Annotated in this window: 52 protein-coding genes and 5 pseudogenes; 12 read left to right on the forward strand and 45 right to left on the reverse strand. The window is 45.3% G+C overall.

Annotated elements, in window-relative coordinates; translation table 11 throughout:
* Positions 1 to 176: 176 nt before the first annotated feature.
* Positions 177 to 611, forward strand: a complete 435-nt coding sequence (locus tag A4E54_RS13735; RefSeq protein ID WP_353681841.1) for a copper amine oxidase N-terminal domain-containing protein — start codon at positions 177 to 179, stop codon at positions 609 to 611.
* Between the two features lie 201 nt (positions 612 to 812).
* Here the strand turns inward: A4E54_RS13735 and A4E54_RS13740 are convergent, their stop codons facing one another.
* The 10 genes from A4E54_RS13740 to A4E54_RS13785 form a co-directional block, all read right to left on the reverse strand.
* Positions 813 to 2,351, reverse strand: a complete 1,539-nt coding sequence (locus A4E54_RS13740) for an N-acetylmuramoyl-L-alanine amidase (protein WP_240084947.1) — start codon at positions 2,349 to 2,351, stop codon at positions 813 to 815.
* A gap of 237 nt (positions 2,352 to 2,588) precedes the next feature.
* On the reverse strand, positions 2,589 to 3,953 hold the full coding sequence (locus A4E54_RS13745) for an APC family permease (protein ID WP_248286102.1): 1,365 nt from the start codon (positions 3,951 to 3,953) through the stop codon (positions 2,589 to 2,591).
* Between the two features lies 1 nt (position 3,954).
* Positions 3,955 to 4,308: an SCP2 sterol-binding domain-containing protein gene (locus A4E54_RS13750; protein WP_240084945.1), complete on the reverse strand. Its 354-nt coding sequence runs from the start codon at positions 4,306 to 4,308 to the stop codon at positions 3,955 to 3,957.
* A gap of 70 nt (positions 4,309 to 4,378) precedes the next feature.
* On the reverse strand, positions 4,379 to 5,293 hold the full coding sequence (locus A4E54_RS13755) for a DUF8754 domain-containing protein (RefSeq protein WP_240084944.1): 915 nt from the start codon (positions 5,291 to 5,293) through the stop codon (positions 4,379 to 4,381).
* A 198-nt stretch (positions 5,294 to 5,491) separates the two neighbouring features.
* Positions 5,492 to 7,129: a DUF445 family protein gene (locus A4E54_RS13760; RefSeq protein WP_240084949.1), complete on the reverse strand. Its 1,638-nt coding sequence runs from the start codon at positions 7,127 to 7,129 to the stop codon at positions 5,492 to 5,494.
* Positions 7,130 to 7,249: 120 nt separating this feature from the next.
* Complete coding sequence (locus A4E54_RS13765) at positions 7,250 to 7,825, reverse strand: hypothetical protein (protein WP_240084943.1); 576 nt, start codon at positions 7,823 to 7,825, stop codon at positions 7,250 to 7,252.
* Between the two features lie 169 nt (positions 7,826 to 7,994).
* Complete coding sequence (locus A4E54_RS13770; RefSeq protein ID WP_240084942.1) at positions 7,995 to 8,465, reverse strand: DUF2680 domain-containing protein; 471 nt, start codon at positions 8,463 to 8,465, stop codon at positions 7,995 to 7,997.
* Positions 8,466 to 8,697: 232 nt separating this feature from the next.
* Positions 8,698 to 9,771: a stalk domain-containing protein gene (locus A4E54_RS13775; protein WP_240084941.1), complete on the reverse strand. Its 1,074-nt coding sequence runs from the start codon at positions 9,769 to 9,771 to the stop codon at positions 8,698 to 8,700.
* Positions 9,772 to 10,331: 560 nt separating this feature from the next.
* Positions 10,332 to 10,640: a type II toxin-antitoxin system RelE family toxin gene (locus A4E54_RS13780; protein WP_286726440.1), complete on the reverse strand. Its 309-nt coding sequence runs from the start codon at positions 10,638 to 10,640 to the stop codon at positions 10,332 to 10,334.
* The gene (locus A4E54_RS13785; RefSeq protein WP_240084939.1) at positions 10,624 to 10,956 is read right to left on the reverse strand and encodes an AbrB/MazE/SpoVT family DNA-binding domain-containing protein; all 333 of its coding nucleotides are present in this window, start codon (positions 10,954 to 10,956) and stop codon (positions 10,624 to 10,626) included. Before A4E54_RS13785 ends, A4E54_RS13780 begins: the two co-directional genes overlap by 17 nt.
* A gap of 643 nt (positions 10,957 to 11,599) precedes the next feature.
* On the opposite strand from A4E54_RS13785, the gene A4E54_RS13790 reads away from it, so the two are divergent.
* From A4E54_RS13790 to A4E54_RS13800, 3 genes and pseudogenes are all read left to right on the forward strand, one after another.
* On the forward strand, positions 11,600 to 12,985 hold the full coding sequence (locus A4E54_RS13790; protein WP_286726442.1) for an IS4 family transposase: 1,386 nt from the start codon (positions 11,600 to 11,602) through the stop codon (positions 12,983 to 12,985).
* Positions 12,986 to 13,358: 373 nt separating this feature from the next.
* On the forward strand, positions 13,359 to 14,261 hold the full coding sequence (locus tag A4E54_RS13795) for a hypothetical protein (protein ID WP_240084938.1): 903 nt from the start codon (positions 13,359 to 13,361) through the stop codon (positions 14,259 to 14,261).
* 97 nt (positions 14,262 to 14,358) lie between these two features.
* Positions 14,359 to 15,746: pseudogene (locus tag A4E54_RS13800) on the forward strand (IS1182 family transposase); the annotation flags it as partial.
* Here A4E54_RS13800 and A4E54_RS13805 read toward each other — a convergent pair.
* The 15 genes and pseudogenes from A4E54_RS13805 to phnG all read right to left on the reverse strand — a co-directional run.
* A pseudogene (locus A4E54_RS13805) lies at positions 15,715 to 16,020 on the reverse strand (transposase); the annotation flags it as partial. The pseudogenes A4E54_RS13800 and A4E54_RS13805 overlap by 32 nt on opposite strands.
* Complete coding sequence (locus tag A4E54_RS13810; RefSeq protein ID WP_286726444.1) at positions 16,017 to 16,232, reverse strand: inositol monophosphatase family protein; 216 nt, start codon at positions 16,230 to 16,232, stop codon at positions 16,017 to 16,019. The gene A4E54_RS13810 and the pseudogene A4E54_RS13805, both read right to left, overlap by 4 nt.
* A 110-nt stretch (positions 16,233 to 16,342) precedes the next feature.
* Complete coding sequence (locus A4E54_RS13815; RefSeq protein WP_286726446.1) at positions 16,343 to 16,786, reverse strand: GNAT family N-acetyltransferase; 444 nt, start codon at positions 16,784 to 16,786, stop codon at positions 16,343 to 16,345.
* Positions 16,780 to 17,985, reverse strand: a complete 1,206-nt coding sequence (locus tag A4E54_RS13820) for an alpha-D-ribose 1-methylphosphonate 5-triphosphate diphosphatase (RefSeq protein ID WP_286726447.1) — start codon at positions 17,983 to 17,985, stop codon at positions 16,780 to 16,782. The genes A4E54_RS13815 and A4E54_RS13820 overlap by 7 nt, the downstream gene beginning before the upstream one ends.
* A 53-nt stretch (positions 17,986 to 18,038) precedes the next feature.
* A complete protein-coding gene (locus A4E54_RS13825; protein ID WP_240083806.1) occupies positions 18,039 to 18,914 on the reverse strand; it encodes a PhnE/PtxC family ABC transporter permease in 876 nt (291 codons plus the stop codon).
* On the reverse strand, positions 18,911 to 19,696 hold the full coding sequence (locus A4E54_RS13830) for a PhnE/PtxC family ABC transporter permease (protein ID WP_240083807.1): 786 nt from the start codon (positions 19,694 to 19,696) through the stop codon (positions 18,911 to 18,913). The genes A4E54_RS13825 and A4E54_RS13830 overlap by 4 nt, the downstream gene beginning before the upstream one ends.
* Positions 19,686 to 20,472, reverse strand: a pseudogene (gene phnC / locus A4E54_RS13835) (phosphonate ABC transporter ATP-binding protein). The gene A4E54_RS13830 and the pseudogene phnC overlap by 11 nt, the downstream one beginning before the upstream one ends.
* 63 nt (positions 20,473 to 20,535) lie before the next feature.
* Positions 20,536 to 21,567 (reverse strand): PhnD/SsuA/transferrin family substrate-binding protein, encoded by a 1,032-nt coding sequence (locus A4E54_RS13840; RefSeq protein WP_240083809.1) that lies wholly within the window; start codon positions 21,565 to 21,567, stop codon positions 20,536 to 20,538.
* A 162-nt stretch (positions 21,568 to 21,729) separates the two neighbouring features.
* Complete coding sequence (locus tag A4E54_RS13845; protein WP_286726449.1) at positions 21,730 to 22,449, reverse strand: phosphonate C-P lyase system protein PhnL; 720 nt, start codon at positions 22,447 to 22,449, stop codon at positions 21,730 to 21,732.
* Between the two features lie 145 nt (positions 22,450 to 22,594).
* Positions 22,595 to 23,221, reverse strand: a complete 627-nt coding sequence (locus A4E54_RS13850; protein WP_286726451.1) for an LbetaH domain-containing protein — start codon at positions 23,219 to 23,221, stop codon at positions 22,595 to 22,597.
* A 90-nt stretch (positions 23,222 to 23,311) separates the two neighbouring features.
* Positions 23,312 to 24,160: an ATP-binding cassette domain-containing protein gene (locus A4E54_RS13855; RefSeq protein ID WP_286726453.1), complete on the reverse strand. Its 849-nt coding sequence runs from the start codon at positions 24,158 to 24,160 to the stop codon at positions 23,312 to 23,314.
* An 11-nt stretch (positions 24,161 to 24,171) separates the two neighbouring features.
* A complete protein-coding gene (locus A4E54_RS13860; RefSeq protein WP_286726455.1) occupies positions 24,172 to 25,014 on the reverse strand; it encodes an alpha-D-ribose 1-methylphosphonate 5-phosphate C-P-lyase PhnJ in 843 nt (280 codons plus the stop codon).
* On the reverse strand, positions 25,011 to 26,135 hold the full coding sequence (locus tag A4E54_RS13865; RefSeq protein ID WP_286726456.1) for a carbon-phosphorus lyase complex subunit PhnI: 1,125 nt from the start codon (positions 26,133 to 26,135) through the stop codon (positions 25,011 to 25,013). The genes A4E54_RS13860 and A4E54_RS13865 overlap by 4 nt, the downstream gene beginning before the upstream one ends.
* Entirely contained in the window at positions 26,136 to 26,732 is a 597-nt protein-coding gene (gene phnH, locus A4E54_RS13870; RefSeq protein WP_240083814.1) for a phosphonate C-P lyase system protein PhnH, read from the reverse strand.
* Between the two features lie 19 nt (positions 26,733 to 26,751).
* Positions 26,752 to 27,174, reverse strand: coding sequence for a phosphonate C-P lyase system protein PhnG (phnG, locus tag A4E54_RS13875; protein WP_240083815.1), 423 nt, complete (start codon positions 27,172 to 27,174; stop codon positions 26,752 to 26,754).
* Positions 27,175 to 27,456: 282 nt separating this feature from the next.
* On the opposite strand from phnG, the gene A4E54_RS13880 reads away from it, so the two are divergent.
* Positions 27,457 to 28,479 carry an HD domain-containing protein gene (locus A4E54_RS13880; RefSeq protein ID WP_240083816.1) on the forward strand — a complete coding sequence of 341 codons (1,023 nt, stop codon included), beginning with the start codon at positions 27,457 to 27,459 and terminating at the stop codon, positions 28,477 to 28,479.
* On the opposite strand, the gene A4E54_RS13885 is transcribed toward A4E54_RS13880, so the two are convergent.
* On the reverse strand, positions 28,476 to 28,955 hold the full coding sequence (locus A4E54_RS13885) for a hypothetical protein (RefSeq protein WP_240083817.1): 480 nt from the start codon (positions 28,953 to 28,955) through the stop codon (positions 28,476 to 28,478). The two genes, A4E54_RS13880 and A4E54_RS13885, sit on opposite strands and share 4 nt — an antisense overlap.
* Complete coding sequence (locus tag A4E54_RS13890) at positions 28,930 to 29,148, reverse strand: hypothetical protein (protein WP_240083818.1); 219 nt, start codon at positions 29,146 to 29,148, stop codon at positions 28,930 to 28,932. The genes A4E54_RS13885 and A4E54_RS13890 overlap by 26 nt, the downstream gene beginning before the upstream one ends.
* Positions 29,149 to 29,722: 574 nt before the next feature.
* On the opposite strand from A4E54_RS13890, the gene A4E54_RS13895 reads away from it, so the two are divergent.
* Positions 29,723 to 31,036, forward strand: a complete 1,314-nt coding sequence (locus A4E54_RS13895; protein ID WP_286726457.1) for a S8 family peptidase — start codon at positions 29,723 to 29,725, stop codon at positions 31,034 to 31,036.
* A 24-nt stretch (positions 31,037 to 31,060) separates the two neighbouring features.
* On the opposite strand, the gene hydE is transcribed toward A4E54_RS13895, so the two are convergent.
* From hydE to nifU, 7 genes are all read right to left on the reverse strand, one after another.
* Positions 31,061 to 32,173: a [FeFe] hydrogenase H-cluster radical SAM maturase HydE gene (gene hydE / locus A4E54_RS13900; RefSeq protein ID WP_286726458.1), complete on the reverse strand. Its 1,113-nt coding sequence runs from the start codon at positions 32,171 to 32,173 to the stop codon at positions 31,061 to 31,063.
* Positions 32,173 to 32,490: a TusE/DsrC/DsvC family sulfur relay protein gene (locus A4E54_RS13905; protein WP_286726459.1), complete on the reverse strand. Its 318-nt coding sequence runs from the start codon at positions 32,488 to 32,490 to the stop codon at positions 32,173 to 32,175. The genes hydE and A4E54_RS13905 overlap by 1 nt, the downstream gene beginning before the upstream one ends.
* Positions 32,491 to 32,506: 16 nt before the next feature.
* Positions 32,507 to 33,643, reverse strand: coding sequence for a trans-sulfuration enzyme family protein (locus tag A4E54_RS13910; RefSeq protein ID WP_286726460.1), 1,137 nt, complete (start codon positions 33,641 to 33,643; stop codon positions 32,507 to 32,509).
* A complete protein-coding gene (locus A4E54_RS13915; RefSeq protein WP_286726472.1) occupies positions 33,640 to 34,797 on the reverse strand; it encodes a trans-sulfuration enzyme family protein in 1,158 nt (385 codons plus the stop codon). The genes A4E54_RS13910 and A4E54_RS13915 overlap by 4 nt, the downstream gene beginning before the upstream one ends.
* A 95-nt stretch (positions 34,798 to 34,892) precedes the next feature.
* Positions 34,893 to 35,333 carry a sulfur carrier protein ThiS gene (thiS, locus tag A4E54_RS15815; RefSeq protein ID WP_353681842.1) on the reverse strand — a complete coding sequence of 147 codons (441 nt, stop codon included), beginning with the start codon at positions 35,331 to 35,333 and terminating at the stop codon, positions 34,893 to 34,895.
* Positions 35,334 to 35,349: 16 nt separating this feature from the next.
* Complete coding sequence (locus A4E54_RS13930; protein WP_240083823.1) at positions 35,350 to 35,805, reverse strand: RrF2 family transcriptional regulator; 456 nt, start codon at positions 35,803 to 35,805, stop codon at positions 35,350 to 35,352.
* Between the two features lie 44 nt (positions 35,806 to 35,849).
* Positions 35,850 to 36,221: a Fe-S cluster assembly scaffold protein NifU gene (gene nifU, locus A4E54_RS13935; protein ID WP_240083824.1), complete on the reverse strand. Its 372-nt coding sequence runs from the start codon at positions 36,219 to 36,221 to the stop codon at positions 35,850 to 35,852.
* A 572-nt stretch (positions 36,222 to 36,793) separates the two neighbouring features.
* Here nifU and nifS point away from each other — a divergent pair.
* On the forward strand, positions 36,794 to 37,987 hold the full coding sequence (gene nifS, locus A4E54_RS13940) for a cysteine desulfurase NifS (protein WP_240083825.1): 1,194 nt from the start codon (positions 36,794 to 36,796) through the stop codon (positions 37,985 to 37,987).
* Positions 37,988 to 38,320: 333 nt separating this feature from the next.
* Here the strand turns inward: nifS and A4E54_RS13945 are convergent, their stop codons facing one another.
* The 8 genes and pseudogenes from A4E54_RS13945 to bioB form a co-directional block, all read right to left on the reverse strand.
* Positions 38,321 to 38,389 carry a DUF2292 domain-containing protein gene (locus A4E54_RS13945; RefSeq protein WP_286726475.1) on the reverse strand — a complete coding sequence of 23 codons (69 nt, stop codon included), beginning with the start codon at positions 38,387 to 38,389 and terminating at the stop codon, positions 38,321 to 38,323.
* A gap of 208 nt (positions 38,390 to 38,597) precedes the next feature.
* Positions 38,598 to 39,164, reverse strand: a complete 567-nt coding sequence (locus tag A4E54_RS13950) for a pyruvate kinase alpha/beta domain-containing protein (RefSeq protein ID WP_240083826.1) — start codon at positions 39,162 to 39,164, stop codon at positions 38,598 to 38,600.
* A gap of 128 nt (positions 39,165 to 39,292) precedes the next feature.
* Positions 39,293 to 40,018, reverse strand: a complete 726-nt coding sequence (locus A4E54_RS13955) for an N-acyl homoserine lactonase family protein (protein ID WP_286726463.1) — start codon at positions 40,016 to 40,018, stop codon at positions 39,293 to 39,295.
* Between the two features lie 124 nt (positions 40,019 to 40,142).
* Positions 40,143 to 40,346: pseudogene (locus A4E54_RS13960) on the reverse strand (nucleotide-binding protein); the annotation flags it as partial.
* A 215-nt stretch (positions 40,347 to 40,561) separates the two neighbouring features.
* Positions 40,562 to 40,990 (reverse strand): PLP-dependent transferase, encoded by a 429-nt coding sequence (locus A4E54_RS13965; protein ID WP_353681843.1) that lies wholly within the window; start codon positions 40,988 to 40,990, stop codon positions 40,562 to 40,564.
* Positions 40,991 to 40,992: 2 nt separating this feature from the next.
* A complete protein-coding gene (gene pdxS, locus A4E54_RS13970) occupies positions 40,993 to 41,883 on the reverse strand; it encodes a pyridoxal 5'-phosphate synthase lyase subunit PdxS (protein ID WP_286726465.1) in 891 nt (296 codons plus the stop codon).
* Positions 41,884 to 41,908: 25 nt separating this feature from the next.
* Positions 41,909 to 42,835, reverse strand: a complete 927-nt coding sequence (gene cysK / locus A4E54_RS13975; protein WP_286726467.1) for a cysteine synthase A — start codon at positions 42,833 to 42,835, stop codon at positions 41,909 to 41,911.
* A gap of 470 nt (positions 42,836 to 43,305) precedes the next feature.
* Complete coding sequence (gene bioB / locus A4E54_RS13980; protein ID WP_286726477.1) at positions 43,306 to 44,298, reverse strand: biotin synthase BioB; 993 nt, start codon at positions 44,296 to 44,298, stop codon at positions 43,306 to 43,308.
* Positions 44,299 to 44,949: 651 nt separating this feature from the next.
* On the opposite strand from bioB, the gene A4E54_RS13985 reads away from it, so the two are divergent.
* The 3 genes from A4E54_RS13985 (at position 44,950) to A4E54_RS13990 (ending at position 46,455) form a co-directional block, all read left to right on the forward strand.
* Positions 44,950 to 45,132 (forward strand): hypothetical protein, encoded by a 183-nt coding sequence (locus A4E54_RS13985; RefSeq protein WP_240083830.1) that lies wholly within the window; start codon positions 44,950 to 44,952, stop codon positions 45,130 to 45,132.
* A gap of 43 nt (positions 45,133 to 45,175) precedes the next feature.
* A complete protein-coding gene (locus A4E54_RS15820) occupies positions 45,176 to 45,583 on the forward strand; it encodes an SPASM domain-containing protein (protein ID WP_353681844.1) in 408 nt (135 codons plus the stop codon).
* A gap of 119 nt (positions 45,584 to 45,702) precedes the next feature.
* Positions 45,703 to 46,455, forward strand: coding sequence for a PP-loop family protein (locus A4E54_RS13990; RefSeq protein ID WP_240083832.1), 753 nt, complete (start codon positions 45,703 to 45,705; stop codon positions 46,453 to 46,455).
* A gap of 39 nt (positions 46,456 to 46,494) precedes the next feature.
* Here the strand turns inward: A4E54_RS13990 and A4E54_RS13995 are convergent, their stop codons facing one another.
* Both A4E54_RS13995 and A4E54_RS14000 read right to left on the reverse strand, forming a co-directional pair.
* Entirely contained in the window at positions 46,495 to 46,734 is a 240-nt protein-coding gene (locus A4E54_RS13995) for a uroporphyrinogen decarboxylase family protein (protein ID WP_240083833.1), read from the reverse strand.
* The gene (locus A4E54_RS14000; protein WP_286726469.1) at positions 46,725 to 47,108 is read right to left on the reverse strand and encodes an ASKHA domain-containing protein; all 384 of its coding nucleotides are present in this window, start codon (positions 47,106 to 47,108) and stop codon (positions 46,725 to 46,727) included. The genes A4E54_RS13995 and A4E54_RS14000 overlap by 10 nt, the downstream gene beginning before the upstream one ends.
* A 21-nt stretch (positions 47,109 to 47,129) precedes the next feature.
* Between A4E54_RS14000 and A4E54_RS14005 the strand changes: the two are divergent.
* A pseudogene (locus tag A4E54_RS14005) lies at positions 47,130 to 47,312 on the forward strand (TetR/AcrR family transcriptional regulator); the annotation flags it as partial.
* A 220-nt stretch (positions 47,313 to 47,532) separates the two neighbouring features.
* Positions 47,533 to 47,787 (forward strand): zinc ribbon domain-containing protein, encoded by a 255-nt coding sequence (locus A4E54_RS14010; RefSeq protein WP_240083842.1) that lies wholly within the window; start codon positions 47,533 to 47,535, stop codon positions 47,785 to 47,787.
* A gap of 89 nt (positions 47,788 to 47,876) precedes the next feature.
* Here the strand turns inward: A4E54_RS14010 and A4E54_RS14015 are convergent, their stop codons facing one another.
* Positions 47,877 to 48,077 carry a heavy-metal-associated domain-containing protein gene (locus A4E54_RS14015; protein ID WP_240083835.1) on the reverse strand — a complete coding sequence of 67 codons (201 nt, stop codon included), beginning with the start codon at positions 48,075 to 48,077 and terminating at the stop codon, positions 47,877 to 47,879.
* Positions 48,078 to 48,178: the final 101 nt, after the last annotated feature.

Here is a 48,178-nt window from a genome sequence, read left to right on the forward strand (position 1 = left end):
AAGTAGGAGGAATTCAATAACGATGGTTCAAGCAAAGCCTTGTGCCATCTGCCTCGGCGAATGCCGAGAGGCTATCTAATTTATCAGTAGGTTATTTTAGAATCGGATACTGGGATGAATCAAAGAACAGTTGGATTGAGCTGCCCTCTCAGATATTCTGGAACGGCAGTGATGGAGTGGTTGAAGCTGAAACCAACAGGGGAGCGGGAAGATACGCGTTGCTATGGTCATATAAAGGAGACACGCAGTTAAGCTCATTAAAAGGCGAAGAAATTCGTATCATGATTGACTTTACAACTATCCAGCCCGAAGTTCCTCCATTCACCAAAAATGACCGAACCATGGTGCCGTTACGAGTTATCGCGGAAAGCATGGGTGCCCATGTAAATTGGAGTTCCTCTGAAAATCGTATCGACATAGTAAGTCACGAAACAGTCTCATTATGGATAGGCAAAACTGAAGCGACAAAGGATAAACAACCGCTATTCATTGATGTGGCGCCAGAAATTGTAGACGGAAGAACTTTTGTACCCCTGCGATTTGTGGCAGAAGCGCTTGGTGCCAAGGTAACCTGGGATGAACGAACAAAAACAGTGAGCATACTTAGCTAATTAACAAATTATAAAAAGCAGCATATAAAATTGCTGAACAACGTCTAAGCGTCCTCAAAGATGGATGCGTAGGCGCTTTTTTTATAAAAATTGGTCTGCTCGGCAATGTTCTTAATAACTAGTTATGCTGCTGAACAACAAAAAAAAACGAGCTGTGAATAAGCTCGCGAAATGCTATTTATATTATCTTCAGGTTAATCTTTAGGCGGTCTTCTTCCCCGCAAAGTACAACCCGATCCCCCTGACAATCGCTTCAGCCGCTTTGCTGCGGAAACTATCGGTAAGCATCAATTTTTCTTCAGCCGGATTGGAGATAAAAGCTACTTCCGCCAGAATGGCCGGCATGTAAGAGGTACGCAAAACCGCAAAATTGGCGCTTCTGATGCCAACATCCCGCAGGCCCAGGGCTTTGACCAGTTCAGCCTGGACGCAGCGCGCCAGCCTGTTGCTCTCCTGAATCCTGGCGGCATCCTCGGAATTGCCGGAGCCGCTGTAAATATAGGTGGTGGTACCGCCAATTGACCTGTTTTCGTTGGCGTTCATATGAATGCTGACAAAAACGTCAGATTTGGCGTAGTTTGCCTTGTCTGTGCGCTCATAAAGGCCGACATCGGTGTCTCCTGACCTCGCCATGACAACCTTGGCTCCCTGCGCCTTCAGGATCCTGGCAACCCGGTTGGCAATATCCAGGTTTACTTCCTTCTCCTTGGTTCCGCCCGCGCCAATGGCGCCAGGGTCGCTTCCCCCGTGGCCGGGGTCAATGGTTATGATTTTGCCCCGGTAAGACCCGCTCACGTCGGGAATGTACGTTTCAACCGTCAAAGTTTTCTGATCGGCGGACAGTGTAGTCAGGTACTGGGCGCCACCCTTCAATTCAATAACCAGCCTGGTAATATCCGGGTTCTTTTGAAAATATCCCACCCGCACCTGGCTAACGGATTTAGTGTCGACTTTTGTGCTTGGCGGCAGGTTGCCGGGTGCAACCCCTTGCAAATCCACAACCAGCCTGTCCGGGTTATTCAAAGTAAGGGAAGAGTAAGTAAACGGCGCGCCGGCTTTCAAAGCAACCCTCGTTTTGCCGCCGGTATTAGTGACATTTAGAGAAAGCGCCTTGTTGCCGGACTGGTTGTCCACTTTCCCGCTGTTGTCTTCCGGCGTTTTACCGCCCGTATCCTGCTCCACCGGAGACGGCGCCTGTTCAGCCGGCGCGGCAAGAAGACTGATCAGCCAGCCGGCCACCCAGCCAGTTGAGCCGTCTGCCAGCTTGACATGGTACCAGTCACTCGACTGTCCCAGGACTGAAAGGGTATTCCCCTGGTTAACCTGTGCGATAACCCCGTTGCCGGTACCCGGACCGCTGCGGATGTTCACCGCATTGCCGTTTACCACGGCGGTTTTCCCCCCGGAAGTCTCCCCGGAACGGGAAGGCTCGGGCGTTGTTCCGGCCGCTTCCAGGGCGACCAGCCAGCCGGCCACCCAGCCGGTTAAGCCGTTACCGATTTTTACTTGGTACCAGTCACCGGACTTTCCCAACACTGTCAGGCGGTCAGCCAATCCCACCTGCGCAGACACATTATTGTCCGTCCCCGGACCGGTGCGAATATTGGCGACATCTACCTGCACAACGGCAATTTCCCCGGCAGCCGCGGAAATATGTGGAAATGACAGAAAGATGCCCAGGAACAGTGTCAGGACTAGTGGAACAAAAAAGATTAGTGATAACCGGTTCTTTTGATGCATTATCGACCCCCCCACGCCAACCGGCGTTAATAGTTAATCAACTGAAATAAAATTTTACATAAATATCCATAATTTCTTTTTAAATTTCCAAAGTAATTATGGACTGCTGCAATAAAAAACCACATAATGTTGAAGTTTGGATCTTTATGTAACTTCAACTCTCATGTGGTTAGACTGGCTATAGCTTCAAATTGTTCCCTGGACAAAGCAGATTATAATGTCATTTTGGAAGAGTTCTTAGTTCTCTTCCATGCCGCCCTCCCCGGTTGTCCGGGACGGACGGCGTCTCCCCGCCGGTTTGCGCGCTTCATATTTCTTTTTTAAATATGGCACGGCAGTGTTTACATAAATCAGGCAGACCAGAAAAGCCGCGGCTAAATCTATCAGCGCCCACAAGTCGGTATACAAAACGGCCAACGCCAGCGGCGCGAAGACCACAACAGTCAAAACCGGGATGACCAATCCGCCCTTGATCTTATAGGGGCGCGGGCTGTCCGGCATTCTGCGGCGCAGGTTGATTACCGCAAGGCCCGCCAGGACATATACGATGGACTCCATGGCGGCGGCCAGCTTCAGCAAGACCAGATAACGATGAGTCAGAAGGATTACCCCGGCCACGGTCAAGGATACGAAAAAGAGAGCGACAATGGACACCCAGGGGGTGAAAAAGCGCATGCTCACCCGGCTGAATACCGCGGGCAGCACGTGCTCCCGCGCGGAAGCGTACATGAAACGGGACACGCTGAGCATACCAGCGTTAAAGGTGGTCACGGAGGCCGCCAGGCTGATTGCCACCATCCACGCCGCGCCGGGGCCACCCAGGAGCGTACGGGCAAACACCATGTGGGGTGCCGCTGAAGCCACCAGTACATCTTTCGGCACGGCAACGGTCATGGCCACGGTGAAAACAGCGTAGGTCACACTCAGGAGACCCAGCGCGATCATCATGCCCTTGGAAATTTGCTTAACTTTAGTTACTTCTTCGGCCAGGGGAGTGACCCATTCAAAGCCCACAAACAGGAACACCCCCAGCGCCACCGCGTTAATCAGGCCGGAAGCCCCGCCCGGCGCGAAAGGCGCGTTAAGTTGAAAGTTGCCCTTGTGCAGGGCGAGCAAGCTAATTACCATCAATGAAGCCAGCAGCCCGTATGTAATCACATCCTGGAATACACCAGCTATTTTCAGACCTCTGATATTCATCAAGGTGACCAGGAGGAGCAGCAACACAACCCACATATAGGGCGGCACCGCGGGAAAAACCTCCCCCAACACCCTGGAAAGAACATAGCTTTCCGCTCCGACCACGCCGACAATCACAATAGTCATGTACAATATGGAAACCGTCAACGACACCTGGTCGTTAAAAGCACGGCTGAAATAGAGACGGATGCCGTTGGCCGTAGGCAAAAGGCCGTTCAGCTCGGAAAAACAGGCAGCGGCCAAAAAACAAAGAATCCCGCCGGTCAGGATGGCGATCCAGGCGGTATCTCCCAGTACATAACCAGCCACCTGCACGGCGGCGACAAAAGTCGAGGTGGCCAGGGTCAGGCCGGCGCTGGTGGCAACCACTGTGCGCAGGGTGAGCACCTTTTTCAGCTGCAAGCTATTCACCCCAGATCATCAGGGAAATGAAGTCAAGCCGGATGATGTCGTCTTCCTGGCCGATGATCCGCAAAGTGCCGTTGTTGTAAGGCTCAGTGGGTGTGATGTCGCCGTAAAACATATCGGCCAGGGTTTCACTGTCGGAAATCACCGTCAGGTCGGGATTCTCCAAAGCGCCTTCTTTTATTGAAACCAAGCCGTCTTGCACAATAAATGTGTTCAAGGATTCAATATCGGTTGCTTTGATCACCACCACGCGGTTCCAGTCCCTGTTCATAATTTTTAAGCGTTGGTTGCTGTTGTAATTGTCTTGAAATACTTTAAGACTTTCCGTTATTTCCAAATGCGTCGCCAAAACTATCTTAAACCTCCCCGGCGGCTGCTAAAAGCTAAAGAACCGTCCGTAATGTGCCAGGTTCAGTTCGTTACGTCAAGCGCAGGATGCGCGGCTGAAAGTTCAAATTGCGCAATAGTTCCAGGTAATCTTCCGCGTCGATTCGCTCCAGCGTTTTACCAAGAATAGCCACCATGGCGGCCTCAATAACGTTCGTGCCGAACGAACGACCTTCAAATTCGGGAGTTGTGGTAACCAGGGTGCCTGCTCCTTTCTCGCGCAGGAACTCAATATCGTCGCGGGTGGTAGTGTTAGTCAAGATGGTCTGCCCGCTCATGCCCGCCGGCATAAACCGCCTGATCAGGTGAAAATCCCCGGCGATCACCTCAGCCTCATAATAATAGCCGGCGAATTTTTGTACTTTCGCCTCGTCCTGGCTCTCCTGTTTTTTACCGGTGGGATAAAGCATCTGGAAAGGCATCTTCACCAACTCAGGCAAGGTGCGGTTGGCGATATCCTCAAGCTCCGCCACCGTTTTGACCGGGTAGGGCATACCCATGGTAAAGATCAGGTCGCCGTAAGTCATATCACAGCCCATGTCATAAAGGGCCTCCGCCATGCCGAACCGGTCCAGCGAACTGACCATCAGGACCTTCATGCCTTTTTTGAGCAGGCCGGTATTTTCAGCCAGGATGCGTACCACTTCCCGCTCCAGGGTGTTTTTTAAACCGCTTCCGTCCACCACCGGCGTCACCTTGACCGCTTCCATCAATTTTAGCCCGTCGTGGATGGCGTAGCGCTTTTGCCGGACAAACAGGTAAACGTCAATACCGCCCAAGCCGATGGCGTCCACCTTTCCGTCCAGTTCCCGCAACACTTCCAAAGCCCGGTTAAAGTCGCCGTCCGTGCCCACCCGTGATATTTCAAACCGCTCCCCCAGAAGCTCCACCTGGACCTTGTGGTCACGCTTGGAAGAACCGAGACTGACACTGACCACTTTCTTCAATATTTGCTGCCTCCCATCAAACACCCCTGCAGTACAGATTTCTACACTTTCACTCTTACCATTGTATCCAAAAAAAACTAAAAAAACAAGCGCCGGACCTTATGCCTTGATACCTTGCACTGCCGGGTTAGCAAGAACTCCCCGCCCGCCTGCCCGCCTCCAGCAGCAGCCATGCTCCAGTCACAACAGGCAGGCAAACTATTTCACAAAGCGCAGCAACCCGATCACAAAAGCCAAGAGAGCGGCGATAAACCAAAAAGCATCCGCACGCAGGTTGGCCAGGCCGAAAAACACCCCCATCACCGCGCCGATCACGGCCCCGTAAATCTCAATTTTCTGCAGGCTGTTCATTGTCACCCGCTGGAACATGTCCACCAGTTCATGGGTGGAATAGCTTTCAATTCTTGCCCTGACTATGGTTTTCAAATCCAATTCCTCTAGAAAAGATGGAATTTTATTCTTCATGTAAGTGGTGATCATTCCCGCCGACATCACTTCGACTTTTTCCAGCGTTTCCGGAGAAAAACGATCCCGCAGGCGGCCTACCGGGTAATTCGCGACCTCATCCACCAGCGAGCGGGCCGCCAAGCGCAAGAAGCGCACCGTCACATGCTGGCGGAGCAGGTCAAGGCCATAACGCGCCAGTGACGTTTCCACTTTTCCCGGAGCAGTGCCGCCGTAGCGCCCGCATAATTCTGCCACCGTATACCCGGCCATGGCGCGATAACGGCCGAGAAGAAACTCACCCAGCCAAGCCTGCGCGCCCGCCCCGGCCAGCCACCCGCTCAAACGCCCGGCCAGCCAGTCGCTTGCCTGCGCCAGCTGCTCCGCATCAAGTCCACTGGCCAGTTCACCAACCGGCCGGTCCCAAATAGCGTCCGCCTGTTCCCGGATATACTGCTCCAGCCACTTTCTCATTTCCGGTGAGGATAAGAACTCGCCCAGGCGGGGAAACATATCATTGCGCACAAAGTCCTTCACTTCCGTCTGGTATTCGCTGAAAAACTGGAACAAGCCAATACTGAGACGCGCCATCGGGTCTTTTCTTTTGAGCTGCTCCATGATGTCCAGGATTACCGCGGTCAAACGCTCCAGCACTTCTTCGCTATTCTGCAGGCGCATGATCAATTCCGGGAGCACCTGCGCCAGCCGGGCCGGCCATTCGGCTACTTCATCCCGCAACGGCTGCGGCAGCACATCCCGCAGGGGCACAGCCTGCCCGCAAAGCGCGCCGTGCGCCTGTCCGATCAGGCGCAAAGCCGCGCCCCTAAAATCCGGTCCGGACACGTATACCGCCACATCCTCCAGAAAGCGCCGCAAAGCAGCCTCGGCCCGCTCTTCCGGCCATAGTTCGCCCATTTTCTTTTGCCACAAGCGCTTCAACTGGCGGTGCAAAAAGTCCCTGAGCCAATCTTCAACGCCAGGGTCGGTCAGGTATTTCACCGTCCACCGGACCAACGCCTCTTTCGCCCGCGTTTTCAATTCCTCTTTCAAGCCGGCGGCCGACGGAGGAAACATTGATTCGACTGAAGGATATTCATTGCCGGCCACCGACGCCATCAGATCATGCATGGTGGACTGCACCCGGCGCTCCAGCGCCTGCTCCCGCACCAGATAGTCGAATAAAGCCTGCGGGGTGAGCAGTTCACTAGACACTACGCCGCTGACCGCCTCGGCAATGCGCGCCTGCTGGGCCGGGATAACCCCTTGCCAAATCCTGACACGCCCGATCCGCCAGGGCTTGAGCGGCCGGAAAAACATAAAGACAGCCAGCGAAGCGCCCACCCAGCCGTGCAGGGTGGACAAAATGATATTTTTCAGAAGCACCAGCAGCATGTCCACGATAACGTTACCGCCTGATTGTCGTCAGTTTCAATTTTTTTGATTGTAACATTTTATTACAAATATGTGAAGGAACATTGTGCTATACTTATTATTCTATCTTATTATTCTATCTTAAAGATAAGAATCAACCTGGCTCTCAATAATAGACAATTCCTGTTCATTAAGTTCACGCCCGAGCAGGGCTCTTAACGCCTTAATGGACGCGCCGATGGCTATTCGCCGAACGTCTCTGTCCTCCTGCTTTAGTGGAGGCTTGACGCCTGCCGCGAACCTCGCGGACGGAAGTCCGGGGCTCATCCTGCCCGCCATCTCGTCCAGCAACGCTTCGTTTTCCTTGACCCGCTCATCGTATCCGAACTGAAGATTATTCGTTTCATCTGATTGCGGCATGCTTTTGATGATTTTCTCCTTATCCTGCCTTTTCTTTTTTAATTCTTCTTTTTTAGCGCAATGCTTAGCATACTCCTTCGCTATCGTTTCTTCAACTTCAATCAGCTCAGCCAGATGAGCTTCCAGAAAAATTGATTTCTCCGGCGCGTGAATTTTAGAAATCTCAATTAAGTCATGCTGGTTTGCGATTAGAGCCTGAAGCGCCGGGAAAACTTTTACCGGCAGTTTTGCCAGATCCCTGTCATACTCGTAGCCGGAAGCTGTTAAGGTGAATTCTTTCTTACCCTGTTTCGCCATAATTAACACATCCCTTGATAAATTAAAAAGTCGATAAATGTCATTAATATTTTATTACAATTAATTGGCAAAATAAAGCTCGGTAATAGCCCAAGAATTTATTAACCCTTCTGAAACGTAAAAATCAATGCTTTCAGAAGGGTTGATATAATTACAAGAGCCGCCATGATTATCTTTGCCGGGGGCCATTATTATCAGGTTTTTTCCCCATGTTCTGCAGCATGTTGTCAGCTTGTTCCTGGGTCATCTTGCCGTCTGCCACCGCCTGAGCTATCTCGGCTTTCCTTTTCTCAAGCATCTTTTCATTAAATTGTTCCATTGTCATACCATGTTCAGTAACAATTTGCTCCATTGTTTTACCTGACTGCATCTCCGCATCAAGTTTGTCGGCCGTCATGTCCAACAGGCTTGCCGCGTCGTTGAGGTTAAAACCCGTCCTTTCAGGTCTTTCCCCGTTAAAGTAACCATTTATCGGACTATCTGGCGGACCATCCGGGGGATCATACCCGCCGCCGGCTTCTCCGTCCGCCGGGGAGGGGAGTATGTCAGCCTGCTTTTGGCCGGCGCAACCTGCCGCAACCCCGGCAAGAATAATCATGACTAGAACGACAACACCAAGACGCGATTTGATTAGCTTCATGAAAGCCACCCTCCTTCAAAATTTAATAAACATAATACGCCATTAGTTTATGTTACTATCATAATGTTACCGTTTTATGTCATCTTCTTATTTTTTTTATTCATCCTGTGGGAATTCATCATAAAACGTCAAGTACTAAGGCGTTCGTAAACTTAAAAATCCAGGCTATCCGGGCCTGGATTTTTATCTCCGCATGCTTCCGTTTTATTCCTCATTAAACGGCCTTTAATCACTAAATCAGATCATCATCATCCACGTCATATTCAAAATTGTCAAGCGAATATGAGTCTTCATCATAGAAGTAAATAGTAACAGTATCAAGGCTGATATCCGCGTCTTCATCAAATGTTTCGGCAATGTCCTTACAAATATCCTTCACTTTACTGTTAATAGTACTGCTGGTTAAGTCTTCCCACTCCGTGGCAGCATCGTCATCGACCGCCTCGAGTTTTACGGTAACATTGTCGTCATCCTCATCATAATTAACACTAGTTACGGTAAATTCTATGCTGCTCACATAATAGCTGTCGCCTTTCAAGTCATCTTCCACATCCTCCGCGTCGGTGTCAGAGCGATAGTCTTCATCCCCAAAATCCACTTCGAGACTGTCGTCCCCGTCTTTATAAAATTCCACTAACACATCATCACTGTCGATATCTATAATTTCTCCGTCAACCACTGTATAATCAGATAATCCATCCTGTATGCTCCCCACCAGGTCTTCAATCCAGTCCTCAATATCACTGTCGTCCAAGTATTCCCACTCGTCCGCATAGTCATTAAGGTCAACCTCAATATTCACGTCAACATCGTCTTCATCGCCGTCAAGGCTGATGTCCTCAATTTTCACATCTTCCAAATAATCATAATCAGAAATCAATTCATCTTCCAGGCTGCCGATGTCATCATTTGATTCAAGAGAGGCTATCTTATCATTTAAACTCTGAATTTCACTATCCTTTTGCGATATTTGAAGTTTTAGATTTTGAATTTCCAAGTCCTTTTCAGCCAATGAATTTATATCAGTTGTTGTGTTACCAGATATTTTAACAGCTTTAGCTTCACCGATCCACTCGACATTCAGGTTTAAAGCTTCCGCCAGCGCTCTGACAGGAAGGAATGTCCTGCTGTCGTAGATAAAAGGCTCCTCGTTCGCCTGCACACTGACAGCATTGCCGTTAACATAAATCACGATATCCTGATAATCAACATTGATTGGCGCCTTGGCAACGGTAGCTTCCGCAGTCATGGCCGTCATCATCATTATAGCCAGCGACAGCAACACGGTTATAATTCTTTTCTTCATAATCACAACTCCCCCATAGCTTTGATAAATCGCTCAATTATGCAAAGTTATTCAAAAATCAAGATATTACTTGATTACTTATCGCGTGTAACCACCACCCAACATTCAGCCTATTAAACACGGGAACCATTTTTTTTGCGCTCCCTCCTTTGAAACCCAATTTGGGGAATTTCAGGCGTTATATTAATTCTATATTAATAAAGACAAATATCTTCTGAAAAATAGCTGAAATTTTGCTGAAAACAGCTGCCGCCCAAACATATTGATGCAACTGGATTCAGGTTTATTTCCGTTGCCCAGGGCATGTCCCGGCAAAGTTCCTTTAAGCATAATATTGTGGATTTCTACATCTTATTCCATTTATCCTGCCACCGGCAGACATTAAGACAAGCTCCCGGCAAAATCCACTTGAATTACATTCACTTATACTTTCGTTATACCTAAGCAAACGATTTCCTCACCCTCAATTTTTTTGCAACTCCTGCTACCGCATATAATCCATTGTATCACCATCAATTTTATGTTTATTATAAATATAAAACCCCGGTAAACCCGGAAGCCTAAGAAGTTTTTAGATTGGTAGAAATGTTCGCTAATTCATCGTATATGTTTTCTCTGGTTCCCATTAGGGCAATAATTATTAATCTACCTTCTTCGTCTATATAATAAATAACCCTATATTCTACACCCCTAAATTTATTATGTTGAGAGCGGAGTTCCTTAAAGAGGCCAAATAGCTCCTTATTTTTGTACGGGTCCTCCGCAATTTCAGAGATTCTATTATACATAAAATCCCTTAAAGCAGGTTCCATCTTTTTCAAGTCCCTGACTGCACCTTTGGATAGCCGGATTTCATAATTTTTCTTCATTTTCTATACTCCTTATGGCATCCTCCAAAGAAACAGTTTCCTCTTGAAGCCGTTCCTCTATAAACTTGTCAAAAGCTTTATTTAAAACATCCTTTCGTTCAAGAAGTTTGGCTTTAAGTTCTTTTCCTTTATAACCCAAATCCATTAAATCTTTTAAAAGCAAATCTTCCATTTCGTCAGCAATAGTAACTTCCTTAACCTTCAAATCCTCGCCGTCCAGGTAAAATTTAAGTTTCGTACCTTCTTTCCAATTGAACTTGTCCCTAATTTCTTTCGGAACTGTTACCTGCCCTTTTGATGTTAAAGTTGTATACATTAAGATAACCTCCTACGGTAATACGGTAATACCTTAAGTGTATCCTACCATAAAAAATTCAATGTGAAAATACCTTTATAGATGAGTTATGATGAACTGCCCGAGACGGTACTAGATAAATGCGCGAGGCGGTTGCAAAGTGAAGTAGAAACAGAGGACGAGAGGGCGATCTTGTATATAGCACTTGCGGCTTTATCTTCATTGAGGTTCCCAAAGGATTTAATTTTAAAAGTGCTGGAGGTGAGTAGATTGGAAAATCTGCCTCTATTCGATGGCATTCGTGAAGAGTGGAAAGCCCAGAGGTCGTGATGAAGGGATAATAGAGGCCATCATCGAAGCCCTTGAAGAGAAAACCGAGCAGCATCCTATTGGACTAAAATAAAGGCTATCTGTAGTCAAAGACGGAGGTCTACTGAGAAAAATTCTGCGTCAGGCGGTTAAGGCTAAAACTATCAAAGAATTTGAACTTGCTTTCGAAGAACTAATAACAAATAAAATTAATAACTCAACTTTCGCTGGTGAATAACTGACCTAAAGTCTTGTTATTTCTGGCTTTTCCGAAGAAAACAAACAAAAACACCCCTAACTTTTGGTAAAATAGAATTGACCAAAAACCACTCCACCAAAAGGAAAGGGATGTTTTATGCAATCTATTTTACCAGAACAATATGAAGTTGAAAAACAGTTTAACTCCCGGGTGAATAATTTTTTATCGAAGTACAAAATTGGGAAAATATTGAAAAACTCAAACTTCTGTAAACAAAAGGGGATTAGCTGCTTTATCATCTTCAAGTTCATTTTTCTGCTTGTCTTTACCGGAAAGAATCTTTACCGGACTTTACAATCCGGGGTTGATCGTGGAAAGCCGGAAAAGGACGCTGTTTACCGGTTTTTGAATTCGTTCCGGTATAATTGGCGAAAATTTTTACTCATTCTCTGTTCAACTATCATTAAGGAAACCATTGGTCCGCTGACCTCCAACAGCAGGAAGAATGTCCTTATTCTCGATGACTCTCTGTACAGCCGAAACAGAAGCAAGGCTGTCGAATTGCTGGCCAGGGTAAAGGATCATGTTGAAAACAGATATGTCCGTGGATTTCGGATGCTCACCCTGGGTTGGTCAGACGGTAATACTTTTCTGCCGGTTGCTTTTTCACTGCTCAGTTCCAAAGAGGAACGCAACCGGCTCTGTGGGATTGACCCACGGATTGATAAGCGTACTACCGGCTATAAAAGAAGGATGGAAAGCATTAAAAAATCTACCGAGGTAATGTTTGACCTCTTACGCCAGGCCCAAGAACATGGTGTCCAAGCAAGATACCTTCTTTTCGATAGCTGGTTTGCCTTTCCATCCATCATCTGTAAGGTTCGTGAATATCGCCTTCATGTAATATGCATGCTTAAATCAATGAAAAAGGTTCATTACATCTACAAAGGGGAAAAGCTTACCCTTGACGCCATCTACAGGGAACTTCTTAAAAAGCCTGGTAAAGCTAAGGTTTTAGCGAATGCCATCGTTCAAATCGGCAAGGACTCAGAGGGTAACCCTGTGCCGGCACGGATTTTATTCGTCCGGGACAGGAATCGGTCGAAAAAATGGTTGGCCTTGCTTACAACTGATTTAGAGTTGACCGATGAAGAGATTATCCGGACTTATGGAAAACGCTGGGACATTGAGGTGTTTTTCAAAACCACCAAATCCTTTTTGAACCTTGCCAAGGAGTTCCAGGGAAGATCTTATGACTCAATGGTTGCCCATACCACGATAGTTTTCTGTCGTTATATCATGTTGGCCCTGGAAAGCCGGGAAGGTAAAGATCCAAGAACCCTTGGCCGTTTATTTTATTTATGCTGTGACGAGCTTCAGGATATAAGCTTCTACGAAGCATTTCAACTGATATTAACGATGCTTAAAAATACCTTGCGGAAGTACCTTGCAATAACGGATTCTGCTTTACAGGAGCTTATCAACAATTTTATTTCCTGTCTACCCGCATTTTTAAAGGGACGGCTTCAACTTTCGTCCTGAGAAAGTTGAGTTAATCAACTAGAAAACTAAAGACTTCTTAGGCCTCCGGGTTTACCGGGGGATTTTATTTTATAATCAACATAAAAATTGATGGTGATACAATGGATTATATATTTGATTGCTGATAACTAACTGGATTTTTTTCGTGCAAGTCGCTCATCTTCCTTTTTTCGGCTAGCCCTAAAGAAATACCTAAATTCAGACGGTGTGTGCCCCTGTTAATCAGCGTGGCGGTTGACTAAAGCGACCACGCCGTTCCATTTGCTCTTTTTACTTTCTTTTATATTGAATAAATTCCAAGAAATTAATGTAAACAAGTTAATTTATAGATTGTTTCATCCGATATTAATAAAAGATACAATTATATGATTAGGTGAGAAAAATATTTAATGAAAACAAACAAAAAGAACAATATGTTCTATTAATTGGTGCTATAACTATCTGGTTTGCTTTGAGGTTCGTTGACTTTTACAACAAAACAAATCCTGAGAGCAGTGTAATATTTATAGCTCTAATAGTATTAGGTTTAGTAGTTTGTTGTTTAATTTTTCTATTAATAACTGCGTATATATTTATGACCGGTTTAACATTATATGAAAACCATAATAACAGTTTAATATACAATATAACATTGCGACGCAATAAGATTTTTAAAGGGATAGTTATTACTTTTATTGTTTGTTCATATACTATTGTTATTTTGTTTGGAAATGAATTATTAAGTATTATTGACAATAAAACATTATTTTGTTTTCTTGAAGTCATATTCATCTTACTAATATTATGCTCTTTACTTTATATTTCAGGAGACAATATAAAAGGAGCCATAAAACGGTTAGCAATCAAAGATTTACGAAATTTATTTAAAATATATACTATAAGTACTGCAATTTCATTGATAGTCGTAACAATTACAACAATAATTACTATTCTATATTTCTTTTTAGGCAATTATAGTAACACAAAATATCTTATAGATGTAAATGATAATTATATTAATATTACTGAAGAAAATAGATCATTTTCTACTTTTGATTCAATAGTGATTACTACAAGTCCTGAGGATGAAAAAATAATTAGCAAAAATCTATTTAAAGTAATTCAATCAAAAGCTGAAATAGTACCATTACCTCCAAATAAAAACAATAAATTTGAATATAGAATTGAAAAAAATGACTCTATACCTCGTGGAAAATTATGTATAATATATAAGGTTCCTTCTTTTAAAGGGCCTCCACGTCTTATTCGCATTGATACCGGAATAGATATTAAGTAATAAGAGTAAGCTTTCTCGGGTCTAGCGGCCTGTCTGAATATCAACCTGATAGCAGGATAAATGGAATAAAATGTAGAAATATATAACATTATGATCAAAATATAAACCATATAACGCAAACAAATATATCTCTTTCCACCGTCGCCATAAGATTGGTTACCAAAAGAACACATTGTTTATTTCATCAGCGACCTTTTGATAATCTAGACCTTTCAATTATCCATAAAGAATACGAAAAAGAAACACGTGGCCAGCCCCTTCCATCCAGCATTAATGACCAAGATTCTGTTTTATGCGTACTCAAGAGGCATATTCTCATCAAGGAAAATTGCTTCACGACTTTATGAGGGATTGGCATTCATCGTTTTGGCCGGTGGAAATAAACCAGACTTCAGGACTATCAACGAATTTAGGCGGCGACACATAAAAACCTTGCCCAATATATTTGTACAGATCCTCAAGATCTGTGAAAAATCCGGGTTAATTGGCTTAAAGCATGCTTCTTTAGACGGCACAAAAATCAATGCCAACACTTCCAAACACGCCGCCATGAGCTATGGTCGTATGAAAACCGAAGAGCAACGGTTGGAGAAAGAAATTTAAAAACTCCTTGAAAAAGCAAACCGTCTTGATTTAAAAGAAGACCAGCTATATGGCCGGGACCGCTGTGGTGATGAAATTCCTGAAGAATTGACCCATCAGGAAACCAGGTTAAAGAAAATTAAAGAGGCAAAAGCCGCCCTTGAAGCCGAAGCCAAGCTGGCCCAGGAAGAAGACGAAAAGAAAACGGATGACGATAATAATAACGATCCACCAACAACACCGCCCCAGGGCAGGGTCAAATACAAAAAGAAGACCGGAGAACCGGTGGACAAGGCCCAGCGTAATTTACTGATCCCGAGTCAAGGATCATGAAGAACTTTGATAAAGCCTTTGTTCAGGCATATATAACGCCCAGGCTGTAGTTGATGCCAAGAGAGCCAGATCATTTTAGCAGTGGATGTAACCAACCAGGCAACCGACGTCCAACACCTCCCGATGCTGGTAGAAAGAATTAAAGAAAACATAGGACAGTATCCCAAAGAACTATCAGCCGATGCCGGGTATTTTAGTAAAACCAACCATAAGTTTCTAGAAAGTAAAATAGACGCATACATTCCGGCAGAGAGAATCAAACACAACCAGAAACCTGAACCTGCACCAAAAGGTAGGATTCCGGTAGATTTACCGTTGCCCGATCTCATGAAACGAAAATTGAGGACCAAAGCCGGATGGGCTAAGTATGCCCTACGAAAACAGGTAGTTAAGCCTGTCTTCGGTCAGATTAAAGGGGTTCAGGGTTTTCGCAGATTCTCACTTCGCGGACTGGAATTAGTCCGCGGGGAATGGCTGCTACTTTGTCTTACGCATAATATTTTGAAACTGTTTAGAAACAAAGATAGTGGTGTCTTACTTATGCTGCTTCCTGTAGTAACGGTCTTTTGATGTCGTTCATCATCTTATCTGGGTCATATGCGATACCTTTGGTCAACAAGGCGAAAAATACCCTGATTAACTTACAGCTTAGCAGTACCAACGATTGTTTCTTCTTTAGTGGATTTTGGCTCCTGGTCGTATAGTAGCTGTGCAGTTCCTGAAAACCTTTGTTATTGGCTACCAGCGGCATGATTGCCTGGAACAGCAGTGATCTTAACCGTCGCCGTCCTCGCTTGCTGATACTGCTCTTATCTTTGTGTTTTCCTGAGCTGTTTTCCTTTATTCGGCCAGTATGCCATGGCCGGGGTATTTTGCCACAATCGCCGCGATAAGAATTCGTTCTATTAATAGATCATGTTCAGTAACAAGATCCATCTGGGATGTCTTTTCTTTGACTTCAATGACGGAATGCAGGCGTTCCTGCTTTAATTTGCACCCTGCGGACCGGGTTAAATCATAAGCAAAATCATACATTTCTCTTTCTTGCTCATTCATCTAATCATACCCCCTCCTTCAAGGACAGTAATCCAGCCACTATTTCAGGCAAACTCATAAACGCTTCTAGAACATTTTCAACATGTCTGACATAATCCATAAAATTCATCTCACACATTTTTACCGGCCTCGGTCAAGAAACTGAGCCCATGTTGCTTAAAACCCAGCTTTGCATAAAACCTGTGCGCCGGAACCCTCTTTTTGCTGCTGGAAAGCATTAGCTTGTAACAATTTTGCTCTTTAGCTTTTTCCATGATAAACAGCATCATTTGGCTGCCGATACCACGCCCTCTGAATTTTGGACTTACGATCACATTCTCCGCCACAGCCAGCTTGGCGCCCTGATGACCCAAGCTATCAATGATGATCAGGCTGCATGTGGCGATAATAGTATTGGCATCTTCCACTACAATGATCTTATAGTACGGATATTCATTGATTTTACGCCATAACGACAGCGCGTCGAATGGAGCAACCTCGTCTTCTTCATCCAAGCCTTTTAAAACCTCTAATATTTCCGGCAGGTCGGCCTCTATCGCCTCTCTGATCAGCATATCTGATCAAACCTCTCATTGTTAAATTTATGGAAATCAGATTGAAAAACCGTGCTTCCGCTAACAAGGGTTTGACGAACCAAGGGATAGTCCTCATGTAAATCAACTATGATTAAATCAGCGTATTTCCCAACATCTATCGTTCCCACCTGACATGCGATGCCTAAAGCTTCGGCCGGGTTTAGTGTCACCAGTTTAACCGCTTCTGTTAGTTTAATTCCTTCCCCGGTGAGGTAAAAAAGCGCCGGCAGCATGGCGCCGGGCAGGTAATCGGAGCAAACAATGTCCGCGGCGTTATTGGCAATGGCGTCAATAGCCCGCATATTATCGCTGTGTGACTTGCCGCGGATGATATTGGGCGCTCCTACACATACATGGATGCCTTTTGCTCTGGCGTAGACGGCGATATCAAGGTTAACGGGAAATTCACTGATGACTCCTTCACATGCAAGCAGTGTATTAATTTTCTCTTTTGTGTCATCATCATGGGACGCCAGTCTAATCCCCTTGTCCCTAGCAAATTTAGCCAGATCAACAAGCCTGGACCAATCGATCATGGCCCGTCGCTCCATGGTTTTGTCTAAAAAAGCATTAATCTCCTTCTCTTTTCTTCCATATGATTGGCTCCTGAAGTCCTTTAGGGCTTCCACATCCTTAAACTGCCCTTGGCCGGGAGAATGGTCCATGTATGACATTAAGTCTATTCTCTTTTCTCTGATCATGCTTTCAAGGATTCTTAGACCATCAAGAAAAGTCAACTCATATCTAAGATGTATTCTGTGATTGATCACTGATCGTGTTTTTCTGAATCTATCTATGCTGCTGATAACGCGCAAAACCATATCTTTATCCCGCACACCCCATTCGTCGCTCAAACAAAGAGAATGATACATGGTAGTGATACCGCTGACGGCCAGCTTTTTTTCCAGTTCGTAGAAGGCCATATGGATAGGAAACAGCGTATTAGGTCTTGGCTGCATTTCTTTTTCAATTGCGTCGCTATGGATATCGATCATGCCCGGCATAACGTAACAACCTCCGGCATCAACTACCGCCATATCCGGCTGGTTATAATCACCGGCAAAACCGCTTTCTCCCACCTCGGCTATTCTGCTGCCTTCAATTAGTATATAGCCCTTGATGACCTGGTTCGGCAAAACGATATTTGCGTTATAGATGCATGTCTTTTTCATTTTCATTTATTTACTCCCCGCGTTTTATAAGTTATATCCCGATTATCGCCAACCGCGGCTCAAGTCCTTTTATGCAATCTCCCTTTCATACGCAAAGAAATCGTCTCCAGGGCAATGGCAAAGGCAAGAATAAGATAGGTAATCAACCCTATTTCCCTTAGATCGAAATAAAATTCGCTGGCCATGAACAAATCAAAACCTATTCCGGCCGCGCCCGCGGCGGCACCCATGGCAACGGCGTTGGCGAAGTTTATTTCAAATCTTAAAAAAGTCCAGGACAGCAGATAGGTGGCAGAGGACGGGATAACCGCCTGAAAAACAATTTGCCACCAATTGGCGCCGCTGGCCGTCAAAGCTTCAAGCACATTTCTGTCCAGGTCCTCAAAAGACTCGGAATATGCCTTAGTCAAATAACTGACGGAATGAAAAGTCATGCCGATTACCGCTGCGGCGCTGCCCAACCCGGCGGCCACGGCAAAAATCAGCACCCATAAGATCGTGGGCACCGCCCGGATAAAAGCGACAAACGCCTTGATCATATTGGTAACTTGTTTGGGAGCTAGATTCTGAGCGGCCAGCAGCCCAAAAAGCAAGGCAATCACGGCGCCAAACAATGTGGTCAAAAATGCCAGCCCGATAGTCACCACAACTTCGTAGAAAGCCTCCCATAAGCTGAAACGGTGCGAATATGGATGCAGAAATATTGTTTTGAAATTGCTGATAGTATCGGCGAACGCTTTCGGCACGTCGATCGACTTATAATCGATTGTGAATAGAGCGTATATTGTCAGTACCGACAAAAACAGCAGGATTATCCGCATCGCAAGAGACGACTTGTTTAGGGGCTTTACGGCGCTTAAATCCATGCCATCATTTATGTGTCCCTTTTCTTTCAATCGCCCCCAACCTTTAATTGATTCTTCAATTTGCGTCACAAGATCACCCTTCTCACGTAATTTGAGATGGATTCAATGACAATAACCGTGATCACCACCAGCAGCACGACCAGGCTCGCGGCATGATAGTCCAGTCTTTTGTAAAACAAGTCAAAAGAGAAGCCGATACCTGTGCCGGTGAGAATTCCCACCAAAGTGGCGTCGCGGATATTGGTGTCAATCATGTATAGCAACCAACTGATCATCTGCGGCATGCTGGAAGGCAAAACAGCTTGAAATATAATGTGAAAATAACTGGCGCCCGCAGCCTGCAAAGCTTCCACCGCGTTATTGCTCACTTCGTCGATCGTTTCCATAAACGCCCTGGCAAGAAACCCGAACGAACCAAAGAACAAGGCCAGGTAACCGGTCAGCGGGCTTTGGCTGAACGCCAGCATCAGGACCATGGCCCATGCCACGAGGGGGATGTTGCGGAAAAGCGAAGCAATACCCCTGCTGATAACGCTAAAAAGACTGTTCATTCTGGTCGTCCGGGATCCGGCCAAGGCCAGGAGGATGGCAAAAACCGCAGCCACCGTGGTGGACGCGATCGACATCAGCACCGTTTCCCACAGTTTAGGCAAAATATCAGCCAACTTCTGCATCGACCCGGCATCAGGGTAAAAATTGGTACACCCCCAGATTAAAGCCTTGGCGATACTGGTAAAGCCTTTCAGCACATCATACTGAGTAATAATGATTGAACCCACCGTCAAAATAGCTAACAGGGTAAAGAAAATTAGACTTTCGTTCCGCCGTTTGGCAAAAATATCAGCTTGCATTTTTCTCTCCCGGCTCAATAATTAAATCTCCTGACTCTGAGCCATAAATATCAGAAATTTGCTCAGCGGAAAGATCCTCGGGCGCGCCGTCAAAAACAACCATCCCTTTGTTTACGCCGATAATTCTGTCCGAATATTTCAAGGCAACATTAAACTGGTGCAAGTTGACGACCAAAGTTATGCCCATCTCTCTGGAAATATTCCTCAGGTGGTCCATGATGATCTTTGAAGCATTAGGATCTAAAGAAGCAATCGGCTCGTCACATAAGATCATTTTCGGGTTTTGCACCAAGGCTCTGGCAATCCCGACACGCTGCTTTTGGCCGCCGCTCAGCTGGTCACACCGCTTGTAAACCTGGTCGGTCAGGCCCAATAACTTGATAATTTCCAATGCCTGTTTTTTTTTCTTCCTCACTGTAGCGGCCTAGAACACCCGCCAGCGTCGATTTGTAGCCAAGCCTGCCGTGCAGAACATTTTCCAGCACAGTTAGCCGGTCCACCAGATTATAATGCTGAAAGATCATGCCGATTTTTGTTCTCAGTTTTCTTAAATCTCTTTTCCTCAGCTTTGAAGCAATAACACCGTCGAAATATATTTCCCCGCCGGACACCTCAATCATCCTGTTAATACAGCGAAGCAATGTTGACTTGCCGGCTCCGGAAGGACCGATGACGGAAACAAACTCCCCCTCCCGGACCTCGAAACTGACCTCGGACAAAGCCGGTGTCGCGTTGTTATAATATTTGGTGACATTTTTTAATTCCAATAATGCCACACTCCAGCCTCCCCGTTTTTTATTCCGCCAGCCTGCGGTAAGACTCCGCCCCTTGCTCTAATCTTATTTGCTCAGATCTCTGATCGGATCAAACCAGGCATCTTCTACTTTCACGAAACGCTGCGGCTGAAAGAAGATTCCTTTACCTCCCTTGGGATAGAAAATCTTTGGATTTTGGGCAACTTCATCGGAGGTAAACGCTTGGGTTAAAGCATCAATGGTTTTCTGACTTAACGCACCGGTATTGACCACGATGGGAGGGTTCAAAACCGGGACCGCCTTGAGCACCACGAATTGCGCGCCCGCCAGCTTGTCAAACGGGGCGGCGGCATCCTTCCTGACCGTGTAGACAGCCCCAGGCGTGTTGTCCTTTCCGGAAGTGAGATCAACATAGCTGACTAGGTCGATATCATCAACCGCCGCGACGTCGGCTTTATCCGTAAGCAAGTTGACCAAAGACAACTGGTGGGATCCGCCAAAGAGCACCTGGCTGAAAAACTTGCCGTTCCCGCCTTCAAGCAAATCTTCCTGCTTCAGATCTTTCCATTTGTCTTGCTTGGAAAAAGTAGCCACAATAGCTGATGAAGGCACTCTGCAGCCGGAAGTCGAGCTGGTGGAAACGAAAGACATTCTTTTCCCCACAATATTATCAATGGAATATGCGCCGCCGGATTTATATTGCTCTTCATTTCCTTTTTTAACCAGGATCCTGCTGTAATACAAGGCATCGTTCAAAGTTCCCGAATCCCCGCTGTTAACCACCAAGGGCAGAACCTTATTGTTTTTGTTGTGCATCTCGATGTATTGCTGCGAGCCCACGTAGGCCAATTGAGCGTTGCCACTGACTAAGGACTCAATGGTAATGGCATAGTCGGTGGTCAATTTGTCATCCACTTTTTTACCCGTCGCTTCTTCAATAACCTTGTCGATCTCAAGCCGGGCCTCCTTAAAATCATCGGACGCGTTATTCGGCAGCCAGGCCATGGTGATGGTATTGGGCTCTATGACAGATGAGGTATTGGATGCGGATGAGCACCCTGCCAACAGGGATGCTATCAGAACAGCCACCAGCGTTAACAAATGAATTTTCTTCACGAAAATACTCCTTTCATTTTGTTAAAAATACTCTCATTTTTTCAACAATAAGAACTGAACCTTAATCCTGACGGTAATAAAGATAATCCCACATCTTATTTTAACGGACGGTTGTTAAGGTCAAATTAATTAATTCAAGGTTTAGGTTAGATTATGTTTAAATCATTGTAGATTTTTGGGTATTATATAAACTAATTTTCCATCACTCATCTCGTATCTACGGTTGCAGAGGTTTGCCATGAATTCAAGATCGTGGAAAATACCCATCATTGTTGTTCCCTCTTTGATCAATTGTTCAATCAGTTCTTTAACTTTCAATTTGGAGGCAAAATCCAAACTCGCGGTCGGTTCGTCCAGAAGCAGCAGCCTGGGGTGCTTGACCATGGCCATGGCAATATTCAGACGTAATTTTTCACCGCCGGAAAAGGTAACCGGGTAACTGTCCCATAATCCGCTGTCCAGTTCAAAGTGCTTCAGCATTTTTTCGGCTTCCCGCTTTGCATAATTTTCTTCATGTCCCATCTCCAAAACCGCCTGTTTGATTAGTCCCCACGCGGTGGTCCGGGGCATGACGTTTAAAAACTGCGATACATAGCCAATCTCATGTTTTCTTAAATAAATGACCTGTCTATCAGATGCTTTCATTAAATTTATTAGCCCGAATTCTTTGGAATTATACCAGATTCCTCCTTCCTGCGGAGCATACGTACGGTAAACACACTTGAGAACAGTTAATTTCCCGCTGCCGCTCTTCCCGGTTATACCGATAAATTCACCTTCTTTTACGGCGATATTAATATCGCGAAGAACTTCGATTTGTTTGCCCAGATTATGTATGGTAAAGGATTTCGATAAATGCTCGACTGCCAGGATCTCTTCCATCAATCAATCACCTGTTTGCTTTAAATTGTTGATGTTCAGTATTCAGGAGTCAGTATTCAGAATACTTCAACTGATAAATTATTTTCTCATTCTGAGTCCTGACTTCTGACTCCGGCTTCTAATAAAAGCTACCTTATAGCGCTTATCACTGAACCGCTGGGGAATAATGCTTATCCACGAATTCACGGATCGGCAAGTAAAAATCATCAAGTCTTTCCCTGATGGTATCATAGGCCCAGTCCCACCACTTGATCGCCTCCAGCTTTTGGACGACATCTGCCGGAAATCTTTGCTTTATTGGTTTGGCCGGCACACCAACAACAATGGTATAGGGCTCTACGTCTTTGGTCACAACCGCACCGGATCCTACTACCGCACCGTTGCCAATCGTCACCCCGGGCATGATGACTGCACCGTGGCCAATCCAGGTATCATTACCGGTAAAGTTTTTTTGCTCCGCCCGCCATTGGAAGAATTTATCATCGTCTGCGGCAGCGAAGCCATACTGCACCAGACGGTAAGTAAAGTGGTGCAAGGTTGGCCTGGCCATCGGATGGTTGGTCGGACCAATGCGGACCATGGCCGCTATGTTGGCAAACTTGCCGATGACCGCGTTTTGGATATAGCAAAACCTGCTGGTATAGGAATAATCACCAAGACTTACATTCTCCAGATAGTTATAAATTCCAACCTCTGTATAATCCCCAAATTCCACGTTGATCAACTGACAGTTCTCATGGATAAACGGTTCCTTACCAAGTCTCTTATTCATCTTCGGCCTCCTAATCGGGATATTCCCCACCCTCATACCTGTATCTTCACGTGTCTTTACAAACCAAGAAAGGTATGGTCCTCTTTCCTTTCATCCCAGCAAGGCTTGGACCAAATGTTGAGTATAATTGTGCTGCGGATCTTCCAGGATTTGATCGGTCAGGCCTTGTTCAATAATCCGGCCGTCCAGCATCACTATTGTCCGATCCGCCAACATACGGATCACGCCCAAATCGTGGGAAACGACGACCACACTGATATCCCGCTCGCGCTGAATTTTTTTGATCAAGTCCAGGACACTGGCCTGCACCGGCAGATCCAGGCCGGTGGTTACTTCATCCAGCAGCAGGAGCGGTGGATTGTTTGATAAGGCTTTGGCGATTTGCACCCGCTGCCGCATGCCTCCCGAGAAATTCTTCGGTACTTCCTTAGCCCGATATACCGGTATATTGACGTGCTCCAGCAGTCCCATCCCGCGAGCTTCCATCCGGCCCACATTCCGGTTGCCGGCGGCAATCAATTTCTCGGCGATATTACCAATCGCTGTAAAATCCATTTTTAAGCCCATAACCGGGTTCTGGTAGACTTTCCCCATGATGTGGTTGCGGATGTACCTTTTCTGCTGGGACGATTCCGCAAAAATATTTGCCTGACCGTTTTTGTAAGCACTGATATAAGCCCCGCCGCCACTGACATCCTGATCAAAATACAGGCACTGCATCAAGGTAGATTTACCGCTGCCGCTTTCCCCGACCACTCCTAATATTTCTCCCGCATGCACCTCAAAGGTGATATCCCGGCACGCATAAACCGTACCGCAGACAGGACAATAGTTTTTAATCAGGCGGTCCCTACGGCTGCTCCTGCAGCTGGCACAACCGTTTCCATATTGTTTGTTTAAAAGGCTGACCGACAAGACGGGTTGTTCAAAATCGCTCATCTCACAATACCTCAGCAAGGCTTTCCGTTTAATCTCTGCATACAAAAGCCGGTATCGTTGCATTGATAAAAGGTTTTTCCCGTCGCATCATCCAGTATTTCATCCAGGTATACTCCCGTTGCGCCGCATTGCCGGCAAGACTTGCCCTGAAAGGATTCCGCCTCGAAAAGGAAATCTTCAAAATCCAGCGATCTCACCCTGGTATACGGGGGCACGGCATAGACTTTCTTTTCACGGCCTGCCCCAAGCAAAATCAAAGCTTTGGCACAATTCATCTTGGGATTATCGAATCTCGGGATGGGGCTGGGGGCCATAACATATCTGTCATGCACCATAACCGGGTGATCCGCGCCTGTCGACATATGGCCGTAGTTCATGATTTGCTCAAACAGCATAAGCCAGGCGCCGCTGTATTCTTTTTCGGCATGCAGCTTTTTCGTCTCGTATTCACTGGGTTCATAATATCTCAATGGTTCCGGCAGCGGCACCTGAAGAACCAGAATCTGACCTTCTTTTAAGGGCGTTTCCGGTATTCGGTGCCGCGATTGGATGATGGTTGCCTCCGTCGTGATGCCGGTAATGGTGATGCCGGTTGTTGCTTTGACCAGCTTTTTGATGTTGACCGCATTAACTGACTCATCAGAGCCCTGATCGATTACTTTCAAAACGTCTTCCTTCCCGATCAGGGAAAGCGTCAACTGCAGACCGCCTGTTCCCCAGCCTCTGGCGATGGGCATCTCGCGGGAAGCGAAGGGGACCTGGTAACCCGGAATGGCAATCGCTTTAAGGGTGGCTCGCCTGATCTCCCTTTTGGAGCCTTCATCAAAAAAAGCGAAATTATAGTTAATTTTCATGGTTTGAACTCCTTATTGTTTTCTCTCATCTTTTTTGACTTGCGGACACTGTCAAGCTCCGACTGGAAAGTCACATAGTGAGGCAATTTCAAGTGGGAGATAAACCCGGCGGATTCAACCGAATCGATATGCAATAGGACAAACTCCTCGTTGTGGGTCGGGTACTCTGCATTACCTGCTTCCAGACAACGGTCGAGGATGCTCATGGCAATGGCTTTGGTTTCATTTTGTCCATAACAGATGCCATAGCCGAGGCCGAATTCAATCGTTTTTAAGCCATTCTCCTTTGGCGCGGGTACCGGAAACAAGGTTTCTACTTCCGTGACTTTAATCTCACCAATAAAATAAGCATCATCGTCCTCTTTTGCTTCATTGAACGGGTTGTCCACATACAAAGGCAAATTTCCGATACGTAATTCTCCGACCGTTGGATGCAGAGCTCCATAACTGCGCAGAGCCGCATACCCCAATGATATAACGGCGCCTGTCTGCCCCCTGGTTAGAATCTGCAGCCTGGCACTGCGGCTGGCCGGAAAACGCACACTATCCCTGGTAACATCGTCCGGTTCACTATCATTGTTTTCACAAGCCGCAATCAGGCCTTCCTCCCGCAAGTAATCGAGCACCTTGGGCAGATTGGCCAAATCGGTACTGTCATTGCCATTTCCATACTCCCTGGAGAAATCATCAAGCCAGTTGATGATTTCTTCTTCGGTTTCTTCACTCAGATCAAAATCTATCAAGCGATGAGTATAATCATAGGCGGCCCCCAGGATCTGCCCGCCGGGAATGTCCTTAAAACTTGCCGATATTCTTCGCTCAACCAGCATGTTTTCCGAGTGAACCGCACGCGTATAATGTTTCCTGGGCAAGGTGGAACGGTACGCCCTCATTAAAAAAACCGCTTCCTCAGGGCTTCCCTCCGCCTGTTTGATCGAGATCGCCGCCAGGGTTTCACTGTAGAGGCTGCTCTCCGACATGACCTGATCGATCAGGCAGCGCATACCGCCTTCAATATTATGAAAATCTAATATTCGGCGCTTTTTTAACCGTTCATACTTTAGTCGTCTGATTGATTCCTCAATGGCGGCTGTTCCGCCCTTTACAGCAACATAGCCCATCTATCCGACCACCTGTTTCACAATTTGCGTTGTTCTTGGAATACACAAAAGATTATGGTCAGAATCTGTAAAGATAATCTCTATTCCCAATGGATATTCAGAGTTTTTTTCAGCCCGTAACCCAACCCAATTGCCTGTTGTCTGTACTTTTATATGGCTTTCCGCGTCTATCCCGGGACCGGCCAAAGCTAAATCCCGCTCATTGCTCAGAGCGTCCGCTTCAACGATAATAGTCGATGATTTATGGGGATCCGTTAAATCTCCAGGACATGCTGCAATAAGCGCTTTTTCTAAGCCGAATGGTCCGGCGTCACGCAAAACGAGAATGAAATCAGCGGTTTGCGCTTCCGCGGCTTTAGCGTATGTTAGCTGGTTTAATAGCTTGGTAATTTCGGCTTCACGTTTAGAAACAACTTTAAATGTTACTTCGGTATCAAACAGCATCTGCACCAGCACCACTGTAGATTTAAAACAGCCAATCTCCAGATCAACCTTGTCCGCCTGAGCTTTAATGTTAGTGATCAGCCCGGGTCTGGACATAGAGTCTACCGTCTTTCTATAAGCTCTTTGCAGATCATGGACCAAATCCAATGCCATGTTTTATCCCTCGCTCATATTAGACATCCATAGTTTGAAAGCTTACTTTCGTCTTTAAGACCTTACTTTTAAAAGATTCATGACTCTGTTTGATTCTGTCTTCTTCAACCAACAAAGCTGTTGTCCAGTCTTTCGTCTCCGGCAGACCGGCGTTATAAGCCGCATCTATAATTGCCAGATAGTAGGCAAGCTCCGGTGCTTGCCCCTTGACGATGCCGATTCCCAAGGACCCGTTGATCAGCACTTTGCATTCTGTAATCAAAACTTCGCCTAAATAAAACATGCTTCTCCTGGAGGTTTCCCTCACCTTGACCATTACTAAACCATGATTCGGTTCCTGAACAGTCTTGATATCATACTTGTGCAATATTTCTTGCGCTAACTTTGCCACGACTTCAAATGAGCCTTTGAGCAATATCTCGGTTCTCTTTTTTCTGTCCATCTAACTTACTTCCTTATCTTTTCTCCGCGTAAATAATCTTAACTTGTTGCCATGTTAACGGATATTATTATTCTGTTAAATTTTTGTAGGCCATTTTTTACGCGAACATTGCCGAGAACTAAAGCATACCCTGAGTCAATACGAACGAACCTCCGCCGGATGGCTTTATAACGAGCGGCAGTTATTAAACAAAATATAAAACTTTTCTAACAAGAAGGAATTTTCTATTAATGGTAAAATATATAAAATGTACCCAAAAATTTTTAGCGAGAGGTGCTCGCGATGTCCGATTTTTTATTTTCTAAGTTAAAACCTTTTCCCAGCTTGTTTGAAGATTTGCAAAAAATACAAATGTTTTGCAAAGAATTATGGAAACAAAAACTTATGATATGGTTTACGAATCATGACTACAAACATTCCGAGGAAATTATATATATCTTAGAACAAATATTAAAACCCTTAGAGCCCTATCAAAGAGAATTCCTCAATGAGCATGAGTTATTTATTCTTTTATCATCAGCATATTTGCACGATATAGGCATGCAAAATCTAAAAATTAATAATATATCAATAGATCAGTTAACAACAGAACATTATAAATATATAAGAAAAAAACATGCAGAAGAAAGCTATAATATAATAATCAGAAGCATCATGGATTCTATTAGCAGAGATGAAATTCGCTTGCCCAAGATTGATGCTGATTATATACCATATCTTGCATTAATTTCAAAAGGTCATTCAACGGATTATTTTAATGATGTAATCTATTTATTTCAATTCGAGGAATACAACACAATAAAAAATAGGGATATTAGAGGTAAATTATTAACATCCCTGTTGATGTTAGCGGATGAATTAGACCTAACCAGAAACAGGGTTGACATGACTTTACTTGAACAAATCAACCTGTCTTCTCTGAGTAAAATTCATTGGTTTAAACACTATTACACTCAAAAGATATATATAAGCAATAAAACAATTTATGTCCAATTAGTATTTCCGGATAAATCTAATGATTACAAATCGCTATTTGAAAAGATGATCAGAAAAAAAATTGAAGAACAATTAGATAGGATTAATACAATCCTGGCTGATTCAACAAATGGGTTGCTCTCTTTTAAAAATAAAATAGAAATTACAATTTCTATTAATCAATATATCTCAAATAGATCATTTCCCGCAGAGCTATTAAAAGAACTCAAAAAACAAGTTTTTCACAATACCCCAAAACCTATTGACGACGCGCTAAAAGAATATATTGAAAATAAAAAAGCCCTTTTTAAGGGCAATACTTGCTACTAATTGCTAAATTTATCAACAAAATAATAAATAATAGACAATAAATCACCATTTAGCGGTCTATATCTTAATGTATAAAGAAAAGCTTCCAGGAATTCGCTTCTCAGCAATACTTCTTTGTCATTATCTAAATACATCTCTGAGCAATTTATTCTTCCAACAGCAACAATTAATGCTAACAGCTCATTAGCTTCCCTAACAGCGTTTGACTCTATATTGGATGTGTCTTTAGTTTGCAATGGCTTTATCTTGCATATCCAATAGGTTAGGTAACCAGCTATTTTATGACAATCAATTGCTTGTATTTTGTGAAACCTCTTTAGTCTGTCTACATCTCTCCAATACCTTTCAATAACTTCGTTAGCTTTTTCCAAATCCATGGCAATGTCTTCTTCTGACAGATTGAATAAATCTAGCAGAGAATAATAACCGGTAACCAAAGCTATTAATGTATCATTTATACTTTTGGTTTTTTCCAATATTTAACACCCCATCAATAATTAAAGAACGATTAGTTGCTATGAATTTCTTAATACCATGTTTCCAGGCGTCAATATCAGCTTTATTGCTATTATTCTCTAGTCTCCAATCTAAAAAATCCTTGGTACTTTCTCTATCCCTCACTTCGATTAGCTTTCTTAACAATATATTCTCTTTATCTTCTAAAGTCATAAGCATCCTCTCCTCTTACGATTGATTTTAATAGCAACAACCCTCCTTTTTAGAAAATTGTCAGCAAATTTAAAAAACCAAAATACTAAACATTTCTTAATAGTCAAAATATTTTTTTTTAAAACCTAAGAATAACCAAACAATTGCATTATACCATAATGCTACCCTATTATACTATAAATTTACAATAAATATTTACAACAAATAATGTCAATCCATCCTCATGAGAATAATCGTACAAATAATTATTTCTACCTATGCCCATCGCCTTCTTTCCACCATACACTTTTTATTATGGTATTGGTGGTATTGGGTGGTATTGGGGTCAGCCCTTGACATTGGACAATGACATAGATCCATTTTTAATAGGGTAATAATTCAACAGTCTTATGATTAAATATAATGTCTGTCCAATAATGCCCCGCAAAGCTCCAAAGATGTCCAATGTCAAGGGCTGACCCCTTCCTCTTCTCTTCCTCTTCTTTACAGAGAGAACCATTTTTGATAAAAATACATATCATGGAATATCAAACCATTCTAAGTAACTTGGTTTAATTAGATGGAGGGAAATTTAATGATATTCCATGAAGTTAATTGGATTCGCTCCAACATCGACAAGTTTTGCCCGCAAGTAAAAAAAGCTGCCCTGGAATGGTATCGCCCATTTAAATATGTACCATATTTTTTGCAAAAACTATTCAAATATATAAAACAGCGCTGGCGTAAAATACCCGTTATAGTTCAGGTGGAAGAAACTCGGGATAAAACTTTTTCCGTTAAAGAACTGGCAAATACAGCAAAATGCTCTGTTCACCGGGAACTTCCGCTAATTAACTCGTTTTCAACCAAAATATGTGCAAGTCAAATGGAATTGTTAGCCCAAAACAAACTCGTCAAGAAAATTTGGTATGACCGTGAAGTAAAAGCTGTGCTTGACGTGGCTTCTCCAACAGTGCAGTCCCCACCATTATGGGAGAAAGGCATTACAGGTAAGGGAATTATAGTGGCAGTGTTGGATACAGGAATTTATGAACATCCCGATCTATCCGGGCGAATCGTGGGATTTAAAGATTTTATTAACCAAAAAACACAACCTTATGATGATAATGGGCACGGCACCCACGTTGCCGGAAATATCGGCTCCAACGGGAGCCAATCCAGTTATGAATACCGGGGTCCTGCTTCCGAAGCCAGTCTTGTAGGAATAAAGGTTCTAAATAAAATGGGAGCAGGCCAGCTTTCGACTGTTATTGAAGGTATACAGTGGTGTATCGACAACAAAGAGTCCTTAGGTATTAGGGTGCTTAGCATGTCCCTTGGAAGTACGGCTACAGAGTCTTATATCGACGACCCGGCCTGTCAAGCGGTGGAGAAGGCTTGGTCAAACGGAATTGTGGTTTGTGTTGCAGCGGGGAACGAAGGACCACAATCAAATACAATTATTTCACCTGGTATTGATCCCCTGGTAATTACTGTGGGGGCAATTGACGATAATGATAGTATTTCCCCGGATGACGATCAAGTGGCCAGTTTTTCCAGTCGTGGTCCAACAATTGACGGGCTGATAAAACCTGATATATTATCGCCGGGAGTCAATATTATATCATTACGTTCACCTGGTTCAACACTTGACAAGCAAGATAAGGAATCGAGGGTTGGCAACTGGTATTTTTCATTGTCTGGTACGTCAATGGCCACGCCGGTGTGTTCCGGTGTGGTTGCCCAAATACTACAGTCTGACGGTTCACTTACACCAGACCAGGTTAAAAAAAGGCTTATGGATACTGCAAAAGCTTTTGATAACCTTGATCCAAATATTCAGGGAGCAGGTGTCATAGATGCCCAAAAAGCAATTGGATTAGTGAATAATAAAGAAAGATTTGAATGATAATTAACTCCTATCCTGTGCAGGCTATTTTTTATCCTCTTTCAGAAATTTAGCAGTACCTAAGGCATTCAGCTTTTTATATAAAGAATGACCGTACCCCTGACTTATCGGACGGCCCAATGATAATATACGCCCGCCTATACAGCCGCGGCATTGCGTGGCTTTCTCCCGGATACAGACTTTGGACGGGTACAGTTCATACAGCGCTCGGTATTTTACGGGGGTGACGTTAGGCATGACGACATTCGCTCCCAACTGGAGGGCCTCTTCCCGACCGTCATCCGGCCTGAGAGTAGCCAGAGCGGTAGTAGCGGGAATATGAGCATAACGGGTAACGATCCTGGTGAGAGCGATAACTTTGTAAGTCATCTCCACGGTCCCGTTCGCATGCCCCGCCAGGGGGGTCTCCTCATGACATATATAAGGTCCCACTCCCACCATATCCAGATCAAGTTCTTTAAATTTTAATATATCCAAAGCCAGATCCTCGATTGTTTGACCGGGAAGCCCGATCATCACCCCGGAACCTACCTGATAGCCAATTTCTCTTAGCCAGACAAGTATTTTCATCCGCTCATCGTAGTCGGAATCAGGATGCAGGCGGTGGTACAGTTCACGGTTGGAGGTCTCGAAACGCAGGAGAAATCTATCCGCGCCCGCCTCGTACAGCCGCTCATATTCTTCCCGGGAACGCTCCCCAATGCTGAGAGTAACGGCTACATCCGTCTCACGCTTGATCCGTCTTACCAGTTCAGCCAGATTATCCGCGGTGTAGCGCATATCTTCGCCTGACTGCAATACTACTGTCCTGTATCCCAACTCTGCCGCTTCATAAACAGTATCCAAGATTTCCTCGATAGGCATGCGGTAACGTTCAATCTTGCGGTTGCCCCTGCGGATACCGCAATAGTCGCAGTTTTTCCGGCAATAGTTCGAAAACTCGATTAGACCCCGCAGGTGAACTTCATCACCCACATATTTTTGCCTTACTCTGTCGGCCAAATTATACAGCCTGGTCAGATCTGCAGCATTCTCCAGGGCAATAAGGCAAACCAAATCTTCTTTACTGAGTTCCTGTTCATGATCAATCTTGCTGAAAATATCATTAAGCAAACTATCTTCCCGCTTTAGCAACATTACACACAACCCCTCGGTTTCGGAAGCCCTGCCACTTTGCAGGCGCCCTTCGCCGGACCGGCGGGAAACAATTCATAAATGCGCTTCAAACTGCAGCCGGTCTCTTTGCATAACTTTGAGATCATCGGAGCAACCTGGAATTGCTGATAATAATCACGCAGGTAGTTGATTACCCGCCAGTGCTCGTCATTAAGCTCTTTGATACCCTCGGCCGCGGCAAAAGCCCCGGCTACATCTTCATTCCAGCATTCCGGCTCTATGATAAAACCTTCCTCGTCAACTTCCACTTCCAAGTTGTTCAACTCAAACTCAGCCATTAAATAAACACCTCCGCTACTTGGATATTGCAGCCGCCAAATCTTCAATCAAGTCACCGGGATCTTCCAGTCCAACCGACAGCCTGATCAACTCGCCGGTCACCCCGGTACGCGCCCTGTGGTCGGGATGCATCCCCGCGTGAGACATGGTAACGGGGTAGGAGATAATGCTTTCCACGGTGCCGAGGCTTACCGCCAAGGCAGGTAATTTCACATTTTCAAGCAACCTTTTGGTCATCTCTTCTGACTGCATGCGAAATGACACAATCCCTCCGGGCCCGTCGGCCTGGCTGTCGTGGATTTTCTTGCCGGGATGATCCGGCAAGCCCGGAAAGTATACTTCCTTTACCTCCGGGCGCTGACTAAGCCATTCCGCCAATTTTCTCGCGCCATTCTGGTGCATGTCCATGCGCGCTTTCAAAGTCTTGATGCCGCGCATCAAAAGCCAGCAGTCCTGCGGTCCCAGCACCGCCCCGAAAGAAGATTGAATATAATTAATGCGTCCGGCGGTTTGCTTATCCGCCGCCACCACCAATCCGGCAAGCAGATCACTATGACCACCCAAATATTTAGTGGCGCTGTGAATGACAATATCTATGCCAAGTTCAATGGGACGCTGCAAATAAGGAGTTAGAAAAGTATTATCCACCATACTCAACAAGCCATTTTCTTTGGCGATGGCGGAAACAGCCCGCAAATCCGTAATCTTCAGAAGAGGATTGGAGGGTGTTTCCGCATAAACAGCCTTGGTGTTACGCCGCAAAGCCGCCTTGATTTTAGCGGGGTCAGTGAAATCAACAAAAGTCACTTCCATCCCCAACCGGTTGAACAGTCCTGTCAGCACCCGGTATGTGCCGCCGTAGACATCTTCGCAAACCACAATATGGTCACCCGGTGAAAATAGCAATAAAACGCTGGAGATGGCTGCCATTCCTGAAGAGAAGGCAAACCCCCCGGCGCCTCCCTCCAACTTGGCTATTATCGCTTCGAGGGCATCCCTTGTAGGATTGCCTGAACGGGCGTATTCATACGGTCCAAATTCATCAACCTTATTCTGTTTAAATGTTGACGCATGGAATACAGGAATACTAACGGCTCCGGTAGTTTGTTCAATTTCGTTGCCTGTATGTAAAATTCTGGTGCCAAATTTCATACATAGACCTCCTCTCCAATCAGGGCCTGTTCCAAATCCGCCAGCAGGTCGTCGACATCTTCGATACCCACCGACAGCCTTAATAATCTATCATTTATGCCCAAACGTTCCCGCTCCAACGGGTCTATATCAGCATGGGTCTGATAAGCCGGGAAAGTAATCAGTGTCTCCACTCCTCCCAGGCTCTCGGCGAATGAAATAAGTTTCACCTTGTTGAGAATCTGTTCGGCCGCGGATTTGTCCAATAACTCAAAAGAAACCACGGCGCCAAATCCTCCGGCCTGCTCTTTGAGCAAAAGGTGACCGGGGTGAGTTTCCAGTCCCGGGTAAAACACCCGGCGGACCGCTTTATGGCCCGCCAGCCAACCGGCTATAGTCTGCGCATTTTCTGTTTGCCGGTCCAACCTGACTCCCAGGGTTTTCATACCCCGGATAACTAACCAGCTATCTTGGGGTCCCAATACCGCCCCTACGGAATTCTGAAGAAAATATATTCTTTCCGCCAACTCTTCACTCTTGGCCACAATTAATCCCGCGACTACATCGTTATGCCCCGCGAGAAATTTAGTCGCGCTGTAAACAACAAGATCAGCTCCCATTGATAGGGGCCGTTGCAGGTAAGGCGTCATAAAGGTGTTATCCACGATGGTCAGCAGGCCCTTCTCCCTGGCCATAGCGCTGATCTTGCCTATGTCGGCCACCTTCAGGAGGGGGTTGGTCGGTGTCTCCAGGAGAATGGCCTTTGTTTCATCCTTTATCGCCAGGGCAACCAGTTCCGGATCACTGGTATCAACAAAAGCTGCCGCCAGTCCGTACTGAGAAAAAATCTTGTCCAGCAATCTGAATGTTCCCCCATACAGATCCTCTGTCACAATAAGATGGTCTCCCCGCTTAAAAAGCAACAATAGATTTGTCAAAGCCGCCATACCCGATGCGTAGGCAAACCCCCCGGCGCCGCCGTCAAGCCGGGCGATCCCCGTTTCCAGAACCCGGCGGGTGGGGTTGCCGCTGCGGGAATAATCATATCCGGTGCTTTCTCCAAAACAGGGATGGCGGAAAGTAGCAGTCTGGTAAATGGGAATCGACAAAGCGCCCGTAAGGTCCTGTCCTACACCCAATTGCACGGCTTTTGTGGAGGTTTTAAGGAAGGACAATTTGTCTGCTGTACCTAATGATTTGCTCTTCTGTAAAATCCAAATACACCATCCTTTCAAAACCCCTGTCCCCGGGTTACTACAGATTTACTTGTTCAATCCGTAAACAGCAGGTCTACTGAATCGCCCGATTTGATTATGGTATTTCCAAAAGCTTCCTTAAAAAGAATTGTACCGTTCAAACATACAGTCACCATTTCAGGAGCAAGTCCATATTCTTTAATCAGTTCATTTACCGTATATCCTTTACTCAGTAATTCTTTCTCACCGTTAAGTGTGATTAATACTTCATATTCTCCCTTTTCGATTAATAATCGGTATTTTGTGTCTATCTTCTCAATCAAAATTATTTTATGCCCTTCACCTTTGACGCTTTTGGGAACATTTTTGGCAGTTTCTCCGCTGTTAAGGAAAACTTCAAGAACATCACCCTTTTGCAGCTGTTCCAGTTTAAGTTTTGTCTTGACAAATGTCACCGGACAAACATCATGGGTGATGTCTAACGTTGCCCTGACCGAATAATCTTTATGCCTCATGTGATCAATCCGGAGACTAAATGTAATACATGTTGGCTTCGCTCGACAGGCGCATCTTTTCCGCCTCTTTACATAAATCCTCCAGGGTGGTGCTATCCAGCACATCTGCAATTGATTCTCTGATTCTTTCCCACATCACCCGCGTGGCGCAGGTTTCAGCCCGTACACATATCTCCGGATCATCTTCGCTCACGCAGCTTGTGGGATTAATCGGCCCTTCCAGGCACCTGACGACCTCACCGGCGGTAATCCGGGCAGGCTCCCGGGCCAGCAGATAGCCCCCCTGGGCTCCCCGCACGCTCCGGACCAAACCCCCTTTGCGCAAAAAAGTCATCAACTGCTCAAGATACCCTTCGGAAATTTCCTGCCGTTCCGCTACCCGGACGAGAGGAACTGGTTCATGGGGAGCATAGTTTTGCGCCAGATCTACCATGGCTCGCAAACCGTATCGTGCCCGTGTGGTGAATTTCAAACCTAACACCTTCTCTAAATAAATAAGTTATTGGAATTAGCAACCTACTTGACCTGGCTGTTTTTATAGTCCTCAATGGCCTTGTGCAAAGCGTCCGCCGCCAGATTGGAACAGTGCATCTTCTGCGGGGGAAGCCCGTCAAGCATGTCGGCCACAGCCTTTTTGGTAATTTTCAGCGCTTCTTCTATAGTTTTTCCTTTAGCCATTTCCGTAACCATACTGCTTGTCGCGATAGCCGCCCCGCAACCAAAAGTCTTAAACTTAATATCAGTAATGATGTTGTCTTCAACCTTGATTGATAACTTCATGATGTCGCCGCAGACGGGATTACCTACTTCTCCGATACCGCAAGCGTCTGGTATTTCCCCAACATTCCTCGGATTGCTGAAATGCTCCATAACCTTCTCACTATACATAAGATCATCCCTCACTCATTTTACTTATTAACTGAGAATTAGTTTTTTCCATTAGCGCTGTCGGGCTGTTAACTATCCTGGATATACGGTACATAAGCAATTTAGTTAATAACACAATAAAAATAATAAATCCAATATAATTACTATCCTTTAATAAATTCTATTTCACTAAAAAGAGATTGTCAATAACCCTAATTCAATTTCTTTTTTTAATTTCTTTTGGTGCCGGACAGTCCTGTTATAGTTGTCGAAGAATTTCCCAGGCCCGATCATCCGGTCCCACCAGCCGGGACGATTTTTTTGTGCCAGGGACGGTTCAATTCATCTGCCTTGGCGCTTCTGCGAGCCGCATGCGCATAACCCGAAAGAGCGTACCGGATAAGTTAAGTATATAATATTAATAAGCTTAATTTAAATAATATGCAATATTATTTTTTTGTCAGCTGATGATATAAAACATGCCATTTAAAGCCTTCTAATCTTATTGACAATATCCTAGCGTTGTGCTAGGATAATTTTTAAAGTATAGTACCCAACTATGAAATCGGGTACTATTTAAGGAGGCTACAATTATGAGGAGAGTTTATTTTGACCATAGCGCAACTACCCCTGTCCATCCTCTGGTGGCGGAGGAAATATACCGTTTCATGATTGATCATAATTATGGCAACCCCTCCAGCCTACACTATTTCGGACAAATCGCCCGCAAAGCCCTGGATGAATCACGTGAAAAAGTGGCCAAGGCCATTGGCGCGCAATCAAACGAAATTATATTTACAAGCGGCGGCACAGAATCGGATAACATGGCGATTCATGGAGTGGCTTTAACTAATATCAAGAGGGGAAACCACGTAATAACCAGCGCAGTCGAACATCATGCGGTGATTAATGCAGTAAAGGCATTGGCCAAACAAGGTTTCAACGTTACGGTGCTTCCCATTGATCAATACGGGATGGTAAATGTCGATGAGGTAGAGAAAGCCATAACTGATAAAACGATTTTAATTAGTATCATGCATGCCAACAACGAAGTCGGTACGATCATGCCCATTGCCGAGATCGGTAAAATGGTGAGGAAGCGTGGAATAATTTTTCATGTCGACGCGGTCCAGAGTTTTGGAAAAATCCCGGTAAATGTGGATGACCTGGGGGCTGACTTGTTGACTGTCTCAGGACATAAAATATACGGTCCTAAAGGTATAGGCGCCCTTTATGTCCGCAAAGGAACGCGATGGAGACCAACACTTTTCCACGGAGGCGCGCAGGAACGCCTGCGCCGGGCGGGTACTGAGAATGTTCCGGGTATCGTGGGTCTGGGTAAGGCGGCGGAACTGCTTATGGAAAATATGGAAGTTGAAAATAAACGGCTGTTGATTTTACGCGATAAATTAATCAGAGAAGTGACAAAACGGTTCAGCCATGTTAGATTAACAGGGCATCCCGCCATTCGCCTGCCAAACCATGCCAGTTTTGTGTTTGAATATATCGAAGGCGAGTCAGTGCTATTGAGCCTGGATATGAAAGGGATTGCGGTTTCTACCGGTTCGGCCTGCGCCTCAGGTTCATTAGAGCCTTCACACGTGCTTTTGTCAATGGGTATTCCACATGAAATTGCCCACGGTTCTATCCGTTTGACCCTGGGCGCGGGCAATACCGAAGAGGACGTGGATTACTTCCTTGAAACCATGGGGCCGATTGTTGAAAAATTTCGGTCCATGTCACCTTTAAACAAGGAAATTAACTATAACAAAAATATTGATCAGTAGTATTGTATAAACCAAAAGTTAAAATGCAGCCTTTAGATTTACCCAAGTGGCCATTCACGAGAAATAACATGACATTTCATCAAAACTTCAGTTAGCGTATCTCTTTAGGTATACTTATGTGCTTATGTGAATTGCATCCATGCTTAATCGGGTAACCATATTTTGCACCAACGGTGTCGGCCGCGCACCCACCGGCGAGCCTTCTCACTCCTGCAGACCGGAAACAGGACAGCCCGGCGATGTCATTGCTTAAAGAACTAGAGGCCAGGTAAGCGTGCTTACCTGGCCTCTAGTTCTTCAGGTCAGCCATTTCAATATATCAACTAGTTGGAATCAACCAAGACGAATTTTTCCCTTTTTTTCCATTTGAATTAATTTCCCGTCCTGAACGATCAAAGTCACACTTCATAACGCAGGTCCTTTAATAATATGAGCAGCCCTTTTAGCCAAGGTATTTGAGAAGGATATTCCATATTTTTACTCCCCCCCTTAAACAACAACTTAGAAGCCCTCATACAGCCGAGCCCCTTTCTAAAACCATTTAATTAATAGTAACTCAGTAAAAATACTATTATTATAATTGGGGATGTCAAGAAAAACTAAGGGAAATTTATTCTTCTTTACTCAGATAATTAAGCGGTTTACAAATAATTTCATTAACACGCAGGTTCCTAACCTGCTGAGAAGAAGCCGCCTGCATGACTAAAGCGGTATCGGAGCCACGGCCGGTCCCGGCTACGGCGATTACTTTTTCCCCGCTTGCCAATAAACCGGCGTCCGTTGACATGAGCACGATTTCAAAGCACACCTTTACTCCCTGGGAAAAGCAGCGTAACAGATTGGCCATTAACGTGGGAATGTTTGAATCATATAGTTTATCCGTATGGAAGAGCATCGTGCCGAAATGAACTTCGTGCCCGGATTCTCTTAAAGTTTTTACCAACTCTTGAGGAAATAGATTTTCTTTCCTTTTAAAATCAAACTGATGCGGCACAACAATTAATTTCACTTTATTATCTTTAAAGAAATCCAACGCTTTCCGGGCTGTTTCACCAGTAGTGGAAGCCAGGACTAATTTCCTGATTCCCAGAGCGGCCAATTTTTCTTTAACCAAGCCGAAAACGATCCCGGTATTTTCCGGGCTTAAACCTTCAAAATAAACTACCTTGCTTTCCATAAACACAGCTCCTTTCTTGTTAAGTATAATGCCTAAACACAATATATGTCATCCTTTCCCAACGCGCCGCTGCTGCAACACTTTTTGCCCTATCTATGTTTCCCGCCTTGTCTAATGGATCAAAACCATTAAGGAATGGATTTAATATCAATGAACATTGGGTCATGCAGCGGAACAATGATATCCGCCATATTTTTCACCTTTAAAGCACTATCATAAACTTCCCGGCAATCAGTATGGAGTCCGCAGGCCGCTACTTCTAATCCTTTTTCCTTCATAGACGGCGTCTGGGTAAATGTACTCATTTGAGAACAAAAACCTGTTATAATCGCTTTCCCCCGCCAAGTTTCGATCTGTATCGACTGGCCGCCCGGACTGTGCCCCGGCGTCAAAAAAACCTTCACATCCGGTAAAATTTCGCAATCGCCATCAATAATCCTAAATTTTAGATTTTCAAAATACTCTCTGTTATAATCCACAGCGTTAAATACATGCGGATTACAGGCATATTCCAGCTCTCTTTTTTGAACGATAAAGGTAGCATTTTTATACTTGCTTGCTAAGGCAATATGATCAAAATGTAAATGCGTAACAATTACTTGTTCAATTTCCTCCGCTTTAAGCCCAACACTTTGCAACCCTTGTTCCAAGGAAAAAATTGAAGTGGTGGGAAACTCTTTGTTATAATGTTCTCCCTGTGCTCCGGCATCAACTATGGTGACTGGGTCTGAACCTTGAATGTACCAAATATAACAGGCGCTTTTTACTTTTTTCCCGATGTTCCACCGATAGGTCCATTGCGACATATCCCGGATACCTTCACACAGTGCAATTGGCTTAATAACGTAATTCATCTTAACCTCCACTTTGCCGCTGCCGCCGGCGCCTTTAAATATGCGCCGCCGCGCTGCGGACTTCGCCGGTTTCCATGGCCAGCAGATGGTCCGCCCAGGCGCTGCCCCATTCTCTTAATTCCGCCACACCGAGCGGTGAGGGGGAAATGGAATGCTCATGCCGGGCAATCTTTTCAGCCAGCCTGGTGGAATCGCTCTTGGGGTCGCAGCCGAACTGCATTACCTTGTAGCCGGCCTTAGCCAGCGCCGCGCTGATATTAGAAGTAGTAGTTGACTTGCCAATCCCCCCCTTTCCGTATATCGCGATTTGTTTGATCTTCTTAGGCATATTATATCACTCCTAATTATAGCGTCATTCTTATTATGTTAAAGGAGGCAATCTCTTTAACGCTTCCTTATACGAATCAGCCGTTTTAGAACATCTTCTATGAAATCGGGAAGTACGTATGGCTGGATTCCCCGGGCAGCCAACGCTTCTATCGAGGGTAGCTTTCCATGTCATGCTGGGGGAGCAATTGATCAGGTGGGGGAATCTCTTATGAATCAATTCAAAGGCCGCCAGCGCATGATCAGTAGCCAGGGTGTCGCCGGGACCCGCTTCCGGCCGGCCTCTTTCCCACCCTTAATACCGAAAGCCAAAATGGCACCATAACCGTTTTTTAAGTATTTTTTCGCCGTGGCGTGAGAGGGATGGTTGGGCAAGCCCGGATAATTCACCCAGGTTACTGCGGGGTGAGTCTCCAGAAAGCGCGCCACCGCGAGAGCGTTTCCGCTGTGCCGCTGGACCCGGAGATGTAAAGTTTCCAACCCTTGCAGGAATAAGAAAGCGTTGAAAGGGCTTAATGCGGTGCCGATGTCTCTTAGCGGTAAGGGCCTTCCGGAAATTTTCCGGATCTTGGGGGTCAACAAACGTGACTTTATTACATTGCCACCCAAAAAACAATCACCGGCAGGTATTCTTCCTGCAGGCATTTTTACCAGCCCCGTTCCTGCATCCGGGCCAATGCCGGTATAGACGCGATCTCCAAGCCCGGCATCGCTTCGCCCAGGTCACGGGAGACATCGGCCAGTATCCGCGGGTCATTGTAATGGGTGGTGGCGATAACAATGGCCTTCGCCCTGGCCGGCACGTTAGCCGACTTGAAGATGCCGGAGCCCACAAAAGCTCCATCCGCGCCTAACTGCATCATCAACGCCGCGTCCGCGGGGGTTGCCACTCCCCCCGCAGCGAAATTAACAACAGGCAATTGACCGGTCCGGGCAACCTCAGTCACTAAGTCATAGGGGGCACCCATTTCCTTGGCCGCCGCCATCAGCTCCTCTTTGGGAAGCAACTGCAACCGCCGGATTTCCCCCAAGATGGCACGCATATGAATAACCGCTTCCACCACATTGCCTGTGCCGGCTTCTCCTTTCGTCCTGATCATCGCCGCGCCTTCGCCGACCCGGCGTAGGGCTTCACCGAGATTGCGCGCCCCGCAAACAAAAGGAACCTTAAACTGGCGTTTATCAATATGATGCAGGTTATCCGCCGGTGTCAGGACCTCACTTTCATCGACATAATCAACTCCAAGGGCTTCAAGTATCTGCGCCTCAACAAAATGCCCGATGCGGGCTTTGGCCATTACCGGGATGGTTACAGCCTCTATAATGCGTAAAATCACGGAAGGGTCGGCCATCCGGGCTACCCCACCGGTAGCCCGGATATCCGCGGGAACCCTCTCTAACGCCATGACAGCGCATGCCCCGGCCTCTTCAGCGATCCTTGCCTGCTCCGGCGTGGTAACATCCATGATTACCCCGCCTTTCATCATTTCGGCGAATCCTTTTTTTACAGTAATTGTCGCATGTTGGGTCACGTCCATTCCTCCCGCGTTAATTATGCCCCTCCTATTCCTGAAATAGCGCCGTGCTTAAATATCTTTCGCCGGTATCAGGCAATACCGCCACAATCAATTTACCTTTGTTTTCCGGTCTCTTGGCAATCTGCAGAGCGGTAAAAGCGGCGGCGCCGGATGAAATTCCGACTAATATGCCTTCTTCCCGGGCCAGCCTCCGTCCGGTCTCAAAAGCCTCTTCATTTTTAACTTTGAAGATCTCATCGACAACTTGGAGGTTCAGCACGTCAGGCACAAATCCGGCGCCAATCCCCTGAATCTTGTGCGGCCCGGGTGTACCTCCCGACAATACCGGGGAATCAAAGGGCTCCACCGCAATTACTTTGAATTCCGGCTTGCGTTTTTTGATCACTTCACCGACACCCGTTATCGTCCCGCCTGTGCCAATCCCGCCGATCAGAATATCAACTTTGCCGTCGGTGTCTTCCCAGATTTCTTCTGCCGTGGTGGCCCGGTGAATCTCCGGGTTGGCCGGGTTTTTAAACTGCTGGGGAACAAAGGAATTCGGCACCTGGGCCGCGAGTTCTTCCGCTTTCCGGATAGCCCCTTTCATACCCTCCGCGCCGGGCGTCAATACAAGTTCCGCCCCATAAGCGCTCAACAGGTTGCGGCGCTCAACACTCATGGTGTCCGGCATGGTCAGGATTAGCTTATACCCCCTGGCCGCGGTGACAAAAGCCAGAGCTATGCCGGTATTGCCGCTGGTAGGTTCAATAATTACGGTGTCTTTGTTTATTAACCCTTTTTCTTCAGCATCCTTGATCATGCTCAGACCGATACGGTCTTTTACACTGCCGCCGGGATTAAACGCTTCCAACTTTACAACCACCTCAGCCTCCAATCCGGCGTTGATCCTAGTCAATCTCAGCAAAGGTGTTTTCCCGATTAAACCCGTCAGGTTGTTTGCGATCTTTGCCATTACTACTTACCTCCTGTTTTTTTAAATTTTGGTCCCTGTAAATTCATTGTCTTATTCATTGCCTTATATCGGGCATTCACTTAGTCCCGGCAACACTGGACATAGTTGAAAATATTATGTATCTTTCTATCTCACCTCCCAAATAAAATTTAAATGTTTAGTAATATAGTCTAATTTAATGGATAGTAATTTTATAGGTTTATTAAATTTTATAATCCGTTAACCATTTTGTCAACTAGAAATTTAAAAAATAAATAAAACATCCCCGCACATATGGCAAGGATGTTTTGGCCCGGTATGATTAAGGATTGTTTAATTTTCTGAGATTGAGGAAACCTTAATTATTTCTCCGTCCAATACTCCGTTAACCGTTATAGTTATATTGCTAACATTAAACGGCAAACCAAATTAAAAGGCATTCCTGTTGTTTATAACAAGGGGGCTTTCTCACAAAAAACAGGATAAGCAAATTATCTTAGACTCATAGGGTTGAGGCCAAGGCCTGTTAATGTGGCCATGTCTTCCGCCACGCCACGTCCGGCCGTAGTTAAATAATTTCCAATCAGCATACCGTTGACACCCGACAACAAACCGAGAGGCATTAGTTCTCCCAGGTTCTGTTCGCGCCCCCCGGCATAACGAATTATTTTATCAGGTAAAATTAGACGGAATATGGCGAAGGTCTTTAGTATTTCCATGGGACTCAGCCTTTCCTGATTTTCAAGGGCCGTTCCTTTGATGGGATTGAGGACGTTGACGGGAATCGAATCCACATCCAGTTCCTTTAAAGCAAACGCCATCTCTATGCGGTTTTGCCATGTCTCACCCAGCCCGATGATCCCACCCGAGCATACTTCAAGACCAGCCGCTTTTATTCTTTTGATTGTAGTCACGCGTTCCTCATAAGTATGCGTGGTACATATTTCATCGAAGAAGCTTTGACCAGCCTCCAGATTATGGTGGTAACGAGTGATCCCCGCTTCCTTTATCGCCGCAACTTGCTCATCACCAAGCGTACCCAGTGAACAGCATTGATTAAGGCCGGTTTCCTTGCCGACAAGTTTGATTGCGTTGATGATAGCGTCAAAATCCGGGTCGTCCTCCATACCGCGGCCCGCGGTAACGATGCAAAAACGGTAGGCGCCGTCGGTTTCCGCCTTTTTAGCGGCGTTAAGTATCTGTTCCTCACCCATTAACGGATAAACCTCAATTTCAGCCTCATGATGTGCCGATTGGGCGCAAAACTTGCAGTTTTCCGAACAGCCGCCTGCACGGGCGTTAACGATTTCACAAGTATCAATTTGACTACCCGTAAAGGTTTCCCGGACCTTATTGGCTACACCCAGCAATATGGGAGTGTCAGCGTCATCAAGAGCAGCTAGGGCCATTGCTTCATCAAAGACTATGCCGCCACCGCCTAACACCTTTTTCCCCAACGAAAAAACCAAATCATAACCATTCATTAGCAATGAAACCCACTCCTTTGTTAACTAATTATTTTATACAGGTTAACAATATTAAGACAATAATTTACTGATATTTCCTAAGGAAATTATTATAATTATATGTCAACCCTTAAGACATGAAAAGTTAACAATAATATTATACTACTTGTATATTATCTTTCAAGTCATAACAGCCTTTATTTCTCACCATAAGCTATAAAAATATATACTTCGCCCCCTGCTTTGTCCACTCGGAAAACAGACTCACCCGCACGTTATAAACTAATAAGTATGTTGACATCAAATAGATGCTATAGTAAACTTATAATCATAGTATACATATGCTTATAGTTAGCTTTTGATCTCACAGCTCATAACAAGACGATCAGTCAGTTAATCCTTCAGTGTTTATCGAGTTTATTCTTTTGGAAGACAAGTGCATGCTCAAAAGCCCCTGATAGAGTCCCTGCCATAAGATACATCACTGCCATAATCAAACGAAATCAAAACACTCCTCAAAAAAGGCATTCTCCAGACGAATCTTCTAAAGAGAGTCTCGTGGAACTAATCCACAGAACGTCCGTTATATCCCCGCTGGATAAAAGATATTTCGCAGGAAGGAGAAATTCATCCTCATGCTCTGTGCAGAGGTCTGTATAAAAAGGAGCTATGCTCGACGGCCGCAATGTCATAGAACAAGCGAGCAAGGAGCCCGGCCACACCCATGGCAAGGGCAAGCATCTCGGCTTCGTCGGGCAAAACTTCCAGGACATGAATACGGGTTCGCATGAGGTGAGACTCGACTACGTGAAAAAGGAGGAGATAAGGAAAGGCTGTTTGCCCCATAAATAAAAATTTGTGTAAAGGTAATGTCGATTCTGTTTATTATTAAAAAATGGGTGGTTCTATTTTTGTTCGTACTACTTTTTTGTTGGATACATTAATTCCCGCATGGGATGTGGAAACTTCACCATATCTTTGCGGAAAGAGACTAGCTGCGGTATATCCGGATGGAACGGTTGGACCATGTATTAGGGACCATTCATTTAAAACAGGAACTATATTTGACGCAGATCCCTTAAGCATAATACAATGTGACGCATTTCATTATGATATTTCCAAACCAGAAATCCCGGATGAATGCAGGGAATGTGAATCCAGAACTGCCTGTCATGGAGGATGTCCGCACGATAAATTGTTATTGACCGGTACCACGTCAGGAAAATCTGTCGAATGCGATGTCCATAAAAAAATCATTCCAATGATTAAGACATTTGGATCAATTAAAAAACGATATAAATAAAACCATTTGATAATAATATGGAAAATTCCGATGTGCTTGTTTTAATCAGAAAAGGCGATTATTATATATGAAAAAGCAATTAATACGGCCCCCCAAAATTAAGATAAAGAGGGACAAGATTGATAAAAAATCATCGTAAATGGTTTTTGGCTAAAACTAAACGGGCTATTTATGATTTCGGTATGATTGAAGACGGTGACCGGATAGTGGTGGGATTTTCCGGAGGCAAAGACAGTGTTGCTCTACTATATTCGCTTTACCTGCTCGGCCGTTCCTTTCCGGTTAAGTTCGACCTGGCAGCGGTTTTTATTAAAACCGGTTGGCCGATGGATCTACCTGTACTGGAGAACTTTTGCCGATCTTTAAATGTACCTTTTCATATAGTAGAAACGGAAATAGCAAAGATTGTCTTTGAGGACAGGCAGGATGACAACCCCTGTGCCATTTGTTCACATCTGCGCCGCGGTGCTTTGCATAGTAAAGTCCTGGAACTCGGCTTCAATAAAGTTGCCCTTGGTCACCACTTGGACGATGTGATCGAAACATTTTTCATGAGTATGATTTATACCGGCCAGATCCGTGTGTTTTCTCCGTTTACATTTCTTGACCGCACCGGGCTTACCATGATCAGACCAATGGTATATCTTCCGGCGGAGGAGATTGTTTCCTTTGTAAAGCTGGAAGAATTGCCTTTTATTGTAAACCCCTGTCCGGCTAACGGTTTTACTAACAGAGAGGTAGTGAAAAAGCTTATATTTGACCTGGTCAAGCGCTTCCCTGATTTAAAAGCGCGCTTTCTTACCTCACTACAAACGTTCGATCAGCGCAATTTATGGCCTGACGTCCGTTCCAGGAGTAAGAAGAAAAATTGATGGAGTATTATTTACAAGCGGCGGCAGCGAGTCAAACCATCAAGTTAGTTGTTCCAGGCGGTCAATTTCAGATAGATCCTTAATTGCCGGAGCTTGCAGGTAGGCCGTCTCGTCCTCCGGATAATAAACGGTTGCCCCCATTGCCTCCGCCTGCTGGTACAGGTCGGTAAAAATCCTGATAATGTCGTACTTGAAATACTTGTATGATTCTATTTGGGCCTTGGCGATAAGATCTCCGTTTCCCCGCAGGGAAGATATTTTTACACTGATTACCCGCATGCGCCGTTCCCCACAATGGGGACACACGGCAGCCGGTCAATCGCTTCACCTTTGGCCAGCGCCTGAAGCCTTTCCGCAGCGGTCATCTGATCCAACTTCTCCACCAGGTATCTCGCCCCTGTGTAGAGAGCGGCTTTGGCCAACTGCACCGCTCTCACGTCCCCCTGAGTAAGCACGATATCCTGGTCAATAGCCGTTTCACGCGCCCAGGCCAGGACAAATTCGGTTTTCCCGGACTCGTTTTTGCGCAGCCTGCGCGACGGCAGGTGCTTGTTAAAGCGCCCGCTCTTGGCGATGATGCCGGTTAACGCTATTTTTCTCAAAACACAATAGTCAGCCGTAATTTCCGCAGAGAGATTTTTCTCTTGAATCAAAGCTTCCCAAAAGAATTCCCAGTAAATCTCCCCACGCATTTACTTTTCAATATATGGGTGGGACTGGTACATTATTATCTTGCGAACGGGGATTTGTTTGCTCCGGAAGGAAATGTAATCAAACGGTATGGCGATACTCTGATTGAGAATTATATAAAATTGATTCAAACAGATCACCGGACTAGGGGCGGCAGGGATGAGTGAGAAAACACTACGTATACTAAAAGCAAAAGCGTGCTATGGACATCTTGGCGGCATGCTGGGAGGCAGACTTTTTGAGCCTCCGCTGGAGCAGGGCTGGTTTGAGCAGGACGGAGACAAGACAACGGTATATTTTGGCAAGCAAGCGTTTCAGGGCATTACGCACTGTCTTTCCCGCGCTGGAAGCTTATGGAAATTGATAAGAAGAAAGAAGGTATTTATCTTGAAAACATGTATTTCCTGTGGTATGCCAATGACAAAGCCCCCGGATTATCCACTGGCGGATGAAAGTAAAGATTACTGCATCTATTGCGCGAGGCCGGATGGTTCTATGCAGTCCTATCCGGAAAAGCTGGAAGGTACTACAGAATTTCTCATCCGCACCCAGGGGCTTGATAAAGACGCTGCGCATCAGATCGCCATTCGTACTTTAGCAAAGCTTCCTGCGTGGAAAGGCAAAGAAAATAACATAGAATAAACCTTATTATAAGATCTGCTGAGAAATATCCCGGCAGGTCTTTTTGCATACGGCTTGGGGAATTTAATCGGAGGCAGCACATACGTCAATTATTCAACGTCGTAACCAACGTCTTCTACTTTTTCAGCGATTTCTTTTTTGGTCACTTGGCCCGGGTCAAACGTCACCAGGGCAATCTTTTCGGGAAGCCGGATATCAATGTCCTTGACCCCATTTACCCCTTTCAGCGCGCCGCGCACATGTGCCGCACAATTGTTGCAGTCTACATTTAGAACTTTAATTGTTTCCATATTCCTGATTCCTCCTTGAAAATTAAATAGCCTCTCGGCATTCGCCGAGGCAGATGGCACAAGGCTTTGCTTGAACCATCGTTATTGAATTCCTCCTACTT

Origin of the sequence: Pelotomaculum sp. PtaB.Bin117, assembly GCF_002067195.1 — a bacterium.
Taxonomy (GTDB): Bacteria; Bacillota; Desulfotomaculia; order Desulfotomaculales; family Pelotomaculaceae; genus Pelotomaculum_D; species Pelotomaculum_D terephthalicicum.

What these genes read in the sequence shown, in the direction of transcription:
- A4E54_RS13740 (WP_240084947.1), bottom strand. Translation starts at nt 2,351, where the DNA reads ATGCATCAAAAGAACCGGTTATCACTAATCTTTTTTGTTCCACTAGTC.
- A4E54_RS13760 (WP_240084949.1), bottom strand. Translation starts at nt 7,129, where the DNA reads ATGCTGCTGGTGCTTCTGAAAAATATCATTTTGTCCACCCTGCACGGC.
- A4E54_RS13765 (WP_240084943.1), bottom strand. Translation starts at nt 7,825, where the DNA reads ATGGCGAAACAGGGTAAGAAAGAATTCACCTTAACAGCTTCCGGCTAC.
- A4E54_RS13770 (WP_240084942.1), bottom strand. Translation starts at nt 8,465, where the DNA reads ATGAAGCTAATCAAATCGCGTCTTGGTGTTGTCGTTCTAGTCATGATT.
- A4E54_RS13775 (WP_240084941.1), bottom strand. Translation starts at nt 9,771, where the DNA reads ATGAAGAAAAGAATTATAACCGTGTTGCTGTCGCTGGCTATAATGATG.
- A4E54_RS13780 (WP_286726440.1), bottom strand. Translation starts at nt 10,640, where the DNA reads ATGAAGAAAAATTATGAAATCCGGCTATCCAAAGGTGCAGTCAGGGAC.
- A4E54_RS13785 (WP_240084939.1), bottom strand. Translation starts at nt 10,956, where the DNA reads ATGTATACAACTTTAACATCAAAAGGGCAGGTAACAGTTCCGAAAGAA.
- A4E54_RS13790 (WP_286726442.1), top strand. Translation starts at nt 11,600, where the DNA reads ATGCAATCTATTTTACCAGAACAATATGAAGTTGAAAAACAGTTTAAC.
- A4E54_RS13810 (WP_286726444.1), bottom strand. Translation starts at nt 16,232, where the DNA reads ATGAATGAGCAAGAAAGAGAAATGTATGATTTTGCTTATGATTTAACC.
- A4E54_RS13815 (WP_286726446.1), bottom strand. Translation starts at nt 16,786, where the DNA reads ATGCTGATCAGAGAGGCGATAGAGGCCGACCTGCCGGAAATATTAGAG.
- A4E54_RS13820 (WP_286726447.1), bottom strand. Translation starts at nt 17,985, where the DNA reads ATGAAAATGAAAAAGACATGCATCTATAACGCAAATATCGTTTTGCCG.
- A4E54_RS13830 (WP_240083807.1), bottom strand. Translation starts at nt 19,696, where the DNA reads ATGCAAGCTGATATTTTTGCCAAACGGCGGAACGAAAGTCTAATTTTC.
- A4E54_RS13845 (WP_286726449.1), bottom strand. Translation starts at nt 22,449, where the DNA reads ATGGAAGAGATCCTGGCAGTCGAGCATTTATCGAAATCCTTTACCATA.
- A4E54_RS13850 (WP_286726451.1), bottom strand. Translation starts at nt 23,221, where the DNA reads ATGAATAAGAGACTTGGTAAGGAACCGTTTATCCATGAGAACTGTCAG.
- A4E54_RS13855 (WP_286726453.1), bottom strand. Translation starts at nt 24,160, where the DNA reads ATGAGCGATTTTGAACAACCCGTCTTGTCGGTCAGCCTTTTAAACAAA.
- A4E54_RS13860 (WP_286726455.1), bottom strand. Translation starts at nt 25,014, where the DNA reads ATGAAAATTAACTATAATTTCGCTTTTTTTGATGAAGGCTCCAAAAGG.
- A4E54_RS13865 (WP_286726456.1), bottom strand. Translation starts at nt 26,135, where the DNA reads ATGGGCTATGTTGCTGTAAAGGGCGGAACAGCCGCCATTGAGGAATCA.
- phnH (WP_240083814.1), bottom strand. Translation starts at nt 26,732, where the DNA reads ATGGCATTGGATTTGGTCCATGATCTGCAAAGAGCTTATAGAAAGACG.
- phnG (WP_240083815.1), bottom strand. Translation starts at nt 27,174, where the DNA reads ATGGACAGAAAAAAGAGAACCGAGATATTGCTCAAAGGCTCATTTGAA.
- A4E54_RS13880 (WP_240083816.1), top strand. Translation starts at nt 27,457, where the DNA reads ATGTCCGATTTTTTATTTTCTAAGTTAAAACCTTTTCCCAGCTTGTTT.
- A4E54_RS13890 (WP_240083818.1), bottom strand. Translation starts at nt 29,148, where the DNA reads ATGACTTTAGAAGATAAAGAGAATATATTGTTAAGAAAGCTAATCGAA.
- A4E54_RS13895 (WP_286726457.1), top strand. Translation starts at nt 29,723, where the DNA reads ATGATATTCCATGAAGTTAATTGGATTCGCTCCAACATCGACAAGTTT.
- hydE (WP_286726458.1), bottom strand. Translation starts at nt 32,173, where the DNA reads ATGTTGCTAAAGCGGGAAGATAGTTTGCTTAATGATATTTTCAGCAAG.
- A4E54_RS13905 (WP_286726459.1), bottom strand. Translation starts at nt 32,490, where the DNA reads ATGGCTGAGTTTGAGTTGAACAACTTGGAAGTGGAAGTTGACGAGGAA.
- A4E54_RS13910 (WP_286726460.1), bottom strand. Translation starts at nt 33,643, where the DNA reads ATGAAATTTGGCACCAGAATTTTACATACAGGCAACGAAATTGAACAA.
- thiS (WP_353681842.1), bottom strand. Translation starts at nt 35,333, where the DNA reads ATGAGGCATAAAGATTATTCGGTCAGGGCAACGTTAGACATCACCCAT.
- nifU (WP_240083824.1), bottom strand. Translation starts at nt 36,221, where the DNA reads ATGTATAGTGAGAAGGTTATGGAGCATTTCAGCAATCCGAGGAATGTT.
- nifS (WP_240083825.1), top strand. Translation starts at nt 36,794, where the DNA reads ATGAGGAGAGTTTATTTTGACCATAGCGCAACTACCCCTGTCCATCCT.
- A4E54_RS13950 (WP_240083826.1), bottom strand. Translation starts at nt 39,164, where the DNA reads ATGGAAAGCAAGGTAGTTTATTTTGAAGGTTTAAGCCCGGAAAATACC.
- A4E54_RS13955 (WP_286726463.1), bottom strand. Translation starts at nt 40,018, where the DNA reads ATGAATTACGTTATTAAGCCAATTGCACTGTGTGAAGGTATCCGGGAT.
- A4E54_RS13965 (WP_353681843.1), bottom strand. Translation starts at nt 40,990, where the DNA reads ATGCCTGCAGGAAGAATACCTGCCGGTGATTGTTTTTTGGGTGGCAAT.
- pdxS (WP_286726465.1), bottom strand. Translation starts at nt 41,883, where the DNA reads ATGGACGTGACCCAACATGCGACAATTACTGTAAAAAAAGGATTCGCC.
- cysK (WP_286726467.1), bottom strand. Translation starts at nt 42,835, where the DNA reads ATGGCAAAGATCGCAAACAACCTGACGGGTTTAATCGGGAAAACACCT.
- bioB (WP_286726477.1), bottom strand. Translation starts at nt 44,298, where the DNA reads ATGAATGGTTATGATTTGGTTTTTTCGTTGGGGAAAAAGGTGTTAGGC.
- A4E54_RS13985 (WP_240083830.1), top strand. Translation starts at nt 44,950, where the DNA reads ATGCTCGACGGCCGCAATGTCATAGAACAAGCGAGCAAGGAGCCCGGC.
- A4E54_RS15820 (WP_353681844.1), top strand. Translation starts at nt 45,176, where the DNA reads ATGGGTGGTTCTATTTTTGTTCGTACTACTTTTTTGTTGGATACATTA.
- A4E54_RS13995 (WP_240083833.1), bottom strand. Translation starts at nt 46,734, where the DNA reads ATGCGGGTAATCAGTGTAAAAATATCTTCCCTGCGGGGAAACGGAGAT.
- A4E54_RS14015 (WP_240083835.1), bottom strand. Translation starts at nt 48,077, where the DNA reads ATGGAAACAATTAAAGTTCTAAATGTAGACTGCAACAATTGTGCGGCA.